The following is a 56,285-nucleotide window of genomic DNA, read 5'->3' as shown; positions in this document are numbered from 1 at the left end:
GGATCACCGACCGCGACGACTCGGCGCGCCCGCCAGATCGCTCCTGCGGCGTACTGCGGGCAGGCCTGGCCTGCCTCATCGATGAGGAGCCAGCCGATGCTCTCCTGACCGACGTCGCCGAACATCCGCCCGAGCGAGGCGAACGTCGTCGAGACCAGCGGGACGACGAGGAAGAAGAGCTGCCAGGCCGCCCGCCGCTTGGCCGGCTCGAGCCCGCGCGGCCCTCCGCCCACGACGATGTCGAGCGCCGCCCGCAGCCCAGGAATCATCTCGGCCGCCGTGTTCGCGAGGAGATCCCTGTGGAGGTCCAGTGCAGCGAGGAAGAGATCGGATCGGGCTTTGTCCAGCGCCGGGTCGAGCCAAGGGGCGCGCATCTCGCGGGCGTTCCCGGTCCACGCCTCGCCCGGGTATCCGGCACCGACCTGCTCCTCGTCGGCGGCGAGCTGCTGCCTCAGCCGGGCGAGGGACTCCGTCGCCTGCGCTCGCTCACGCCGAGCACTCGCGAGGTCGCGGTCGAGCCGCTCTCCGCGGTTGTCGATCCCGGCGAGCCGGGATCGTTCCTCGTCGCGGGCGGCGCTCGCCGCACGGGCCGAGGCCTCGACCGGCGTCAGTTCTCGACGCCAGTCGCGTCGTGACCGACCGAGGGACATGATCGTCGCGAGCACGCCGGGCCTCCGGGATCGGATGCGCTCCCGGGCGACCTCGATGCTCGCGAGGAGAGCGCTCGCACCGTCGACAGCGGCTTCGCAGGCGATCCGCTCCTCTTTCGCAGCGTCGAGGCGGGACCGGAGCGACGTGACGACCTCCGCGATCCGGTTCTGCTCCTCCACCGCTCGGGGAAGCGTCGAGTGGCGTGCCTGCTGCTCCCGCCGTTGTCCGAGCAGCGCCTCGACGCGCCGCTCCGCCTCCGCGAAAGCGTCCCGCGCAGCCTTCCACGAGCGAGGCGGGCCGGCACCGTCGCGCCACTCCTTGAGCAACGCCAGCATGCCGCCGGCCGGGTCCGGTTCGGAGGCACCGCTCGCCGAGCCCCGTCCGCCGAACCAGAAGGCCGACTGGAACGCGCTGCGATTGCGCTTGTTGCCGAGTCGCGCCGCCACCAGGCCCCACGCATCGACAGCCTCATCACCGGCGCTCCGGGACGCGGAAGCAGCGAGCACCTCTCGAGCGATGTCGGCGAAGTAGTCCGCCTCTTCGCTCCACAATGGGTCGATCGCCGTTCGCGCCGGGATCTCCGCCGTCACGTTCTCCACGGCCGCGTTGTTCGCGGAGGCGACGACCATCTCGTAGCCGGTCAACTCCGGCCGCACCTCCCGCACGGTGTGCGTGCGGCCGTCACCCGCCTTCCAGCCGTGGGTCTTCGGGCCGAACGCGTCCTCCGCTCGCTCCAGGGCGGCGAGGCGGCGGGCCCGCTCGACGACGTTGCCCGCGAGTATGTCGCGGAGCATCGTCGTCTTGCCCGTGCCGGGCGGTCCGTTCACGCCCATCAGTCCGCGCCCGGGCCCGAGGTCGACCAGTGCCCGGTTCACCGCGAACTGCTGACGCAGGGAGAGACCGTGCTCGGGCGTGGACGGCCAGCGCCCGAGCGGAAGCCGTTCGACGACGACGCCGTCCTCGGTCGCCGCGTCGTCGAGCATGACATCGACGCGGGAGCTCTCGTCGAGCCGGCCCCCGCTGGTCAGATATCCGGTCAGCGCCTCGCCGCCGTGCCCCTTCGCGACCGCGGCGCGGACGGCCGCGAGGTCGTCGAGGAAGAGGCTGTTGAGGAAGTCGATGTCAGCCGGCTCGTCCTGGCGCCGGACGGAGACGGCGACGGACTGGATGACCGCGACGGGCGTGGCGAGCTCCGGCCTTCCGCTCACCCCCTGCACCTCATGAGCGAGCCGTGTCAGCGCGGTCAGCGATTCGGAGTCCTGTGCGGGGGCGGCGTCGCCCCGACCGCCCGGGCGCCTCCCCTCGTGCTCGTCCACCGCCTCTCGGAACGCCTTCACCGCCTCCGGGAAGCCCGCCGACCACTCCGGATCATCGATGCCGTGCGTCCCGATCCGCCCGACCGCCCACAGCGCGGACGAGAGGACCGCGGAGTCGACCGCCAGAACGCCGTCGGCACCCACGAGAAGGCCGGCCGCAGCGCTACGGCCCGCCGACCGTTCGTCGTACGCGTCCGTGTCCTCCCCGAACGCGCGCTGAAGGCTGTCGTAGGTCGATTCGAGGTCGTAGACACCCAGGTACACCGTGTGTCGCCACGCTCGCTCGGACCCGCCCACTCGCCGCGGAGTCGGCAGTACCTTCCACGGCAGCGGATCTCCCGGCCGCCACTCGATCACCTGCCTGTCGCCGGCCCCCGCTGCACGAGGTGTCGGCCGCGGCACGCTCTGCGGACTGAACAGCTCGAGGAGCCACCAGAAACGCAGGATCCGCTGTCGTTCTTCACGGCTGCTCATCGCACGCGTCCCCCTGAATCGCAGCTTCGGATGCCCGTCGCGTCAGAACCACCCCGCACCGACGACGACAGACCGTTTCCACCCCGGCAGGTGCGCGCGGGCGGTTGCGCGTCTCGGACGACGAGTGGTCGCCGTGTTCAGGAGAACTCGGCGGAGGCCTCAAACCACCGCGGGCGCTTCGACGCTGTCACGGCGCATCTCCTCGACACGCACTGTCGGCCAGCCCGGCGTCCCCAGCGACGCGGCGTGCGATGCGGCGCGGACGAGAGCCAGGGCCCAGGTGAGCGGATCATTCGTGTCGTCCTCGTCATCGACAGGGATCTCGAAGACGAGGGAGCGTGTCGACGCCGAGCCCGAGATCGCGACTCCGAGGCCGCCTTCAAGGCGGGACATCTCGGTGGCCACGCCGCAGATCGCGTCATCGAACTGAGACTCCTCAGCTGCTCCGATGACGATGCAGCTCACTTCCACGTAGCCCTGCATCATCGGTCTTCCTCCTCGGTCGTACACGAGTACTTTTCCACCGACCGTCGTCGGATCTCAATCATCGGTCGGATCTCGGCCACGTTCTGCACGAGTTCACGGTGCCCGCAGGTCCCACCGCACCGACCGAGGAAGTGAGCGTCGCCGAGTACGACCGACCACCCGATGCTCTCCAACCACTGAAGGAACTGCTCGGCACGGGCATCCGGATGCGGTGGTCTCCCCGGCACGTCTTCCCCTCGTGTCGCACGGCGTTGACCAAGTCTGTCGGAGCCGGCTCGCGGAGAAATGTCGGGCACGGACGCTGGCGCGGCATCCGACCTCGTCACCTGCGACGAGCAGCGAGCCGCGCCGAGCAGACCCGTACTTCCAGGCACCTGCGCTGCGCGGTCTCCCCCGCCGCCCGGCTCGCAGAGCCGAACCGAGCTACACGTTGAAGCGGAACTCCACCACGTCGCCGTCCTGCATCACGTAGTCCTTGCCCTCGATGCGGGCCTTGCCCTTGGCGCGGGCCTCGGCGATCGAGCCGGTCTCGACGAGGTCCTCGAACGAGATGATCTCGGCCTTGATGAAGCCCTTCTGGAAGTCGGTGTGGATCACGCCGGCCGCCTGCGGGGCGGTCCAGCCCTTGCCGATCGTCCAGGCGCGCGTCTCCTTCGGGCCCGCCGTGAGGTAGGTCTGCAGGCCGAGGGTGTCGAAGCCGATGGACGCGAGCTGGTTGAGGCCCGACTCGGTCTGGCCGGTGGACTCGAGCATCTCGGCCGCGTCGGCCTCGTCGAGGTCGATCAGCTCGGACTCGATCTTGGCGTCGAGGAAGATCGCGTGCGCCGGGGCGACCAGCGCGGCCAGCTCGGCCTTGCGCGCGTCGTCGGTCAGCACGGCCTCGTCCACGTTGAAGACGTAGATGAAGGGCTTCGCGGTGAGCAGGCCCAGCTCGCGGATCGGCTCGAGCTCGATCGACGACGCCGAGAGCGGCTTGCCGGAGTCGAGGAACTCGCGCGCCTTCTTCGCGGTCTCGAGCACGATCGGCTCGATCTTCTTCCCCTTGAGCTCCTTCTCGTAGCGCGCCTCGGCCTTCTCGAGGGTCTGCAGATCGGCGAGGACGAGCTCGGTGTTGATCGTCTCCATGTCGCTCGCGGCGTCGACCTTGCCGTCGACGTGCACGACATCGGCGTCCTCGAAGCCGCGGATGACCTGCGCGATCGCGTCGGCCTCGCGGATGTTGGCGAGGAACTTGTTGCCCAGGCCCTCGCCCTCCGAGGCGCCGCGGACGATGCCGGCGATGTCGACGAAGGACACGGGCGCGGGCAGGATGCGCTCGGAGCCGAAGATGCCGGCGAGCACCTCGAGGCGGGAGTCGGGCAGGTTCACGACTCCGACGTTGGGCTCGATCGTCGCGAACGGGTAGTTCGCGGCGAGCACCGTGTTCTTGGTCAGCGCGTTGAAGAGCGTCGACTTGCCGACGTTGGGGAGTCCGACGATTGCGATAGTGAGAGCCACGGGCATCCATCCTACGGCGTGGTCGCGGGGGTGCCGCGTGCCGGTCCCGGCGGCGTCGGAGGTGCGTGAGAGGGTGAAGTCGTGCCCATCGACTTCACCGCCATCGACTTCGAGACCGCCAACTCGCACGGAGCGTCCGCCTGCTCCGTCGGGCTCGTCAAGGTCCGCGACGGCCGCGTCGTCGACCGTGCCGGCTGGCTCATCCGCCCGCCCTACGGCTACGACGACTTCCTCGAGTGGAACACCCGCATCCACGGCATCCGCAAGCACGACGTGCACGCGGCCGCCTCCTGGGTCGAGCAGTTCGCCGACCTCGTCGCCTTCGCCGGCGAGGACGTCTTCGTCGCCCACAACGCCGGCTTCGACATGAGCGTCATCCGCGCCGCCTGCGCCGCGACGGCGCTCGAGCTCCCCGCCTACGACTACCTCTGCTCGCTCCAGCTCGCCCGCAGGACCTACCAGCTCGAGTCCTACCGCCTGCCGTCCGTCGCGTTCGCCGCCGGCTACGACGACTTCCGCCACCACGACGCGTCGGCCGACGCCGAGGCCTGCGCCGCGATCGTGGTGCACGCGGCCCGCCGGCACGGGGCCGGGAGCCTGGCCGAGCTCGGCGAGCTGGCCGGAGTGTCGGTCAAGCGGCTGCGTCCGAAGGCGCCGGTCGCCGCCTGACGCCCGGGGCGGCGATCCGAGAGCCGGCGCTCTCACTCCCCCGCGCGCGGGTCGCCGAACCAGTTGCTGAAGATGCGCCAGAAGTTGCGGTTGCCGTAGGCCGAGCACGCGTCGCCCGAGCCGTAGAGGTCGTCCATCGCGGCCGCGTTCGGCTGGTACGGCGTGTAGTAGTAGAGCCCCGCGGTCGCCGCGTTCTCGATCCGCACCGGGGCCGTCCCGCAGGCGGCGTCGGGCGAGTACTGGATCTCGCTGGTCTCGCCGACCGGGTACCAGTCGAAGCTGCTCTCCGGGTTGCGGTAGCGCTGGAACTGCCAGGCCGCGCCGTAGACCTGGCCGAAGAAGCCGAAGTAGTCGCTGTCGCAGTCCGCCGTGTCCGGGCAGCCGTAGCCGGTGGCGCTGCGGAACTGGCGCTCGCTCGGCGCGCTGTCGGTCACCAGTGACTGCTCCTTCTGCAGCAGCGTCAGCAGCACGGCGGGGCTGACGTCGCAGGCGCCGGCGACGAAGGCGATGATCTCGGCGGCCGAGACGTCCTGCCCACCCGCGACGGCGGCGCACTGCTCGTCGGCGGCGACGTCGCCGGTGTCCTCGGCGTAGTCCCGCAGGCACGGGACATCGGTCCCCGCGCAGGAGGGCACCCGCGCGTTGAGGAAGGCCTGGATCGTCAGCGGGCCGAGGGCGTCGCCGTCGAAGAAGACCTCGTCCGACACGATGTCGCCCGGGTCGAAGCCCGAGCCGTCGACGCCGCCGGCCAGGTCGGTCCACATCCGGATGCTCGGCACCTCGGTCGCGGGAGCGGCCGCCGCGCCGAGGTCCGTCGCTCCGGGGAGCAGCAGCACCACCGCGAGGGCGGCGAGAGCCGCCGCCCCTCCCCGTCGACGTCGGATGACGGACGGGGAGGGGACGGCCGGGGAGGGATCGGCCGAGCTCATCCCTCCACGCTAGCGGCCGTGCGCTGGAGCATCAGCCGCAGGGCGTGAGCCGCGCGACCGCGTCCGACAGCGTGTTCGGGCCGCCGAGCAGGACGACCTTCTTGGCACCGAACGCGGTGATGTCGTTCAGCACCGCCTGCGGCACGCAGTCCCGCGGGACCGCGAAGAGCGGGCTCGAGGTGTAGCCCGCGGCGGTCGCTCCGGCGAGCGCGTCCGGGAAGTTCTCCCCGGTCGCGAGGTAGACCGTGTTCGCCCGCTGGAAGGCGGCCCTGTTCAGCTTCTCCGAGGTGTCGTAGCGGTCCGAGCCCGCGATCCGCGTCTTCGAGGCGACGGCGAGCGAGCGCTCGATGCCGTCGCTCACCGAGAGGGCGTTGCCCGCGATGGTGAGCGAGCGGACTCCGAGCTGCGAGACGAGGCTCTTCGTCGTGGCGTCCGCGGTCGCCAGCGTCCCGTTGACCAGGAGCACCGGAGCGTCCACCGAGCCGGCCGCCGCGCTGGCGCCCAGGGCGTCGGGGAACTTCTCGCCCGTCGCGAGCCACGCCCGGCTCGACCCGTCGGAGAAGGCGTACTGGACGACCTTCTTCGCGGTGTCGTAGCGGTCGACGCCGCCGAGGCGGGTGGGGGTCGCTCCGCCGCGGACGTACTGCTTGAGGTCCTGCAGCACGGCGTCGCTGACGCTCAGCGTGGAGCCGACCACGACGATCTTCGCGGGCTTGAGGCGGGTCAGCTCGGTGCGGACCGGCTGCGACATCGAGTCGCGGTCGACGAGCAGGAGCGGGCCGCCCTGCTTGGCCGCGGCGGGAGCGGCGCTCAGCGCGTCGGGGAAGGCGGAGCCGGTCGCGACGTAGACGACGGGAACGTTCGCCGTGAAGGTCGCCTTCGAGACGCGGACGGCCGTGTCCTGGCGGTCGGTGCCGGCGATCCGCTCGACGGGAACGGTCGTTCCGTTGGACACGCTCGTGCAGCCGAGGTCCTTGGTGCCGGGCGCCTTCGCGTCGCCCGAGCCGGTCCAGAGGTTCCAGTCCACCGAGGCGGCGCTGGCGCAGACCGTGTAGGTGCCGGCGGCCGAGGCGGGGGCGGTCGCGGCGAAGCCGTGGTTGCCGCCGGCGGCCGGGTACTCCCCCGGGATGTCGCCGCGCGAGGCGTTCGCGGTCTGGGTGCGGACGGTCTTGGAGCCGTCGGGCGCGGTGATGGTGACGGTGGTGGCGAGCTGCGCGCGCTGCGTCGTCGGGTCGACGGCCCAGCCGGAGGCGGTCAGCGTGCCGCCCGAGATCCTCGGGGCGTCGATGCGGCCGGCCGGGGCGACGCCGGCGTTGGCGAGCGAGCCGTTCCAGTCGCTGAAGATGTACCAGAAGTTGATGTTGCCGTAGGTGGCGCAGGCCTGGTTGCCGGTGTTCGTCAGCGCGTAGCTGTTGGGCTGGTACGGCGTGTAGTAGTACAGGTTCGCCGTGGCCTGGTTGCGGATCGCGACCGGCGACGAGCCGCAGGACGTGTCCGGGTTGAAGAGGATGCTCGGCGTCGTGCCCGCGGCGTAGGCGGTGAAGTTCGAGCCGGAGCCGGGCGGGTTCGCGTACTTCTTAAACTGCCGGGCCGCGCCGTAGACCTGGGTGAAGAAGCCGGCGGAGCCGTTGTCGCAGCCGGTGCTGTCGGGGCAGTTGAAGCCGGTCGCGCGGTTGTAGAGGCGCTCGGTGGGGCTCGTCGTCGAGACGAGGCTCGTCTCCTTCTGCACGAGGACGGCGAGCACGAGCGGGCTGATGCCGCAGGCCTCGCCGACGCCGGCGAAGATCGACGCCGCGGACTCGAGGACGCCGCCGCGGTACGCCTTGCACATCGCATCGGCCGCCTTCGACGGCGTGACCTGGCTGAAGGCCTTGAGGCAGGGCACGCCGTTGGGCGTGCCGGAGCAGTTGCGGCCCTTGTCGTCCAGGAGCGCCTGCATCTGCTGCGCCGAGCGGGCGTCGCTGTCGAAGAAGTTCGCGTCGCTGAAGATGTAGCCGGCGCGGAAGCTCTTGGTGCTCTCCGCCTCGTACTGGACCTTCACGTCGGGCAGGACGGAGCCGTCGGCGGCGGTGACCTGCGCCTCCCCCGCTCCCGGATCGACCAGGACGGACGCGGGCGGCAGCGTCTCGTCGGCGGCGGAGGCGGCGGCGACCGGGACGAGAGCGGTCCCGAGTCCGACGGCGAGGGCGAGTGCGGCGGTGAGCAGGCGCGAAGGACGGCGGTGATTCCCCATGGTCCCGAAGCCTAGGGGCAACCTCCGACTCCGCCTCCTCCCGCTCCGGACACCCGTCCGAGGGTCAGACGGACATCGTCGGAGCGCCGCAGCGCGGATGTCGGAGGTCCGTGGTCTCCTCGGCGCATGGAACTCAGCTTCGTCCTCGGCCTCGCGGTCGGCGCGCTCCTCGCCGCCGTCGTCGCCGTGCTGCTCGCCCGTGCCCGCACTCCCGACACCGCGCTCGCGCTCGAGCTGGCCACGGCGCAGGCGCGGGCCGAGGGGCTCGAGGAGCGGCACGAGTCGGTCGTGGAGCAGCACCGCGAGCACCTCGGCTCCGCCCGCGACCAGATCCGCGAGCTGCAGGAGCAGCTGCGGGTCGTCGCCGAGCGCGAGCGGCACGACGCGCGGATCCTGCAGACGCTCTCCCCCGTCGCCGAGAGCCTGCGCGGGATGCAGGAGTCGGTGCGCCGTCTCGAGAGCGAGCGCGCCGCGCAGTTCGGCGCCATCACCGAGCAGCTGGAGGGGCAGCGGCTCGCCGGGGAGAGGCTCCGCTCGACCACCGAGACGCTCGCCTCCGCGCTGCGCTCGAGCGCCAGCCGGGGTGCGTGGGGCGAGACGCAGCTGCGCAACGTCGTCGAGGCGGCCGGGCTGACGCAGCGGGTCGACTTCGACGTGCAGTTCGGCCTGGAGGGCGAGGGCGGGAAGGGCCGCGCCGACATGGTCGTCCGCCTCCCCGGCGGCAAGGCGATCGCCGTCGACGCGAAGGTGCCGTTCGACGCCTACCTCGAGGCGAGCGCGATCCCCGCCGGCGCGGGGGCCGAGGAGGAGGCCCGGCGCGCCGGTCTGCTGCGAGCGCACGTGCGGGCCCTCCGCGGGCACATCGACGCCCTCGCCGGCCGCGCCTACTGGACCGGGCTGCCGGCGAGCCCGGAGTTCGTCATCGCCTTCATCCCCAGCGAGCCGCTGCTGGCGAGCGCGCTCGACGCCGACCCGACGCTGCTGGAGTACGCGTTCCGCAAGCGGGTCGCCCTCGCCTCGCCGGTGACGCTCTGGTCCGTGCTGAAGACCGTCGCCTACACCTGGCAGCAGGACGTGCTGACCGACGACGCGAAGCGGCTGCTCGATCTCGGCAAGACGCTTTACGCGCGGCTGGCGACCCTCGCCGACCACGCGGAGGGGCTGCGCCGCTCGATCGAGAAGACGGTCGACTCCTACAACGCCTTCGCCGGCTCGCTCGAGACCCGCGTCCTCGTCACCGCGCGCCAGTTCGACACCCTCGACGAGTCCCGCGTGATCGCGCCCGCCGGCGGCGTCACGGTGTCACCGCGCCGCCTGACGGCCGTCGAGCTCCTCGCCCCGGACGAGCGCACGGCCTGAGCCGCGGGGTCTCGATACGCCGCTCCGCGGCTACTCGACCAGCACGGATGTGCGCCTGGTCAGATTCATGCTGATCGAGTAGCGCCCGCAGGGCGCGTATCGAGATCCACCGTCCGACGGAGGCGGGGTCTCGATACGCCGCTCCGCGGCTGCTCGACCAGCATGCAGCGGCGGCCTAGACCCACTTCTCCGCGAGGTGCTGGGCCGTCACGCGACGGATCGTGCCCGAGCGCGAGCGCAGGACGATCGACTCGGTGGTGATGATGTGGCCCTCCTTGCGGACGCCCTTCACCAGCCCGCCGTTGGTCACGCCGGTGGCGACGAAGTAGGTGTTGTCGCTGCGGACCAGGTCGTTCGCGTGCAGGACGCGGTCGAGGTCGTGGCCGGCGTCGATCGCGCGCTGGCGCTCGTCGTCGTCCTTGGGGCGGAGGATGCCCTGGATCACGCCGCCGAGCGCGCGGATGGCGCACGCGGTGATGATGCCCTCGGGCGTCCCTCCGGTACCCACGCACATGTCGACGCGCGAGTCGTGCCGAGCGGCGTTGATGCCGCCCGCGACGTCGCCGTCGAGCAGCAGCCGCGTTCCGGCGCCCGCCGCGCGGATGTCGTCGATCAGCTGCGCGTGCCGCGGGCGGTCGAGCACCGCGATGCGCATCTCGTCGACGGGCTTGCGCTTGGCCCGCGCCAGCGCGCGGATGTTCTCGCCGATCGGGCGCTCGATGTCGATGATCCCCACGCCCTCGGGCCCGGTGACGATCTTCTCCATGTAGAAGACCGCGGAGGGGTCGAACATCGCCCCGCGGTCGGCGACGGCGATCATCGACAGCGCGTTCTGCCGGCCCGCCGCGGTCAGCGAGGTGCCGTCGATCGGGTCGACGGCGATGTCGGCGGCCGGCCCGGAGCCGTTGCCGACGTGCTCGCCGTTGTAGAGCATCGGGGCGTTGTCCTTCTCGCCCTCGCCGATGACGACGACCCCGTCGAAGTTGACGGTGCCGAGGAAGGTGCGCATCGCGTCGACGGCGGCGCCGTCGGCGGCGTTCTTGTCGCCCTTGCCGATGAAGGGGACGGCGCGGATCGCCGCCGCCTCGGTGGCTCGGACGAGCTCCATGCCGAGGTTGCGGTCCGGGTGGAGGTAGAGCGAGTCGTGGTCGATATCGGTCACAGCGCGGAGTCCTTCGCGTTCGAGTTCGTGCAGACGGCGTCGTCGCAGGACCCGCGGAGCGGATCCCCATCCCGGAGCGGAGTCTATCCGAGGCCCGCCCCGCGCCCGGGGGACGCCCCGCAGCCGCCTCGCTAGACTCGACGCCGACGCGGGCCTCGCCCGACCCCCTCCCGTTCATCCGTCAAAGGAGATGCCATGCCCGTCGCTACCCCGGACCAGTACGCAGAGATGCTCGACAAGGCGAAGAAGGGCGGCTTCGCGTACCCCGCGTTCAACGTCTCCTCCTCGCAGACCATCAACTCGGTGCTGCAGGGCCTGTCCGAGGCCGGCTCGGACGGCATCATCCAGGTCACGACCGGAGGCGCCGACTACTTCGCCGGCCACACGGTCAAGAACCGCGCCGCCGGAGCGATCGCCTTCGCGAAGTTCGCCACCGAGGTCGCCAAGAACTACCCGGTCACGGTCGCGCTGCACACCGACCACTGCCCGCAGAACGCGCTCGAGGGCTTCGTCTACCCGCTGATCGCCGCCTCCGAGGAGGAGGTCAAGGCCGGTCGCGAGCCGCTCTTCCAGTCGCACATGTGGGACGGCTCGGCCGTGCCCCTCGACGAGAACCTGAAGATCGCCCAGGAGATCCTGCCGCGCGTGAAGGCGATCAACGCGATCCTCGAGGTCGAGATCGGCGTCGTCGGCGGCGAGGAGGACGGCGTCTCCCACGACATCAACGAGCACCTCTACACCACGCTCGACGACGCGATCGCGACCGTCGAGGCCCTCGGCTTCGGCGAGCAGGGCCGCTACATGGCCGCGCTGACCTTCGGCAACGTCCACGGCGTCTACAAGCCCGGCAACGTGCGCCTGCGTCCCGAGCTGCTCCGCGAGATCCAGGACGGCCTGCAGAAGAAGTACGGCACCGAGGCGCTCCCGCTCGACCTCGTCTTCCACGGCGGCTCCGGCTCCACCGACGACGAGATCGCCGAGGCGGTCCGCAACGGCGTCGTGAAGATGAACATCGACACCGACACCCAGTACGCCTTCAGCCGCTCGGTCGCCGACACCGTGCTGAAGAACTACGACGGCTTCCTCAAGGTCGACGGCGAGGTCGGCAACAAGAAGGTCTACGACCCGCGCTCGTGGGGCAAGATCGCCGAGTCCGCCATGGCCGTCCGCGTCGCCGAGGCGACCCGCCAGCTCGGCTCCGCCGGCCACTCCGGCAAGTAGGGCACCGCTCCGTGACGAACGCACACGACCAGCCGGGCCGCACAGAGCGCCCGGAACCGCAGTACGGCGAGTACGCGCCGCCCGGCTGGTCGTGGACACCTCCGGAGGACGCCGTCGTCGTCCCCGACCCGCGAGGGTCCGAAACCGATCCGCGGCCCGCGACCGCGCCCTCCGCGAAGACCGTCGCGCACCCCGTCGACCGGCTGATCACGATCATCCTGCTCGCGCTCGGCGTCTTCTTCGCGGTGCCGACGCTGCTCGACCCGTCGAGCTTCGCCACCACGCTCTCCGAGCTCTACACGAGCCAGGGCATCGGCACCTACGCCTCCCCCGATCTCGCCCGCACCCTCGGGCTGGTCGTCGCGCTCGCGCAGGCGCTGATCGTCGCGTTCGCGGTCTGGATCTCGATCCGCCGGCTGCGGGCCGGCAATCGCGCCGTGCTGGTGCCGATCCTGGGGATCGTCGCGACGGTCGTGCTCTCGCTGACGGTCGCCGCCATCGCGATCCTCGGCGATCCGACCTTCGCCGACTACGTCTCGCGGATGTCCGCCGGGACCGGCACGGACGTCTAGCGCCCGACCGGCTGACGCGAAGAAGGCCGCCCTCCCTCGGGAGCGGCGGCCTTCTCCTCGTTCTGCGTGCGGAGCGTCAGGCGCTGACGGAGGCGCTCACGCGTCCGCCGGCCCCGCGGGCGTCGCGCTTGCCGGCGACGTCCTTGCGCAGCTCCTTGGGGAGCGAGAACATCAGGTCCTCCTCGGCCGTCTTGACCTCCTCGACGTCGCCGTAGCCGGCGGCGGCGAGGTCGTCGAGCACCTCGCGGACGAGGACCTCGGGCACCGAGGCGCCGCTGGTGACGCCGACGGTGCGGATGCCGTCGAGCCACTCCTGCTTGATCTCGCTGGCGTAGTCGATCCGGTAGGCGGCCTTCGCGCCGTACTCGAGCGCGACCTCGACGAGGCGGACCGAGTTCGAGGAGTTGGCGGAGCCGACCACGATGACCAGCTCGGCGTGCTCGGCGACCTTCTTGATCGCGACCTGGCGGTTCTGGGTGGCGTAGCAGATGTCGTCGCTCGGCGGGTTCTGCAGGTTCGGGAAGCGCTCGCGGAGGCGGCGCACCGTCTCCATCGTCTCGTCGACCGAGAGCGTGGTCTGCGAGAGCCAGACGACCTTGTCCGGGTCCTTCACCACGATGTTCGGGACGTCGTCGGGGCTGCCGACCAGGGTCACGTGATCGGGAGCCTCGCCCGCGGTGCCCTCGACCTCCTCGTGCCCCTCGTGGCCGATCAGGAGGATCTCGAAGTCGTCGCGCGCGAAGCGGACGGCCTCGCGGTGCACCTTCGTGACGAGCGGGCAGGTCGCGTCGATCGCCTGGAGGTTGCGGTCGGCCGCACCCTGCACGACCGCCGGCGAGACGCCGTGCGCGCTGAAGACAATGTGCGAGCCCTCGGGGACCTCGTCGACCTCCTCGACGAAGATCGCGCCCTGGCTCTCGAGCGTGGAGACGACGTGCACGTTGTGCACGATCTGCTTGCGCACGTAGACGGGGGCGCCGTAGTGCTCGATGGCCTTCTCGACGGCGACGACCGCGCGGTCGACGCCGGCGCAGTAGCCGCGCGGGGCGGCGAGGAGCACTCGCTTGGCACCGTCGACGGGCTCGTCGCGCAGGCGCCCGGTTGCGCGGGGCATGCGCGGCATGGGCAGGCTGATCGGGGCTTCACTCACCCCGCGATTCTACGCGGTGCATCCTGTGCTCCCCGCGGAAGGGCCGGATCCGCTGACCGGCGGCCGGACGAGCGGCCTCGCGCCCGGCCCGGCGCCGCGGCCGCCGAGGTGTCGGAGGCATCCCGTACCGTGGTCGTCGCGGGTCCGCCGCCCGCTCCCCCGCCCGCCCGCTCCAGCGAAGGCACCGATGACAGACGCCCCTCCCACCGCCGATGCTCCCTGGCCGGTCGGTCTGCTCGCGAGCAAGATCAAGGGCTGGATCGAGCGCCTCGGCACCGCGTGGGTCGAGGGTGAGATCACGCAGTGGGGCGTCTCCGGCGGCAACGTCTACGGCAAGCTGAAGGACCTCTCCGGCGACGCCACCGTCGGCTTCACGGTCTGGTCCTCCGTCCGGGCCCGCCTCCCGGCGGACCTCAAGCAGGGCGACCGCGTGATCGCGCTGGTCAAGCCGAACTACTGGGTCAAGGGCGGCACGCTCTCGATGCAGGTGTTCGAGATGCGGCACGTCGGGCTCGGCGATCTGCTCGAGAAGCTCGAGCGGCTGCGCCGGCAGCTCGCCTCGGAGGGGCTGTTCGAGCCGGCGCGCAAGCAGCGGCTGCCCTTCCTCCCGCACGGGATCGGCCTGATCACCGGCAAGGACTCCGACGCCGAGAAGGACGTCCTCCGCAACGCCCAGCTGCGCTGGCCGGCCGTCCGCTTCCGCGTCGTGCACGCCGCCGTGCAGGGCGAGCGCACGGTGTCCGAGGTGACCTCCGCCCTGCGCACCCTCGACGCCGACCCGAGCATCGACGTGATCGTGATCGCCCGCGGCGGCGGCGACTTCCAGAACCTGCTCGGCTTCAGCGACGAGTCCCTCGTGCGGGCGGTCGCGGCCTGCACCACCCCCGTGGTCAGCGCGATCGGGCACGAGGCGGACCGCCCGCTGCTCGACGACGTCGCGGACCTCCGCGCGTCCACCCCGACCGACGCGGCGAAGCGGGTCGTCCCGGACGTCTCCGACGAGCTGCTCCGGGTGCAGCAGGCGCGGCTGCGGATGACCACCCGCGTCAGCGGGCTCGTCTCGCACGAGATCGACCGCCTGTCGCAGCTGCGCTCCCGGCCGGTCCTCGCACAGCCCCGGGTCCTCGTCGACCAGCGCTCGGAGGAGCTGACCCGCTGGGTCGCCCGCGGCGCGGAGCTGGTCGAGCGGCGGATCGAGCGCGCCCACCTCGAGGTCGAGCGCCTGCACGGCCATCTCCGCGCGCTGTCGCCGCAGCACACCCTCGACCGCGGCTACGCGATCGTGCAGAACGGCAGCGGTCACGTGGTCCGCACGCCGCAGGACGCGGCCGAGGGCGAGGCGCTCGTGCTCACCCTCGCCGAGGGCGCCGTCGCCGCCCGCTCGACCGGGCCCGCGGCCGATCCCGCCGGCCGCGGCTGACCCGTCCCGCTCCCACCCGCCCGCGCCCTCCTCGCAGCCCCGATCGATAGGATCACCCCCATGGCCGACGCCCGCACCGACTCCCCCGCCGTGCCGTCGAGCGACCCCGTCCCGACCCGCGAGTCCGACGTCTCCGGCTTCAGCTACGAGCAGGCGCGCGACGAGCTCGTCCGCGTCGTCTCCGAGCTCGAGCAGGGCAGCTCCACCCTCGAGCGCTCGCTCGCTCTGTGGGAGCGCGGCGAGGCGCTCGCGGCCCGCTGCGAGGAGTGGCTGATCGGCGCCCGCGCGCGGCTCGACGCCGCCCGCTCGGGCGGATCGGCCGCCGGCGGATCGAGCGCCGGATGAGTCGCGAGAAGCCGCCGCGCGTCGTCGCCGAGCTCGGCCGGCCCGAGACGGCCGCCGAGACCGCGGCCCGCAAGGCCGAGAACTCCCGGCTCTACCGCCAGCGCAAGACCGTCAACAACCTCGTCTTCTCGCTGCTCGCGACCGTCGGCGCCGTGGCGCTGATCGTGCTGATCGTCCCGCGCGGCGAGGGCACCGTCCGCGACCCGGTGGACGTGCCGGCGGTCGCCGCCCAGTTCCAGCTCGGCGAGAGCGAGACCCTCGCCGCGCCCGACATGCCCGACTCCTGGTCCTCGAACGCGGCCGAGCTGCGCGAGGACGGCGGGATCGAGTACTGGTACGTCGGCCTGATCACGCCCAAGAGCGGCTACATCGGCGTCAGCCAGGGCTTCGACGCCGACGAGCGCTGGGTCTCCGGCCAGCTCGACAGCGCCGCCGCGACCGGCGTCGAGCAGATCGACGGCCGCGAGTGGACGGTCTACGACCACCGCGACGGTGCCGGCGAGACCGGCAACAGCCCCTACGCTCTCGAGACGACGGCCGGTGGCAGCACCTACCTCGTCTACGGCACGGCGCCGACGGACGAGATCCGCCAGGTCGTCGACGCCATCACCCCGCAGATCGGCCAGGAGGAGTCCCGTTGAGCTTCGATCCGTCGAGTCCCCAGCACGAGGTCCCGCAGAGCATCGCCGTCGCGCGCGAATCGCGCCCGCCGTCGTGGGTCTGGAAGGAGATGCTGCGCGGCAACCAGCGCTTCGTCGCCGGTGAGCCCCGCCACCCCCGCCAGGACGTCGAGCGCCGCAACGAGCTCGCCGCCGAGCAGAAGCCGCTCGCCGCGCTGTTCGGCTGCAGCGACTCGCGCCTCGCGGCGGAGATCATCTTCGACCTCGGCCTGGGCGACCTCTTCGTCGTCCGCAACGCCGGCCAGGTCATCGCCGATTCGATCATCGGCTCCCTCGAGTACGGCGTGGCCGTGCTCGGCGTGAAGCTGATCCTCGTCCTCGGCCACGACGAGTGCGGAGCGGTCAAGGCCGCGATCCAGTCGCAGGCGCCCGACGCCGAGCGCCTCCCGCCGCACATCGAGCACCTGATCGAGCCGATCATCCCGGCCGTCCGCCGCATCGTCGGTCCGCAGCCCGACGGCCGCGTCCTCGTCGACCCGTCGACGACCGACGCCCTCGCGGTCGGCCGCGAGCACCTCCGCGACACCGTCGCCGAGCTGCTGCAGCGCTCCCCGCTCATCGCCGACGCGGTCGCCGCGGGAGAGCTCGCGGTCGTCGGCGCCAACTACCGCCTCGCCGACGGCACCGTCGACTCCGACGTGGTCCTCGGCATCGACCCGCCGCAGATGAGCCCGTACCGCTCGGAGCAGGAGCGCACCTCCAGCCCCCTGCAGAGCGTGTCGGGCCCCGACGCGACCGCTCCGGCCGCCGAGCAGCCGACCACCGACCTCCTCTCACCGAACCGATGAACCGAACAGAACAGGACGAACACAGCGTGGTGGACACCTCCCCGACCGACTCCGGCGCCGACGACGCCTTCCGCATCGAGCACGACACGATGGGCGAGGTCCGCGTCCCGCGCGACGCGCTCTACGCCGCGCAGACGCAGCGCGCGGTCGAGAACTTCCCGATCTCCGGCGCCGGCCTCGAGCCCGCCCAGATCGCGGCCCTCGCCCGGATCAAGAAGGCCGCGGCCCTCGTCAACGCCGATCTCGGCGTGCTCGACGGCGAGATCGCCCGCTCCATCGCCGACGCGGCGGACCTCGTGGTCGGCGGCGGCTACGGCGAGCACTTCCCGATCGACGTCTACCAGACCGGCTCCGGCACGTCGTCGAACATGAACATGAACGAGGTGCTCGCCACCCTCGCGACGACCGCGCTCGGCCGCCCGGTGCACCCGAACGACCACGTCAACGCCTCGCAGTCCTCGAACGACGTCTTCCCGACCTCGGTGCACGTCGCCGTGACCGGCGCGCTGATCCAGGACCTGGTGCCCTCCCTCGAGCACCTGGCCGAGGCCCTCGAGACCAAGGCCGAGCTGTGGGCCGAGGTCGTCAAGGCCGGCCGCACCCACCTGATGGACGCGACGCCCGTCACCCTCGGTCAGGAGTTCGGCGGCTACGCGGCGCAGATCCGCCTCGGCATCGAGCGCGTGCAGTCCGCCCTCCCCCGGGTCGCGGAGGTCCCGCTCGGCGGCACCGCCGTCGGCACCGGCATCAACACGCCCGCCGGCTTCCCGGCGAAGGTCATCGCCCGCCTCGCGGAGGAGACCGGCCTGCCCGTCACCGAGGCGCGCAACCACTTCGAGGCGCAGGGCGCCCGCGACTCGCTCGTCGAGGCGTCCGGCGCGCTCCGCGTGCTCGCCGTCAGCCTCACCAAGATCAACAACGACCTGCGCTGGATGGGGTCCGGCCCGAACACCGGTCTCGGCGAGCTCAGCATCCCGGACCTCCAGCCCGGCTCGTCGATCATGCCCGGCAAGGTGAACCCGGTGATCCCGGAGGCGGTCCTGATGGTCTGCGCCCGCGTGATCGGCAACGACGCGACGATCGCCTGGGCCGGAGCCTCCGGAGCCTTCGAGCTGAACGTCGCCATCCCGGTGATGGGCACGGCGCTGCTGGAGTCGATCCGCCTGCTCACCGCCTCGGCCACGCTGCTCGCCGACAAGACCGTCGACGGCCTCGAGGCGAACGTCGAGCACGCGCGCGCCCTCGCCGAGTCCTCGCCCTCGATCGTCACGCCGCTGAACAAGGTGATCGGCTACGAGGCCGCCGCCAAGGTCGCGAAGAACTCGGTCGCGAAGGGCATCACCGTCCGCGAGTCCGTCGTCGACCTCGGCTTCGTCGAGCGCGGCGAGGTGACGGAGGCGCAGCTCGACAGCGCCCTCGACGTCATGTCGATGACCCACCCGGGCTGAGGCCCGCCTCCACATGCTGGTCGAGTAGCGCCGCAGGCGCGTATCGAGACCCACCGTGCTCAGCAGGGCGGGTCTGCAGACTCATGTCCTGACGCTGGTGGATCTCGAGACGCCCGCTCCGCGGGCTACTCGATCAGCATGGAAGACGCCCGCTCCGCAGACTGCTCGATCGGCATGCACAGCATGCCCACCCTGCAGCAGGGGGCGGTCGGCCGCCGCGCGATCGGCGCCCCTGCATGCTGGTCGAGTAGCGCCGCAGGCGCGTATCGAGACCTACCGCGGCCAGGACGTCGGCCGTCAGCGCGCGGCCGGCCGCCGCGACCACGACGGCGCGCGCTCGGGTCGGGGACCATGCCGACCAGCGCCGCCGGCACGACCGCGAGCCCGGGCAGCAGCCGGAGCAGCGCCGCCAGCGCGCGCGGCGGCCCCGAGAGCCGCCCGGCCAGCGCCGGCAGGATCAGGCGCGCGTGCAGGACCCGCTGCAGCGACTGGATCAGCACGGCGGGCAGCGCGCGCCGGCGCTGCACCCGGGCGAGCACGCGGTCGCCCGCCGCCGTCCGCAGCACACCGCGGCGCAGCGGCCCCGCCAGCAGCCGCGCCGCCGCCACCGCGTCCTGCACGGCCAGGTTGATGCCGACGCCACCTACCGGCGACATCGCGTGTGCCGCGTCGCCGAGGCAGAGCACCCCCGGAGCGTGCCAGCGCGGCAGCCGCTCGAGCCGGACGTCGAGGTGCTTCACGTCGTCCATCGACGCGATCCCCGCCACGTCCTCGGCGACCTCGGGGAGCAGCTCGGCCGCCTCCGCCCGGAACGCCTCGATCCCCCGCTCCCGCACCGCCGCGTCGGTGCCCTTGAGCCCCAGCCGCGCGATCTGCAGGTAGCCGTCGCGCGGGATCGCGATCGACACCCGCCCGCGCCCGATCCGCGGCAGGAGCGACTCGCCCACGGCCCGCGCAGTCGGCAGGCGGTACCACCAGACGTCGAAGCCGACCGGCAGCGACCGCACGGGCAGCCCGGCCGAGCGGCGCACGGCCGACCAGCGCCCGTCGCAGGCGACCGTCAGATCGGCGAGCAGGCGCCCCTCCCCGGCCGGCGACCGGTACTCGACACCGACGACCCGCCCGCCCTCGCGGACGACGCCGGTCACCTCGTGCTCGGTGAGCAGGGTGAAGCAGCGCTCGGCCTGCGCCGCCTCGGCGACCAGGGCCAGCAGGTCCCACTGCGGCACCATCGCGACGTACGGGTGGCGCACCGGCAGCCGCGCGAAGTCCGCGATCACCACGTCGCGCCCGTCGCGGCCGGGGATCGTCACCCGCTCCACCCGCGAGTGCCGGATCGCCTCGAACCGGTCGAGGAGCCCGAGGTCCTCGAGCAGCCCCAGCGTCGTCGGATGCACCGTGTCGCCGCGGAAGTCGCGAAGGAAGTCGGCGTGCTTCTCCAGCACCGTCACCGCGACGCCGGCCCGCGCCAGCAGCAGACCGAGCACCAGGCCCGCCGGCCCGCCGCCCACGATCGCGCAGGTCGTCCCCTGCTGCAGGGCCGCGCTCCCGCCGTCCATCCCGTCGTCTCCGTCGCCGTCCGCCACGTCGGCCTCCTCGCTCGGCACCCGGTCTACACCTCCGCGGCCGTGCGGACCAGCGTCGGACGCTCGCACGTCACGTCCAGGCGATGACGAGCCAGAACGCGGCGAGCTCGAAGGGTCCGAACGGGATCCGCTCGCCCCCGCCGCGGAGCGCCGACGGCAGACTCCACGCGCCGGCCAGGACGAACGCGAGCACCGGCGCCAGGAGGGCGAGTGCCGGATCGACCGCCGCGAGCGGGAGCGCCAGCCCCGTCCCGAGCTTCACGTCGCCCCGGCCGAGCCCGCCCGCGAGGTGCAGCAGTCCGAGCACGAGAGCCGTCGCGAGCACGGCGGGCAGCTCCCCCGGCACCCGCCCCGAGAGCGACCCGCCGGCCATCGACGCGAGCCCCGCCAGGAGGATCGGCACCGTCAGCGCGTTCGGCAGCCACCGCTCGCGCACGTCCGCGAGCACGAGCGGCACGGTCGCCGCGGCGACGACGAGGACGACGATCGCCGCCCGCCCCTCGACCCTCGCGAGCCCGATCGCGCCGAGCAGGACCGCGCCGACGAGCGCTGCCGAGAGGTCCAGAAGCCGGTTCATCCGGAGACTGTAGAGCCGATCGCCCCGCGCCCGCCGGAGTTGTCCACAGGCGATGCCGGACGTCCACCCTTCACTCCCGCGGCGGCACCGGCCCGAGCAGCGCGTTCGCGAAGAGCCCGTGCGCGGACTCGTCGTCGGAGGGGTGGAAGAGCCCGGCCAGCACGTCGCGGTAGAGCCGGGAGAGCTCGGAGTCGCGGCGGTAGGACGAGCCGCCCGAGACGCGGACCGCGCTCTCGACGATGCGCAGCGCCGCCTCGGTGGTGCGGATTTTCACACCGACGAGCGACGGGAACCAGCCCGCCCCGCGGTCCACGAGCGCGTCCACGTCGGCCGCCGCGCTCGCGAGTGGTGCCCGGAGCCCGTCGAGCAGGATCGCGGCGTCGGCGAGGCGCCAGCGGATGTCCGGGTCCTCGGACAGCGGCCGTCCGCCGGCCCGGAGCGACGTCCGCTTCCGCGCCGACGCCACGCCGAGCTCCAGGGCGCGCTGGGCGACCCCGAGGTAGACCGAGGCGATCAGCAGCTCGAAGTCGGCGAAGATCGCGAAGACCAGCGGATCCGCCGTCGGGCCGACGGGCAGCGAGCGGAACATCCGCGCGGCCGGCACCTCGACGCCGTCGAGGACCGTGGTCCGGCTCTGGGTGGCGCGCATGCCGAGGGTGTCCCAGTCGTCGTGCACGGTGAGCCCCGGCACCGACGCGTCCGGCGAAGACCGGTCGACGAAGCCGTGCACGAGCCGCGGCTCCGGCCCGCTGTCGTCGCGGCCGAAGACGCCGAGCCGGGTCCAGGCCGGCGAGAGCGAGGTGAAGATCTTGGTTCCGGTGAAGCGGTAGCCGCCGTCGCCGAGCGGCTCCGCGCGGGTGAGCGAGTCGGAGAGCACGAGGTCGTTGCCGGGCTCGCTGTTGCCGAAGGCGAAGACGTGCCCGGCCGCCGCGTCGACCAGCACGTGCTCGAGCGAGGCGTCGCCGCGGGCGCGCAGGGCCTTCGCGATCCCGGTCCAGACCAGGTGCATCGTGGTCGCGAGCGCGGTCGCGGGAGCGGCCGTCGCCAGCCGGGCGTGCTCGGCCGTCGCCTGCTCGAGACCGAGGCCGCCGCCGCCGAGCTCCGCCGGGACGAGCATTGTCAGATACCCGGCGGCCTTCAGCTCCTCGAGGTCCTCGGTGAAGAAGGCGTTGCGCGCGTCGTAGTCGGCCGCGCGGAGGCGGAAGCGCTCGAGGAGCGCGTCGTCGAGGATGCTCACCCGCCCCACGCTACGCGCCGCGGCCCCGGATCACTCCAGTCGCGGAGCACCTCCGGCACGCGGAACGACCTCCGGCTCGCGAGAACCAGTGATTCCGGCGAGCCGGACGTGATTCTGCGAGCCGGAGATGACCGAAGGTCGCTCAGGACCTAGGCCGACTCGTTCGACTCCAGCATCTCGGTCACGAGCGCCGCGATCGCCGAGCGCTCGGAGCGGGTCAGCGTCACGTGCGCGAACAGCGGGTGCCCCTTCAGCGTCTCGATCACCGAGGCGACGCCGTCGTAGCGGCCGACCCGAAGGTTGTCCCGCTGGGCGACGTCGTGGGTGAGCACCACCCGCGAGTTCTGGCCGACCCTGGACAGCACCGTCAGCAGCACGTTGCGCTCGAGCGACTGCGCCTCGTCGACGATCACGAAGGCGTCGTGCAGTGAGCGCCCGCGGATGTGCGTCAGCGGCAGCACCTCGAGCATCCCGCGCTCGATCACCTCGTCGAGCACGTTCTGCGAGACCAGCGCGCCGAGGGTGTCGAAGACCGCCTGCGCCCAGGGGTTCATCTTCTCGGCGGCGTCGCCGGGCAGGAAGCCGAGGTCCTGGCCGCCGACCGCGTAGAGCGGCCGGAACACCATGATCTTCTTGTGCTGGCGCTTCTCCAGCACCGCCTCGAGCCCCGCGCAGAGCGCGAGCGCCGACTTGCCGGTGCCGGCCCGGCCGCCGAGCGAGACGATGCCCACCTCCTGGTCGAGCAGCAGGTCGATCGCCAGCCGCTGCTCGGCCGAGCGGCCGTGCAGCCCGAAGACGTCCTTGTCGCCGCGCACCAGCGCGATCTGGCGCTTGCCGGTCACCCGGGCGAGTGCGGAGCCACGGTCCGAGTGCACGACGAGCCCGGTGTTGATCGGGATGTCGGCGACCTCGTCCGTGAAGAGCCGCTCGCGGTCGTAGAGCTCGCTCATCTGGTCGCCGCTCAGGGTGACGTCGTCCATGCCCGTCCAGCCCGACTCCGGGGCGAGCTCGGCGAGGTACTCCTCGGCGGCGAGGCCGATCGAGGCGGCCTTCACGCGCATCGGCATGTCCTTCGACACGACGGTGACGAGGGCGCCCTCGCTCTGCAGGTTCATCGCCACGGCGAGGATCCGCGAGTCGTTGTCGCCGAGCTGCAGCCCGCTGGGCAGCACCGACATGTTCGAGTGGTTCAGCTCGACGCGGAGGGTCCCGCCCCGGCCGACCCGGATCGGGAAGTCCAGCCGCTCGTGCTTGACCCGCAGCTCGTCGAGGTGCCGCAGCGCCTGGCGGGCGAAGTAGCCGATCTCGGGGTCGTTGCGCTTGCCCTCGAGCTCGCTGATCACGACGATCGGCAGGACGACGGCGTGCTCCGCGAAGCGGAACATCGAGGAGGGATCCGACAGCAGCACCGAGGTGTCGAGGACGTAGGTGCGCTGGAGCTGCTCGGTGCGATCCGAGGAGCCGTGCTGCGCGCGGCGGTGGACCGCGCCCTGCGTGCCGTTCTGCGGATCCGTACCCTGGGGAACTGTCACGTCGACTCTCCACATTCCGGGGGCCGGAGCCCCCGACTCACTTCAGAGGATTCGAGTCGGCCGGTGGTGCGTCTCGGCACCGCGCAGTTCCTTCACTGGCAGTCATCGAGTCGTACTTGTGTGGCCGACTCGACCAGGTGCGTCACCTGATGATCCGAACCTAATCCCGGAAATGACAGCCGTGTGGTTCTTGCCGAGACGAACGTGTAACGGCTATGTGAACAGCGCGCGCGGGAGGGCAGCTCAGCTGCCGAAGCGGCGGTGCCGGCCGGCGTAGTCGCGCAGCGCCCGGAGGAAGTCGACCTCGCGGATGTCGGGGCCGAGCGCCTCCATGAAGTAGAACTCGCTGTGCGCGCTCTGCCAGAGCATGAAGTCGGAGAGGCGCTGCTCGCCCGAGGTGCGGATGACGAGGTCCGGGTCGGGCTGACCGCTCGTGTAGAGGTGCTCGCCGATCAGCTCGGGCGTGAGCAGGCCCGCGACGTCCTCGATCGAGGAGCCGCGCTTGCCGTGCTCGTCGAGGATGCTGCGGACCGCCTGCGCGATCTCGTGGCGGCCGCCGTAGCCGACCGCGAGGTTGATGTGCAGGCCGGTGTGCGCGGCGGTGCGCTCCTCCGCGCGGTCGAGCGCCGAGACGAGCGACTCCGGCAGCCCGTCGTCCGAGCCCACGTGCTGCACGCGCCACTCGGGCTGCTGCGAGACCTCCTCGGCGAGGTCGGCGATGATCGCGATCAGCTCGGTGAGCTCGGAGCTCTCCCGGCCGACCAGGTTGTCCTGCGAGAGCAGGTAGAGGGTGACGTGCCGGATGCCGAGCTCGTCGCACCACTGCAGGAACTCGTGCACCTTCGCCGCGCCCGCGCGGTGGCCGTGCGCGGCCGTCTCCAGCGCGCGCTGGCGGGCCCAGCGGCGGTTGCCGTCGATGATCATCGCGACGTGGTTCGGCAGCGCGGCGCCCTCGAGACTCGAGCGCAGCCGCTTCTTGTAGACGCCGTAGAGCAGGTCGCTCCCCACGGGCAGTCTCGGCTTCGGCACGGTGCCACGGTAGTCGAAACCGCGGCCCGGTACCGGACCACGGCTGTTCCCCCGTTCGAGCAGGCTCTCCCGGTCGCCCTGCCGCGGCGGGTCGTATCCTCGTCGGTATGAGCCACCGGCCGACCTCCCCCACGCCCGATCCGGATGCGCGCGCCGTGCCGGAGGACGACGCGACCGGCCCCTCGCTCCCCGCCCTGCCGCTCGTCGAGGACGAGATCGAGCACGGTGCGGCGACGGAGGCGCGGCCGACCTGGCGCGGCTGGATCCACGCCGGACTGTTCCCGGTCGCGATCGTCGCGGGCATCGTCCTGGTCAGCGTCGCCGACGGCGCACCGGCGAAGTGGGCGGCGACCGTGTTCGCCGTCTCGTCGCTGCTGCTCTTCGGCAACTCGGCGCTCTACCACCGCTTCGACTGGTCGCCGCGGACCAAGATGATCCTCAAGCGGATCGACCACGCGAACATCTTCCTGCTGATCGCCGGCACCTACACGCCGCTCGCCGCGCTCGCCCTGCCGCCCGCGCAGGGCTCGCTGCTGCTCGTGCTGGTCTGGGCGGGGGCGCTGCTCGGGATCGGCTTCCGGGTGTTCTGGATCTCCGCGCCGCGCTGGCTCTACGTGCCGCTCTACCTGCTGCTGGGCTGGGCGGCGGTGATGTACCTCGGCCCGCTGTTCGAGGCGAGCGCGGCGATGATGGTGCTCGTGCTGGTCGGCGGCCTCTGCTACTCCGTCGGCGCGGTCGTCTACGGGATCAAGCGGCCGAACCCGGTGCCCGGGGTCTTCGGCTTCCACGAGATCTTCCACGCGCTGACCGCGGTGGCGTTCCTCTGCCACTGGACGGCGGCGCTGATCGTCTGCCTGCACCCGACCTACAACGTCGGCTGAGCGCCGGGCGCGTCGGCGCACCGCGCTCGGCGTCCGGGCGTCAGCGTCCGGACGGGGCGTCCTCCGCGCGCTCGCGCTCCTCGGAGTCGAGCTGCTCGTTGACCTGGGCGCGGTAGGTCGTCCGGCGGACCCGGCGGACCATGTCGAGCGCGAGGAACACGGCGGCGAGCGCGATCACGAACATCGTGATGAAGCCGAACAGGCCGGGCGTCACCGTGTCCTCGTTGAACTCCGGCGCGGTCGTCGGCACCGGCGTGGCCTCGGCGGCGCGGATCAGGGCGACGTGGGCGGCCTCGAGCACGGTCGCGGCGATCATGCGGACTGCTCCTCGGAGGCGGGGGCGGCGAGGGCGGCGTCACCCGGCAGCGCGACGTCGATCCCGGCGAAGAGGTCGGTCTCCGGCGTCGGCGCGTCGACCCGGCTCTGCACGAGCTGGAAGTCGTCGGTCGGCCACGCGGCGTCGATCGCCGAGTGCGGGAGGAAGAAGAACTTGTTGTCGGGAGCGACCTGGCTCGCGTGCGCGAGCAGGGCCGCGTCGCGGCGGTCGTGGAAGCCGGAGACGACGATCTTCGTGGTGGCGAGGTAGGGCGTCTCCTCGTTCCAGCGCTTCATCTCCTCGAAGGAGGCGAGCAGCGGGTCCTCCGGGTCGATCGAGCGGATGTGCTCGGCGATGGCCCGCAGCTTCTGCGAGGAGAACACGCGGTCGTAGTAGAGCTTCGAGACGGACCAGGCGGCGCCGGTGCCGGGGTACTCGTCGGCCTCGCCCGCGGCGCGGAACGCCTCGACCGCGACCTGGTGCGCGCGGATGTGGTCGGGGTGCGGGTAGCCGCCGTTCTCGTCGTAGCTGATGATCACGTGCGGGCGGAACCGGCGGACGAGGCGCACCAGCGGTGCCGAAGCGGTCGGCAGCGGCAGGCCGGCGAAGGAGTCCGCGGCGACGGCGCCGTCCTCGGGCATCCCGGAGTCGACGAAGCCCAGCCAGGCGTGCTCGATGCCGAGCGCCCGCTGCGCGGCGGCCATCTCGTAGCGGCGCAGGCCGCCCATGTCGCGCTCGGCGTGCGCGCGGGCGCCGAGCGCCTCGTTCAGAACGGAGCCGGCCTCGCCGCCGGTGCAGGAGACGACCATGACCTCGGCGCCGCGATCGGCGTAGGAGGCGAGAGTCGCGGCGCCCTTGCTGGACTCGTCGTCCGGGTGGGCGTGCACGGCGAGCAGGCGCGGGACCTCGCGCGGCGCGGCGTCCGCACGCGCCTCTGAATCTGCGGAGACCTGGACGGCCTGGGACACGATCGCTCGATTCCTCGGGGTTTAATGGGGGGCGTCGCTCGGTTCTCACCCGCGCACGTCATCCGTCAGAATAGTCGCTTCACCCAGGGAGTTCCGTGGCCGCCCGAACGTCCGAGAGCGACGAGCGCGCGAGCGACCCCGCCCTCGACCCGGACGCCGTCCGCGCCGCCGGACCCCTCGCCTCCCGTTACGGGAGAACGCCGCGCAGCCGCCGCGGCGACCGCCGGCTCTTCGCCCTCGTCGCCGTCGCCTTCGTCGCGGTGTTCGCCGCCTGGGTGATCTGGGCCGGCCTCGACGGCGCCCGCGACGGCGTCGACGTGCAGGACACCGCGCACGTGGTCGTGGACGACCGCACCGTCGAGGTGTCCTTCGACCTCACCGTCCCGACCGGGCGCGACGCGGCCTGCGCTGTCCAGGCGCTCAACGAGCAGTCCGCCGTGGTCGGCTGGCTCGTCGTCGAGTACCCCGCGTCCACCGATCGCTTCCGCTCCTACACCGAGACGGTGCGCACCACGGAGCTCGCCACGACAGGTTTGATCTCCTCCTGCTGGCTCCCGTAGGGTGTCGGGGTGCCCTGACGGACTCGTCGGGGCCTTGTCTTTTCCCCCGCCGCACGCCCTCGGTCGATCCGCTCGACGGGCCAGGCGCCCGACAGCACCGTCGGTCGCGCGCGGCCGTCATGTGAGGAGCCCACCATGGCCGACCAGCCTCAGGTCACCTGGATGACCCAGGAGTCGTACGACCGCCTCCAGGCGGAGCACACCGAGCTGTCCACCAACGGACGCCTCGAGATCGCCAAGCGCATCGAGGTCGCGCGCGAGGAGGGCGACCTCAAGGAGAACGGCGGCTACCACGCCGCCAAGGACGAGCAGGGCAAGATCGAGGCGCGCATCCGCCAGCTGACCGCGCTGCTGCGCGAGGCCGAGATCGGCACACCGCCCGAGAGCCACGGGGTCGTCGAGGCCGGCACGATCATCACCGCCGAGATCGCCGGCGACGAGTCGCGCTTCCTCCTCGGCAACCGCGAGATGGCGGGCGAGAGCGACCTCGACGTCTACAGCCCGCAGAGCCCGCTCGGCGGCGCGATCATGGGCCTGAAGGTCGGCGACTCCACCACCTTCGAGGCCCCCAACGGCCGCAACATCACCGTCAAGATCGTGAACGTCGAGACCTGGCACGGCCACTGACCCTCAGCGCTGACGCACTCCGCGAGATGCCACTTGTGCGCTCGACACGCCGTGTCGGGCCGTCACAAGTGGCATCTCGCGTATCTGCAGGGCTAGCCGCGTGACAGGCGCGGGCTGTAGCCGGCGTCGCGGAGGACCTGGAGGACGCGGTCGGCGTGCTCGGGGCCGCGGGTCTCGACGCTGATCTCGAGCTCGACCTCGCTGATCTGCAGGCCGCGGCCGTGCCGGGTGTGCAGCACCTCGACGACGTTGGCGTTGGCCTCCGAGATCAGGTCGGCGATCCGCGCGAGCTGACCCGGCCGGTCCGGCAGGCCGATGCTCATCTTCAGGTAGCGCTCGGAGGCGGCGAGGCCCCGGCTGATCACCCGCTCCATCATCAGCGGATCGATGTTGCCGCCGGAGAGGATGACGGCGGTGCGGCCCGCGTTCCGGATCTTGCCGGTGAGGATCGCGGCGATGCCGACGGCTCCGGCCGGCTCGACGACGAGCTTCGCGCGCTCGAGCAGCACCAGCAGCGCCCGGGCGGTGTCGTCGTCCTCGACGGTGACGACCTCGTCGACGACCTCGCGGATGATCTCGAAGTTCAGCTGGCCGGGCTTCGCGACCGCGATGCCGTCGGCGATGGTGGGCGAGATCGTGATGGCGATCGGCTCGCCGGCCGCGAGCGAGAGCGGGTAGGGCGCGGCGTTCGCGGCCTGGACGCCGATGACGCGCAGCGTGCGGCCCTCCTGGGCGGCCTTCTGCTTCGCGGCCGACGCGACGCCGGCGATGAGCCCGCCGCCGCCGATGGGCACGACGAGCGTCTCGACGCCCGGAGCCTGCTCGAGGATCTCCAGGCCGATGGTGCCCTGGCCCGTGATCACGTCGGGGTGGTCGTAGGGCGGGATGAAGACCGCGCCGGTGCTCTCGGCGAACTCGGCCGCCGCGGCGAGCGCCTCGTTGAAGATGTGCCCGCTGAGCACCACCTCCGCGCCGTAGTCGCGGGTCGCCGCGAGCTTGGGCAGCGCGACGCCGATCGGCATGAAGATGGTCGCCTTGATGCCGAGCTCGCGCGCGGCGAAGGCGACGCCCTGGGCGTGGTTGCCGGCCGAGGCGGCGACGACGCCGCGCTCCCGCTCCTCGGGCGTGAGGTGCGAGAGCCGGAACACGGCGCCGCGGATCTTGTACGAGCCGGTGCGCTGCAGGTTCTCGCACTTGAGGAAGACGGGCGAGCCGAGCACCTCGGCGAGGAACGTGCTCGTCTCCATCGGGGTGTTCGCGATGACGGGGGCGAGGACGGTTCGGGCCGCCTCGAACTCGCTCAGGGTCGGTCCGACGACGCGGCTAGTCTGCATGCTCTTCGGCAACTCTCTCGGGGGTTCGGGTCGGCGAGCGCCAGGCTCCGCTCGCGACGTAGTTGACCATGACGTTGAGGGTCGCGACGACCGGGACCGCGAAGAACGCGCCCGCGATGCCCGCGACGATCGAGCCGCCGGCGACCGCGAGGACGACGGCGAGCGGGTGCACCTTGACGGCGGAGCCCATGATCAGGGGCTGGAGGATGTGCCCCTCGAGCTGCTGCACGCCGAGGACGACGATCAGCAGGATCAGCGCGATGACCGGTCCGTTGTAGACCAGGGCGATGAAGACGGCCAGCGCGCCGGTGACGACCGCGCCGATCACGGGCACGAAGGAGCCGAGGAAGACCAGCACGCCGATCGGGATCGCGAGCGGGACGCCGAGCAGGAACGAGCCGAGCCCGATGCCCACTGCGTCGACGAAGGCGACCAGGATCTGCACCTTCACGAAGTTGGTCAGCGTGATCCAGCCCGCGCGGCCGGCCCCGTCGACGGCCCTCCGGGCGCGGTGCGGGAAGAGGCGCACGACCCAGCGCCAGATGTTCGGACCGTCGATCAGGATGAAGAGGGTCGAGAACAACGTCAGCAGCACGCCGGTGAGCACGTGCCCGACCGTCGAGCCGACGCTCAGCGCGCCGCTGACGAGCATCCCCGAGTCCTGCTGCACGGCGGCGAGCGCCTGCTGCGCGTACTGGTTGATGTCGGTCTCGGTCAGGTGCAGCGGCCCCTCGAGCAGCCACGACTTCAGGGCGTCGTAGGACTGCACGGTCTGGCGGCTGAGGTCGTCGAAGCCGGAGGTGACCTGGGTGACGACGAGGAAGAGCAGGCCGCCGATCACGAGGACGATGCCGAGCTCGGCCACCACGATCGCGAGCCACTTGGGCCAGTGGTGCCGCTGCAGGAACATCGAGAACGGCACGAGGAGCGCCGCGATGACGATCGCGAGCAGCAGCGGGATGACGATCAGCCGCAGCTCGATCACCAGCAGGCCGATCACGGCGAGGGCGCCGGCGACCACGAGGATCCGCCAGGCCCAGGCCCCGGCGATGCGCATCCCGGTGCTGACGAAGGCGGCGTCCGGGTCGAGCGGGCGGGGCTGCGGAGCCCGCTCGGGAGCCGCGGCGGCGCGGACGGCGTCGCGGGCGCCGGACGTGCGGCGGGACCGGCCGAGTCTCATCCGCCCAGACTAATCCCCGCCGCATTCCGCGGGCGGAATCCGCGACAGCTCACGAGGCCGCGCGGACGGCCACCGGCCGCCGCGCGAGCGCGAGGCCGACCCGCTCCCCCGGCTCGAGCCGGATCCCGGCCGCGTGCTGGACGACGAGCTCGTCCCCCTGCTCGGTGCGGACCGTGGAGCGGCGCACCGGTCCGAGGAAGCTGGTCGCGAGGACCACGGCAGGCAGATCGCCCGGAGCACCGCCCGGCACGATCTCGATGTCCTCGGGCCGGAGGAACGCCGAGACGGCGCCGTCGACGGCCGCGCCGTCCACCAGGGGCAGGCGCGCGCCGAGCACGGAGACGGCCCCGCCCGAGACGACCCCCGGCACGACGTTGGAGAGCCCGACGAAGTGGGCGACGAACGGCGACGACGGCCGGGCGTAGAGGTCCTCCGGCGCGCCGAGCTGCTCGATCCGCCCCGCGTTCATCACCGCGACCCGGTCGGCGACGGCGAGCGCCTCCTCCTGGTCGTGGGTGACGAAGAAGGTGGTGATGCCGATCTCGGACTGCAGCCGCTTGATCTCGTCGCGCAGCTGCACGCGGACCTTCGCGTCCAGCGCGGAGAGCGGCTCGTCCAGGAGCAGCACCCGGGGGCGGGTGACGAGCGCCCGCGCCAGCGCCACCCGCTGCTGCTGCCCGCCGGAGAGCTGGTGCGCGTAGCGGTCGCCCAGGGCACCGAGGCCGACGAGGTCGAGCGCGTCCTGGGCTGCCGTCCGCCGCTCCTTCGCCGCGACACCGCGGGTGCGCAGACCGAACTCCACGTTCTCGCGGGCGCGCAGGTGCGGGAAGAGCGAGTAGGACTGGAAGACCATGCCCATGTCGCGGCGGGCGACCGGCAGGCCGGCGACGTCGCGCTCGTCGACCAGGATGCGGCCGGAGTCGATCCGCTCGAGCCCGCTGAGGGCGCGGAGGGCGGTGGTCTTGCCGCAGCCCGAGGGGCCGAGCAGGGCGATGAACTCCCCGGGCGCCACGTCGAACGAGACGCCGTCGAGGGCTCTGGCCGCGCCGAAGTGCCGGGCGACGTCGAGGAAGCGGACGCGGGCGCCCGGGGAGAGGGGCGCGGTCACGAGGTGCCTTTCGAGGCGCGGCGCCCGGTGGCGACGAGGCCGATCCGCGCGAGGCGGCCGATCCCGAGCAGCAGGGCGAAGGCGAACAGGAGGGAGAGGAGGGAGAAGATCACGGCCACGTAGGCGTCCTGCTTCGACACCTGCACGAGAACGGTCTGCAGCGTCGTGCGGCTGAGCAGCGAGGCGATGGTGTACTCGCCGAGGACCACGGCGACGGTGATCAGCGCGGCGGCGACGAGGCCGCGGCGCAGGTTCGGCAGCAGCACCCGGACGAGCACGCCGAACGGGCCGGCGCCCAGCGAGCGGGCGGCCTCCGAGAGCGTGATCACGTCGAGCCCTGCGAGGTCCGCGGCGATCGCGCGGTAGGCGTAGGGCAGCACGAGCACGCCGTAGGCGAGCGCGAGCGTCCAGGGCGCCGAGCCGACGAGGCGGGTGATCACCGAGTAGACCGGCGCGAGCCCGACGACCAGCACGATCGCGGGGACGGTCAGCGGCAGCAGGCAGACCAGCTCGAGCGCCCGGCGCAGGCGCGGCAGGCGGATCTCGACGAGGAGCATCGTCGGCACCAGCAGCACGAGCACGATCAGGGCGGTGACGACCGCGAGGATCAGCGAGTTGCCGATGCCCTGGAAGAGCGCGCGGTAGCCGCGCTCGTTCTCCGAGTCGAGGATCGCGGTCCAGTGCGAGAGGTCGTAGCCGCCGGCGCCGCGGAGGGTGAACTCCGCCATCGCGATCAGCGGCACCGCGAAGGCGAGGCCGGTGACGACCAGGACGATGCGGGAGAGAGCGCGGGTCACCGCTGCCACCGACGGGCCCGGCGCTGCAGCAGCGCGTAGCCGGACATCAGGACGATCATCACGAGGAGCATCCCCAGCGCGAGCGCGCCGGCCAGGTTCTCCCGGCCGAGGACCGTCTCGCTGACGAGCGCCGCGCGGATCTGCAGCGGCACGATCTGGGCGCCCTGGCTGATCAGCGCGGCAGCCGTGGCGAACGAGGAGAACGCGTTGGCGAACAGCAGCAGCACCGAGCCGAGGAAGGAGGGCGCGAGGACGGGGACCGCGACGCGCCACCAGTAGCTCACCGCTCCCCCGCCGAGCACGGCGTTCGCCTCGGCCCACTCGGGGCGCAGTCCCTCGAGCGCGGGCAGGAAGGTCAGCACCATCAGCGGAACCTGGAAGTAGAGGTAGGGCAGGATCAGCCCGGGCAGCTGGTAGAGCCAGACGCCGTCGGCGTAGAGGTCGACACCGGCGCCGGCCAGGAGGGTCGTGACCAGGCCCTGGACGCCGATCGTGGCGATGAAGGCGAACGCGAGCATCACGCCGCCGAACTGGGCGAGGACGCTCGCCGCGGCGTCGACGATCGTGCGCAGCGGTCCGCGCGGATCGGCACCGAGCAGGGCGAGGCAGACGATGCCGCCGAGGACCGCGCCGACGACGGCGGTGAGCGCCGACAGTCCGAGCGAGGCGCCGAAGGCGGACAGGACGACCGGGTCGCCCAGCGCCGCGACGTTCGCGAGCGTCGGCCGCCCGTCGCCGTCCACGAAGCCCGTCCCGACCGAGAGGACGGTCGGCACGGCGAGGAAGAGCAGGACGTACACCGCGAACGGAGCGACGCCCAGCGCTGCGGGGAGACCGCGCCGTCCCCGGGGCACGCGGGCCCCGGGGACGGCGCGGACGGCGGCGGTCGTCACTGGATCGCCGCGCCCCACTTCTCGGCCAGCAGGGCCGAGGCGGCCTCGGTCTGCTCGGAGGTGAACTGGACGAGGTCCTCGGGAGCGGCGCCGACGGCGTCGAGGGCCTCCGTGTCCACCGTGCCGGCGTCGACCATGGCCGCCAGGCGCACGGGGTAGGCGCCGGCCGCGAGGTAGAGGTTCTGCGCGGCGTCGGAGTAGAGGTACTCCTGCCAGAGGCGCGCGGCGGCCGGGTGCGGCGCGTCGGCGTTGATCGCCTGGTTGTAGTAGCTGCCGACCGCGGTGCCGGGCAGCACCGTCGTCGTCCACTCGCGGGTGCCCTCGTTCGCCTTCGCGGCGGCGAGGTTGTTGTAGCTCCAGTCGAAGACGACCGGGGTCTCGCCGGAGGCGATGGTCGCGTCGGTCGGGTCCAGCGGCAGGAAGTTGCCCGCGTCGTTGAGCTTCTCGAAGAAGTCGATGCCGGACTGGACGTCGTCGGCCGAGCCGCCCGACTGCAGGGCGGCGAGCTGCACGGCGGCCGCCGCGGCGCCGGCCTGGGTCGGGTCGCCGTTGATCGCGACGGAGCCGCGGTAGTCGGCGCCGAGCAGGTCGTCGAGCGACTCGGGCGCGGGCACGGCGTCGGCGTCGTAGCCGATCGACATCAGGCCGGTGTAGTCGTTCACCCAGAGGCCGGTCTCCTCGCGGTTGCCCTCCGGGATGTCGTCCCAGGTCTCGACCTTGTACGGCGCGAACAGGTCGGTGTTCGCGAGCGCCACGGCGGCACCGAGGTCGAAGACGTCCGGAGCGGTGTCCTGGCCGGCCAGGTTCTGCGCGGTGCTGATCTCCTCGGCGGAGGAGACGTCGGGGTCGGCCGAGTTGACGGTGATGCCGTACTCGTCCTCGAAGCCCGAGATGAGCTCGCCGTAGTTGGCCCAGTTGTCGGGCAGCGCGATCACGTTGAGCTCGCCCTCGGCCTTCGCGGCCTCGACCAGGGCGTCGAGCCCGCCGAGGTCGGCGGCGGAGGTCGCGGTCGAGGCGTCGACCGACGCGTCGCCGGACGAGGCGCCGGCGTCGCCGGAGCAGGCGGTCAGGGTGAGAGCGAGAGCGGCGGCCGCGGCGGCGAGCACGCCGGCGCGGGGGAAGCGCTGGGTCGTCAAGAGTCCTCCAGGAGTCGGGTGGGTGGGCCCCTGCGGGCGCCTCGGGAAACGTAGGGGCGGCTCCCGACATCCCGGGGCCGCCCGGATGAACCGGACGGGAACACTCGGCGCCGAAGCCGGATCGCCTCCGATCGGCCGATGTCGGCGGCCTTCGCTAGCGTGGGGACACCATGACCGAGCAGCTCAGCCCCGCGCTCGCGCGCCGCATCGCCCTGGCCGCCCAGGGCTTCGGTGCCGCGCCGCCGCCGCGGGTCGGCACGCGGCAGATCCTCGGCGTGATCGACCGGATCCGGCCGCTGCAGCTCGACTCGGTCAACGTCTTCGAGCGGAGCCACTACCTCCCCGTCCTCGCCCGGCTCGGCCCCTACGACCGCGCCCTCCTCGACGCGGTCGCGTTCTCGCCGAAGGGCCACTACCTCGAGTACTGGGCACACGAGGCGGCGCTGATCCGTCGCGCCGACCTCCCGCTCTACCGCTGGCGGATGGAGCACTACCGCCGCGTCCGCCTGCCGGAGCACGAGGGCTGGGCGGCCGAGAACCGGTCGACGCTCGACTGGCTGCGGGTGGCCCTCGCCGACGGCCCGCTGCGCGCGTCGGAGATCGAGCACGAGGCCAACATCCGGACCGGACCGTGGTGGGGCTGGTCCGACATGAAGCGCGGGCTCGAGGTGCTCTTCCGCTGGGGCGAGGTGGTGACCGCCGGGCGCACGCGCTTCGAGCGCTCCTACGCGCTCGCCGAGCAGGTGCTGCCCCGCGGGGTGCTCGAGGCGGAGGTCTCCACCGAGGACGCGGTCCGCGAGCTGGTGCGCCGCTCCGCCCTCGCGCTCGGCGTCGGGACGCTCGGCGATCTGGCCGACTACCACCGGCTGCTGAAGGCGCCGACGCTCGCGGCCGTGCACGACCTGGTCGACGCGGGCGAGCTGGTGCCGGTCGAGGTCCGCGGCTGGGAGCGCTCGGGACGCCCGCTGCCGCTCTGGCGGCACACGGCGGCGCGGCGGCCGCGCGAGCTGCGGGCCGACGCACTGCTCTCCCCCTTCGACCCCGTGGTCTGGCACCGCCCGCGCGCCGAGCTGTTCTTCGACTTCCACTACCGGATCGAGATCTACACCCCGGCGGCCCAGCGCGTGCACGGCTACTACGTGCTGCCCGTGCTGCTCGACGACGTGATCGCGGCGCGCGTCGACCTCAAGAGCGACCGGCAGAACGGCGTGCTGCGGGTGCAGGCGGCCTGGCGCGAGCCCGGAGCGCCGCCGGACACGGCCGAGCGCCTCGCCGCGCTGCTCGTCACCGCCGCGCACTGGCAGGGGCTCGACACGGTCGACGTCGTCGGGCGGGGCACCCTCGCGCCCGAGCTCCTCGTCGCCCTCACCACCGGCCACCGGGAGGTCCTCGCATGAGCGGTCCGCAGGAGCGGCAGGGCACCATCGCGCTCGCCCTGTCCGAGAAGTGCGTCGCCCTGCTGCTCGAGCGCGGGACCACCAAGGGCGTCAGCTCGATCGATCTGGCGCACGCCGCCGGCATCTCGCTGCGCACCTTCCACCGCTACCTCGGCGGCAAGGAGGACTGCGTGCGGCCCGTGCTCTACGCTGCCATCGCGGCGATGGCGCGGGAGCTCGTCGCGCGGCCGGAGTCGGAGTCGCTGAACACCGCGCTGGGCGCCGCGTTCGCCGCGGCCGCGTCCGGCCCGCAGCTCGAGCGGACGCTGCGGCTGATGCCGCTGCTCACCGAGACGCCCGGCATGCGCGCGGTCTGGGTGCAGTCGCTGCACGACGGCGAGGGTGCGCTCACCCCGAGCATCGCTCAGCGGATGGGCCTGCCCGCGGCGGACGAGCCGCGCGCGGCCGTGCTCGCCACGGTCGTGCTGGCGCTGGTGCGGCGGGCCCTCGTGGACGCCGTCGCGACGGGCACCGACCCGGCCCCCGTCTTCGACGAGTACCTCACGACGCTCGACGGCGGCCCGCTCGCGGCGGCAGCCCCGGCAGCGCGCTGACGGCGGGTCGAAAGGCACATGCTGATCGAGTAGCCCGCGCAGCGGGCGTATCGAGATCCACCACCGTCGGAAGTCGAGTCTGCAGACCCGGCGTGTCGATGACGGTGGGTCTCGATACGCCCCTGCGGGGCTACTCGACCGGCATGAGGGGCGCCGCTGCGGGGCTACTCGACCGGCATGAGGGGGGCGCCGCCGGGGCCGCTTCCTCCGTGGCGTCAGAACTGGACGCGGGGCGGCTCCGAGATGGCGGCGAGGTCGCCGACCTCGAAGAACTCGCGCTCGGAGAAGCCGAGGCGGCGGGAGAAGAGCGTGTTGGGGAAGACGGTGACCTTGGTGTTCATCTCGCGGACGCCGCCGTTGTAGAAGCGGCGGGCCGACTGGATCTTGTCCTCCGAGTCGACCAGCTCGCCCTGCAGCTGCAGGAAGTTCTGGCTCGCCTGCAGCTGCGGGTACGCCTCCGCGACGGCGAAGATCGACTTCAGCGCCTTCTGCATGTGGTCCTCGGCGGCCGACGCCTCGGCCGGCCCCTGCGCGGAGAGCGTCTCGGCGCGGGCACGGGTCACCGAGTCGAACACCTGCCGCTCGTGCGAGGCGTAGCCCTTCACGGAGTCGATGACGTTCGGGATCAGATCCGCCCGCCGCTTCAGCTGGACGGTGATGTCGCTCCAGGCCTCGTCCACGCGGACGTTCAGCGTGACGAGGGAGTTGTAGGTGGCCCAGAGGTAGATCCCGAGGATCACGACGAGCACGACGACGACGATGAGCGGGACGAGCCATTCCATGCCGACAAGTGTAGGGAAGGACCCCGCGCCGTTCCCCGCAGTCCGGCGCATTCGCAGAGACGCGGGTGGCGCTACTTCAGCGTCTTCTGCATCAGCACGGTGCTCAGCCAGCGCTCGAACTTGAAGCCGACGCGGCCCATCCGGCCGACCTCGACGAAGCCGTACTTCGCGTGCATCGTCAGCGACGCCTCGGCCCCCTTGTCCGCGATGACGGCCATGACCTGGCGGATGCCGACGGCCTTCGCGCGCTCGAGCAGCTCGGTCATCAGCGCCTTGCCGAGGCCCTTGCCGGTCGAGGCGGCGCGCAGGTAGATCGAGTTCTCGACGGTGAAGCGGTAGGCGCGCTTGGACGACCACGGCGACACCATCGCGTAGCCCAGGATCTGCCCTGACGGCGACACGGCCACGATGAACGGCAGCCCCAGCTTCTGGTTGCGCGCGAACTTCGAGCGCCACTCCTTCAGCGTCGAGTCGTCCTCGTCGAAGGTCACCACGGTGTTCCGGACGTAGTGGTTGTAGATCTCCTGGATGTCCGGCAGGTCCGCGCTGCGCGCCTCGCGGATCTCGAAGGAGAACTCCGGCTCGGGGGCGGGCGCCCGGCGCAGGTGCGGCGGGAGGACCCGGCGCTGCTCGTACTCTTCCTCGAGCATCTCGCTCCTTCTCGGCGGTGGTGGTCGGCGTCGCTGATCCCGGGCGGCGGCCGCGATCCGGGCCAGCGTAGCCGGGGTGGCGGAGCACCGCACGCGCGGCGGGCCGCGCTGTCGGGCCCCGAGGCTCAGGGCAGGAGCGCCCAGTCGACGGGCTCGGCCCCGCGCTCGGCGAGCAGCTCGTTCGCGCGGCTGAACGGGCGCGAGCCGAAGAAGCCGCGGGAGGCGGACAGCGGGCTGGGGTGGACGCTCTCGACGATCCCGGAGTCGCCCAGCAGCGGCCGGAGGTTCGCCGCGTCGCGCCCCCAGAGGATCGCGACGAGCGGCTGCTCGCGGGCGACGAGCGTGCGGATCGCGTGCTCGGTGACCCGCTCCCAGCCCTTGCCGCGGTGCGAGGCGGGCGCGCCGGGTGCGACGGTGAGGACGCGGTTGAGCAGCAGCACGCCGCTGCGCGTCCAGCCGCTGAGATCGCCGTGCTCGGGCGGCGCGACGCCGAGGTCGTCCCGCAGCTCCCGGTAGATGTTCTGCAGACTGCGCGGCAGCGGCCGGACGTGCCGGTCCACGGCGAAGGACAGCCCGATCGGATGCCCGGGCGTCGGATACGGGTCCTGCCCGACGATCAGGACGCGGACGTCCTCCAGCGGCGCGGCGAACGCGCGGAGCACCTGCGCGCCTGCCGGGAGGTAGGGGCGCCCGGCCGCGGTCTCCGCGCGGAGGAAGTCGCCCATCGCCGCGATGTCGCCGGCGACCGGGGCGAGCGCCTCGGCCCAGCCGCGGTCGATCAGGCCGGCACCGGCCAGCTCCTGCAGATCCACGCTCAGCTCGCGGCGAGGGTGGCGACCGACACTCCGGCCTCGCCCGCGCTCGCGCGCCAGACCGAGCCGGCGCCGCGGACGCGCAGCGCGCCCGTGCCGACGGTGAGGACGGTCGACTCGTCGATCGCGACGCCGCCGTCGACCAGTCCGGCCTCGACGGCCGCGACCAGGCGGCCGAGCGTGCCCCACTGCGCGGCGTGCACGTCGATCGAGACGTCGACCAGGCCGATGCCCTCGAGCACCGTCACCTCGTCCAGCTCCTCGGCCGCGTGCTCGGGCGCGACGGCGACGCCGCCGATGCGGTCGCCGCCGACGATCGCGCGGTCGGCGGCGACCGCGGCGCCCGCGGAGTAGCCGGCGTACGGCACTCCGGAGGAGACGAGGTCGCGCAGGCGCGGGAAGGACGCCTCGAGCGCGTCGCGGTAGGCGGGTGTGAGGCCGCCGCCGACGAAGATCCCGTCGACGTCGTCGAAGACCGCGGGGTCGATCCGGCCGCCCTCGGGCTTCATGACCGCGAACGGGAGGAGCTTGCCGACCGTCGCGAGCGTCGCGGCCCAGCCCGCGTAGACCTCGGGGCCGAGGCCGTCGTGCACGACGACGATCGCGATCCGCGGACCCTCGATGCGGCCGGCGTCGACGGCGCGGTCGTGCGCCTCCGCCAGGAAGGCTCCGTAGAGCTGCGGGTCGTGCTCGGCGCCGCCGCCGCCGCCGATCAGGTGGACGCTCACTCGTCGTCCTCCGCGAGGGCGCCCGCCACCGGGGGCAGCGCCGACCAGGGGAAGACGATCCAGCGCGGCGTGCGCCGCCAGAAGAAGTCGGGCTCGAGCACCGTGCGGGGCTTCGTGTAGAGCGTGACGGTCTGCACCTCGGCGCCCATCGCGCGGATCAGGTCGACCGAGAGGGCGAGGGTGTGGCCGGAGTCGGAGACGTCGTCGACCAGGAGGATGCGCTTCCCGCGCACGGACGCCTCGTCCAGCAGGGGCGGCAGGACGACGGGAGCGGCCAGTCGCGCCTCGACGCCGGTGTAGAACTCGACGTTCAGCGCACCGCAGCTCTTGATGCCCAGCGCGTAGGCGACCGCGCCCGCGAGCAGCAGACCGCCGCGCGCGATGGCCACGACCAGCTCCGGGCGGTAGCCGGAGGCGACGACGTCGTCGGCGAGGTGGCGAGCGGCGTCACCGAACTCGAGCCAGCCGAGGACCTCCTTCTCCGTGGCGGCGAGGAGGGCGGCGGAGTCGTCGGCGTCGGAAACCATGAGGGACAGGCTAGAGCGTCGCCAGGCCCCGCGTCACATCACGGGGCCCCGCGACGGGCGCCTGTCACGCCTTCGGGGTGAGCGCGCCCTTGATCACCTTGTGCGGGGCGGCCTGCGCCACCGGCTTGATCGTCACCAGATCGAGGTTGACGTGCGGCGGCAGCTCGACGGAGGAGACGATCGCCGCGGCGACGTCCTCGGCCACCAGCGGGGCGGGGACCTCGGCGTAGACCTTGTCGGCGCGCTCCTTGTCGCCGCCGAAGCGGACCAGGGAGAACTCCTCGGTGTGCACCATCCCGGGCGCGATCTCGATCACGCGGATCGGCTCACCGGCGAGCTCGAGGCGGAGGACCGCGACGAGCGCGTGCGCGGCGAACTTCGCGGCGTTGTAGCCGCCACCGCCCTCGTAGGCGACGTGGCCGGCGATCGAGGTGACGGTGACGATGTCGGCCGAGCCCTCGGAGCCCTCGTCGGCGATGCCCGAACGCAGCAGCGGGAGCAGCGCGCTCGTGACGAGCTTGACCGAGAGCACGTTGATCTCGAACATCCGGGTCCAGTCGGCGGGGTCGGACGCCTCGACCGAGTCGAGGCCGAGCGCGCCGCCGGCGTTGTTGACGAGGGCGTGCACGGGGCCGGTCTCCGCGAGGTGGTCGCGCAGCGCGTCGACCTGCGCCGCGTCGGTGAGATCGGCGACGAACAGGCTCGCCCCGGTCTCCGCGGCGAGCGCCTCCAGCCGCTCCCGGCGGCGGGCGACCGCCACCACGTCCCAGCCGTGCTCGCGGAACAGGCGGACCGTCGCCGCACCGATCCCCGAACTCGCTCCTGTCACCACGACGCGTCGAACCACGCTCGTCCTCTTTCCGTCAAGCCTCGGACACCATCGACTCCGTCGTCGGAGCCAACGCTAGCCTGGCCGCATGCAGCCCGCCGACCCGGCTCCCGCCACCGCCGGGTCGCCCACTCCCCCCAAGCGCCGCGTGCCCCTCTGGGACAACGCCCGCTTCGTCTGCGTCGCGCTCGTGGTGATCGGCCACGGCATCCAGCGGCTGACCGCGAACTCGGACACGTCGCTCGTCGTCTACCTGACGATCTACGCCTTCCACATGCCGGCCTTCGCGATCATCTCCGGCTACTTCTCCAAGGGCGGAGCGCCGAACGCCCGCGCGATGCGCCGGGTGCTCACCGACATCCTGCTGCCCTACCTCATCATGGAGACGATCTGGACGCTGGTGCAGTTCGCGGTCGAGGGCAAGCAGGAGTTCAACCCGACCAAGCCGAGCTGGACGCTGTGGTTCCTGCTCGCGCTCGGGATCTTCCGGCTGGTCCTCCCCTACCTCGCGCTGCTGCGCTGGCCGCTGCTGATCAGCGTGGTCCTCGCCGTCGGCGTCAGCTACTACGACAACATCGACTCGACCTTCTCGCTGGCGCGGGCGATCGGGATCCTGCCGTTCTTCGTCTTCGGCTGGCGGCTGCGCGGCTGGAAGGCCGGCTCGCGGCTGCTGGTGGACCGCTGGCTCGACCTGACGCCGCGGCAGATCCTGCTCTCCCGGGTGATCGCCGTCGCCCTCTTCGCGGCGACGGTCGTCGTGATGACCGTCAACATCGACGCCTTCCGCGCGGCGGATCTGCGCTACTGGTTCTTCTACGACCGGCCGTACGACGCGCTCGGCGAGACCGCCTGGTGGGCGGGGCTCGTCCGCCTGGCGCTGATGGCGACCGCGGTCGTGCTCTCGCTCGCGCTGTTCAGCCTGATCCCGCGCCGACGCACCGCGATGACGGCCTGGGGGCAGTCGACGATGTACGTCTACCTGCTGCACAGCTTCGTCCTCTACCCGCTGCGCGAGTCCGGGCTGCTGTCCGCGACCGAGAGCACGGTCGCGCTGATCCTGATGATCGTCTTCTGCATCGCGGTCGCGATCGCGCTCTCGCTGGGCTGGACGCGCACCGTCTTCCACAAGATCGTCGAGCCGCGGGCGGCCTGGCTCTTCGCGCCGGTCGTCGACGAGCGGCCCGAGCGCCCGAACCGGGCCGACCCGACCGGGTCCAAGCGCGACCCGCATCCGACGTCCGGGATCCGCACCGGCCGCTGATCCGTCGCGGTTACCCCGTGTGTCGGGCGCCCTGGCCGCACCGGGGACCCGCACCTAGGCTCGTCGCGACGGGGAACGGCCTTCCGTTCCGAACCGACGATGCGATGGGATGCACCATGACCGACTCCGAGAAGTGGCAGTTCGAGACCAAGCAGATCCACTCCGGAGCCGCGCCCGATCCCGTCACCAAGGCGCGCGCGACCCCGATCTACCAGACCACCTCCTACGTCTTCGACAACGCCGAGCATGCGAAGAACCTCTTCTCGCTCGCCGAGTTCGGCAACATCTACACCCGCATCCAGAACCCGACCCAGGCGGTCGTCGAGGAGCGCCTCACCGCGCTCGAGGGCGGCTCCGGCGCGCTCCTGCTCGCGTCCGGCCAGGCGGCCGAGACCGCGGCGGTGCTCAACATCGCGCAGGCGGGCGACCACCTCGTCTCGTCGTCGTCGATCTACGGCGGCACCTACAACCTCTTCAAGTACACGCTGGCCAAGCTGGGCATCGAGACGACTTTCGTCGAGAACCAGGACGACCAGGAGGAGTGGCGCCGCGCGGTCCGCCCGAACACCAAGCTCTTCTTCGCCGAGACCATCGGCAACCCCAAGATCAACATCCTCGACATCCGCGCCGTGGCCGATGTCGCGCACGCGGCGGGCGTCCCGCTGATCGTCGACAACACGATCGCGACGCCGTACCTGATCCGCCCGTTCGAGCACGGCGCGGACATCATCGTGCACTCGGCGACCAAGTTCCTCGGTGGTCACGGCACCGTGATCGGCGGCGCGATCGTCGACGGCGGCACCTTCTCCTGGACCGCGAACGCGGCGAAGTTCCCCGGGCTGACCACGCCCGATCACTCGTACCACGGCGCGGTCTACACCGACGCGGTCGGCGACGCCCTCGCCTACATCATCAAGGCCCGCGTGCAGCTGCTGCGCGACCTCGGTGCCTCGATCGCGCCGGCGAGCGCCTGGCAGCTGATCCAGGGCATCGAGACGCTGTCGCTGCGGATCGAGCGGCACGTGCAGAACGCGCAGGAGATCGCGGAGTACCTGGAGAACCACTCCGACATCGCGACGGTCAACTACTCAGGACTGCCCACCTCGCCCTGGTACGCGGCGGCGAACCACTACGCGCCGAAGGGCGTGGGCGCCGTGCTCTCTTTCGAGCTCAAGGGCGGGGTGGACGCGGGACGCGCCTTCGTCGACTCGCTCGTGCTGTTCTCGCACCTGGCGAACATCGGCGACGTCCGCTCGCTCGTCATCCACCCGGCGTCGACCACGCACTCGCAGCTCACCCCGGAGCAGCAGCTCACCGCCGGCGTCACCCCCGGGCTCGTCCGCCTCTCCGTCGGCCTCGAGAACATCGACGACCTCCGCGCCGACCTCGCCCAGGCCCTGCAGGCCGCCCGCAGCGTCGTCGAGGCCTCCCGCGCCAACGCCTGACGGCCCCGTCATGCTGGTCGAGTAGCCGCGCAGAGGAGTATCGAGACCCACCGTGCTGACAACGGCGGATCTCGATACGGCCGCTGCGCGGCCTACTCGATCAGCATGGGCGGGCGGCCGCTGCGCGGCCTACTCGATCAGCATGGGCGGGCGGCCGTTGCGCGGCCTCCTCGATCAGCAGGGGTCCGCTCCGCGGCCTACTCGATCAGCAAGGCGAGCGTCACCCCCGCGTAACAAAGGCCGGGTGCCCGCCGCGCTCTGCCACGATGGACACCGCTATGGACTGGCAGCAGACACTCGAGGACACCGTCCCTTCGGCGTTCGTCACCGAGCGCCAGCTCCGCTCGGTGATCGGCAAGCCGCCCGCCACCGGGGCCTGGCGCGAGGGCGACCACCCCGGCGGGCGGCGCTTCGTCGAGATCGGCCCGTTCGCCTTCGAGGCGGGCGGCCGCCTCCCCCACGTCCGGGTGGCCTACGAGAGCTGGGGCGAGCTCTCCCCCGCGCGCGACAACGCGATCCTCGTCCTGCACGCGCTGACCGGCGACTCGCACCTGATCGGCCGCGGCGACCCGGGTCACGCGACCGACGGCTGGTGGTCCGGACTCGTCGGGCCCGGTCTCGTGATCGACACCGACCGCTACTTCGTGGTCGCCCCGAACATGCTCGGGGGCTGCCAGGGCTCGACCGGCCCCGCCTCCCTCGCACCGGACGGGCACGAGTGGGGCGCGCGCTTCCCGTACACGACGATCCGCGACCAGGTCGCCGTGCAGGCGCTCTTCACCGACCGGCTCGGCATCGACCGCTGGCACACCGTCATCGGCGGCTCGATGGGCGGGATGCAGGCGCTGGAATGGGGCATCGACCACCCCGAGCGGGTCGCCCGGCTCGCGGTCCTCGCCGCTCCCCCGCGCGCCACCTCCGACCAGATCGCGCTCAACTTCGTCCAGCTCGAGGCGATCCGGAACGATGCCGCCTTCGCGGGCGGCGCCTACTACGACGCCGGTGACGGCAAGGGCCCGTACCACGGCCTCGCGCTGGCCCGCCGGATGGCGCTGCTCAACTACCGCAGCCCGTCCGAGCTCAACGACCGCTTCGAGCGGAGCTGGCAGTCCGGCCTCAGCCCACTGGGCGGCGGCGGCCGGTTCGCGGTCGAGTCGTACCTCGACTTCCACGGCAACAAGTTCACCCGGCGCTTCGACGCCAACAGCTACATCACCCTCGTCGAGGCGATGAACTCGCACGACGTGGGGCGCGGGCGCGGCGGCGAGGCCGAGGCGCTCGAGCGGATCACCAGCCCGACGCTCGTGCTCGGGATCGACAGCGACCGGCTGTTCCCGGTGGACGGGCAGCGGATCATCGCCGCCCACGCCCGCGGCACCATCGACGGCGACGAGGTCGCGGTTATCAGCTCGACCTTCGGGCACGACGCCTTCCTCATCGAGGACGACGCGGTCGGCGGCCACCTCGCGAGGCTCCTGGCGGTCTGACCCGATCCCGGCCGTCCCGCGGGCCGACCGCCGGTCTGTGACTATCGTGAGACGGGGGGTCCGCCCCGCGCCGCCCACCGGAAGGAGCGTGCCCGTGCCGTTGGTCCGCAGCGCTCGCGAGCGCGACCGCCTCCTCCGCCAGTCCGCGTGCGGCATCGGCCTTCTGATCGACGCCACGGCGATCGCCCTGGTCCTCGGCCCCGGGGCGGTGGCGCCCGACGCCGTGCCGTTCGCGGTCGCGCTGCTCCTCGCACTCGCCGTCCTCCACCTGCAGCTCGGCCGCAGCGGACGAACGCTCTGGGTGCTCCTGCTCGCCGCCGGCGGCCTGGTGCTGAGCATCGGCCTCGCGAGCGCCCTCGGCGGCGACAGCGGCTTCGAGGGCTACGTGCTCGTCGGCACCGCCAACGCCGTCACCAGCACCGTCGCCGTCGTGGTGACCACCTCCGCCCGTCGGCTGCTGCTGCTCCTGCCCGTCCTGGTGCCGAGCGTCGTCGTCTCCGTGCTGGTCGCCGAGGAGGCGATGCTGTCCAACGCGCTCGTGCAGAGCCTGCTGCCCTGGGGCACGCTCGCCGGCTTCGCGCTCTGGATCAGCACGGCGGTCCCCCGGGTCGTCCGGCGCATCGACAGCATCGGCAACGCGCACCGCGTCGAGCGGCAGGCCAGCGAGACGGAGGCGCAGCGCCGTCAGGGAGCGCGGCTCCTGCACGACACGGTGCTCGCGACGCTCACCCTGCTCGCCCACTCCGGCCGCGGCGTCTCCGAGGACGCGCTCCGCCGCCAGGCCGCGCAGGACGCGCAGCTCCTGCGCCAGCTGCGCCTCGGCGGGACGCCGACGCCGAGCGCGTCCGGCTCGTACCAGCTGACCAGCGTCACCGCGTCGCCCGCCGCGACCTCGCTCGAGGACGTCCGGGACCGGTTCGGCCGCCTGGGCCTCGAGGTCGTCCTGCACGGCTCCGGGGAGGTCGTCCTCGAGGGCGCCGCGCTCGACTCCTTCCTGCTCGCCCTCGCCGAGTGCCTCGAGAACGTGCGGCGGCACTCCGGTGTCGAGTCCGCCGACGTCACCATCACCGAGGACGAGCAGACCGTCCGCGCGATGGTGACGGACGCCGGTGCCGGCTTCGACATCGCCACGGTGCCCGCGACGAAGCTCGGCTTCAAGGAGTCGGTCGTCGCGAGGCTCGCGGACGTCGGCGGGCGCACCCGGCTCTTCAGCTCGCCCGGCTCCGGCACGACCGTCGTGCTGGAGGTGCCCAAGTGAGCGCCGGCACCGAGCGGGCCTCCCCCCTCCTCGGCGGACCCGGCGCCGCTCCTCGCCGGCCCGACGGCTCGCCCCGCTCCGCCCGCGCGCGGAAGGGACAGCAGGAGACCCTGGGCACCAGCTACCTCGGCAGCGGCCTCACCGGCATCGCGGCGGCGCTGATGGCCTACGAGCTCCTGGTCTTCCTCGCCACCGTCGACGACTACGCGCGGCCGGGGCTGGTCGTCGTCGCCTGGCTCCTCCTCGTCGCCTCCTTCACGGCGACCGTGGTCGCCATCCACGTCTGCGGACAGCGGCTGCCCACCGCCGCCTACGTCGGCCTGCTCGTCGGGATCACCGGGGCCGTGGCGCTGGACCTGATCGCCGTCGCCGGTCACGGCCCGTCCGCCGCCGTCCCGACCGCCGCGGTGGCCGCCGCGGTCGCCCACGCCGCGATGATCGTGCACCGCCGCAGCATCGAGGTCCTCGCCGTCGCCTTCGCCATCGCGGTCGCCGAGCTCGTCGCCTACAGCGCCATGGGCTCGGGCGACGAGACCTCGTTCTCGGTGCGGATCAGCGCGATGGCCGTGACCCTCGCGCCCGCCGTCGTCGCGGTCGTGATGATGCGCGGCTTCCGCCGGATGGTCCAGCTCGAGATCGACCGCGCCCTCGTCCAGAGCACCACCCTCGGGCCGCGCTACGCGGTCGGCATGCTCGCCTCGGAGGAGCTCGCCCGCCTCGACCTCGCGGCCGAGCGCCTGCTCGCCGAGGTCGGCGACGGCACGACCGTTCTGCCGCTCGATCCGCACCGCGCCGCGCACGCCGCCGCGCTCGCGACCAGCCTCCGCCTGCACCTCATCGAGGGGCGTCGCGAGACCTGGCTGCACCACGCGATCCAGGAGTCCGAGCTGCTGGCCCCGCTCGTCGATCTGCACGACCCCGACGGCACTGCCGGCCTCCTCGGCCACCAGCAGCGGGACGGCCTGCTCTCCGCCATCTGGCTCATCCTCGACGGCGCCTCCGGGCTCACCGTCGTGCTGCACGTCGAAGCCGGAGCACCGCGCGAACCCGAGGCCGACGCCCCGCCGCGCTCCCTGCTCGTGCCGCTCACTCTGCAGTCCGAGGGCGTGCCCGTGCGCGGAGTCGATCCCGCGACGTGGGAGGCTATCGCACAGGTCGGTGCGTTCCGCGACACGTCGCACGATGACGCGCTCCGGATCGAGATCGACTGCTACGTCGAGAATCCGGCCGATCGCTGAGCAGAGACGACCGCCCCGCCCTCCCGCCCGAGCCGAAGGACACCGATGACCTCCACCGCAGAACCGAAGATCACGCTCGCCGTGGTCGACGATCACAAGATGCTCCTCGGTGCCCTCACGGAGTGGATCCGCGGCGCCGCGTCGGACATCCAGCTGGTCGCCGCGGTCGCCTCCTGGCCGGAGCTGCTCACCCACCCCGAGTTCCCTGTCGACGTCGTGCTGCTCGACCTGGACCTCAAGGACAACATCCCGATCTCGGTCAAGCTCTCCACCCTGAAGACCACCGGCGTGAAGACGGTGCTGATGAGCACCTACTCCGAGCCGGCCGTGGTCCGCGAGGCGCTCGCCTCGGGCGCGCTCGGCTACCTCGTCAAAACGGAGGACGCCGACATGATCGTCGAGGCGATCCGCGCGGCCAAGGACGGCCACTCCTACATCTCGCACGAGCTCGACATGGCGCTCTCCACCGGCGACTCCGACGGCGCCCCCAAGCTCAGCGCGCAGGAGCGCCGCGTGATGGCGCTCTACGGCGGCGGCGAGCCCGTCAAGTCCGTGGCCTTCGAGCTCGGCATCTCCGAGGAGACCGCGAAGTCCTACCTCAAGCGCATCCGCGAGAAGTACCGCGTGGTCGGCATCGACGTCGGCACCAAGGTCGCACTGCGCAAGCGCGCCATCCACGACGGGATCTTGATCGAAACGGATTGAATTCGTCGCGCCGCGCGGCGCGACGAATTCAATCCGTTCGCGGGGGCGGTCCCCGCCCGCCCCCGCCGCAGTCGGCTTCACGAAGTGGGCGCGTTCCGTAGAGCGTCCTGCGGCGGCTGCGGAAATCCGCTGACACGCGGATTTCCGTCTGCACCGCTCCGTGGCTGGCTGGTCTGCAGGCAAGACCCACCGAATAGTGCCCCACCCCATGTTGGTCGAGTAGCCCCGCAGGGGCGTATCGAGACCCACCGGCGTCAACAGGGCGGCCTGCAGGCCACCGTCCGGTGCTGGCGGATCTCGATACGCCCGCTCCGCGGGCTACTCGATCAGCATGCGCGGTCCTCAGTCACAGAAGATGCGTGCCCGCTTCCATGTTGGTCGAGTAGCCCCGCAGGGGCGTATCGAGACCCACCGGCGTCAACAGGGCGGCCTGCAGGCCACCGTCCGGTGCTGGTGGATCTCGATACGCCCGCTCCGCGGGCTACTCGATCAGCATGTGCCGCCGCCGCGGCGCCCCTACAGGGCGTTGACCGGGACGCTGCCCGTGGCGGGGCGAGCGGGGTCGCGCGGCGGGTCGACGGTGCCGCGGGCGCGGTCGATGGCGATGCTGGCGAAGGCGAGCAGGATGCCGGCCGCGGTGAGGACCACGCCGACCCAGATCGGCGACAGGTAGCCGAGGCCGGCGGCGATGGTCACCCCGCCGAGCGCGGCGCCGACGGAGTTGCCGATGTTGAGCGCGGAGTGGTTGAGCGCCGCGGCGATGGTCTGGCTGTCACGGGCGACGTCCATCAGCCGGGTCTGGATGGCCGGCGAGGCCCCCGCGGAGAAGCCCGCCGCGAGGAACGTGAACACGACCAGACCCACGACCGACGTCGCGGTCAGTGCCAGGCCGGTCAGCGACACGAGCACCCCGAGGAACAGCACCACGAGTGCGAGCCGCACGTTCCGGTCGGCCGCCCAGCCGCCCGCCAGGTTGCCGACCGTCATGCCCAGGCCGATCACCACCAGGATCCACGGCACCGCGCCGAGCGGCAGCCCGGTCACCTCGGTCGACAGCGGCGTGATGTAGCTGTACATCGCGAAGAGTCCGCCGAAGCCGATCGCACCGATCAGCAGGGTCATCCAGACCTGCAGCCGGCCGAAGGCCTTCAGCTCGTTGCGCATGGTCGCGCCCGGGTTCCCCCGCTGGAACGGCACGAGCAGCCACACGGCCACCACGGTCGCCGCGAAGATCGCCGCGACGACGAGGTACGCGCTGCGCCAGCCCGCGTTCTGCCCCACCCAGGTGATGGCGGGCACCCCGACGACGTTCGCGATGGTGAGCCCGGACAGCACGAAGGCGACGCCCTTGCCGCGCTTGCCCGGCCCCATCAGGTCCGCGGCGACGAGCGAGGCGATGCCGAAGTACGCGCCGTGCGGCAGCGCCGCGACGAAGCGAGCGGCCAGCACGAGCGGGAAGGTCGGCAGCAGGGCCGAGGCGACGGTCCCGATCGTGAACGCTGCCAGCAGGATCAGCAGCAGGCGCTTGCGCGGCCAGCGCGCGGCGGCCGCGGCGATCGTCGGAGCACCGACGACGACGCCGAGCGCGTAGGCGGAGATCAGCAGTCCGGCCTGCGAGTTCGCCTGCTCGGAGCTCGCGGCGTAGACGTCCGGGAGCAGGTCGGCGGCGAGCTGCGGCAGCAGCCCCATCGCGACGAACTCGGTCGAGCCGATGGCGAAGCCCCCCATCGCGAGGGCGAGCAGGGCGAGGCGGGTCCGGGCCGGGGAGAGGGTCACCGGACCACGATAGCGAGGATCGGAAGCGGATCGAAACGATTCGAGTCGGAGAGCGCTCCCGCGCGCCTCACTCCTCGAGCGCGCGGCCGAGCCGCTCGATCTTGGCGTCGATCTCGCCCGAGTAGCCGGGCCGGATGTCGGCCTTCAGCACCAGCGAGACCCGCGACCCGTAGGCGCCGACCGCCTCGGTCGCGCGCTTGATCACGTCGAAGACCTCGTCCCACTCGCCCTCGATCTCTGTGAACATCGAGGTCGTGCGATTCGGCAGGCCGGAGTCGCGGACGATGCGGACGGCGGCGGCGACGGCGTCGTGGACGGAGGCGTCGGGACCCTCACCGCCGGACGGAGCGACGGAGAATGCGACCAGCACGAGGGACCTCCCAGCGGATCCGACCACCGGACCCGCCGTCCAGCCTAGGCGCGCACGCCCTCGGCAGCGCGAGCGCGGCTCCCCGTCCGCCACAGCTCGCGGAGCACCCAGCCGAGCAGCACGAGCAGCAGAACGTTGCGCACGGTCAGCGCCAGCACCATGCCCGCGTTCGAGTACAGCAGGAAGAGGTAGAGGTACGGGTAGACGATCTGCGTGAACACCGCGATCGCGAGGGTCAGCTTCGCCGGCGTCGCGAAGTCGCGACCGGCCACGACGAGCCCGACGATCACCGGCGGCGCCAGCCAGACGATGTACTGCGGCGAGAGCACCTTGTTGATGTCGATCAGCACCAGGACGAGTCCGAGGCTCAGTAGCGGCAGCAGCCGCACCGGCGACGCCTTCGCGCGCAGCGCCCGGAGACCGAGCAGCACCGTGCCGACCACCGCGAGCGCGAGCGCCGGGTTCATCAGCTCCGCGGCGACATCGGTGAACGGGCCGTGCATCTCGAAGGTGTTGATGTCGGCGGCGTACCAGACGTAGCTGCCGGCCCAACCGCCGATGGAGAGCCACATCCAGAGCGTGCTGACGGGCGCCTCGATCTGCAGACCGCGCGAGGTCTGGTCGGTGACGAAGCTGAAGACGTACTCGCCGCCGCCGAGCGCATACACGCCGGCGATGATCGCGACCGAGAGCCCGGCGCCGACGGCGACGAGCCGCCAGCGGCCGCGCAGCACCAGGACGGCGGCACCGAGCAGGGCGGCGGGCCAGACCTTGATCCACGTCGCGACGGTCAGCGCGAGCGCGGCGACGACCGGTCGGCTGGAGGCCCAGAGCAGTCCGGCGATGGCGAGCGGAACGGTGAAGGCGTCGATCCGGCCGACGGCGATCGGCCCGAGGAGCACCAGGAAGAGCAGCCACCAGCGCGCCGCAGCGAGCCGGGCGGGGATCCCGCGGTGCAGGAGCAGGGCGAAGGCCGCCGCATCGACGGCGATCACGCCGACGAGCCAGGTCAGGTCGTAGCCCGCCTCTCCGAAGAGCCAGGCGGCGCTGATCGGCACCAGGGCGAGGATCGGGTAGACCCAGCCGGTGTCGAAGCCGACGAGCCCGCCGCCCTCGACGGCGGTCCGCATCCAGCCCTTGTAGACGATGCTGACGTCCCCCATCGGCAGTCCCGGGGCGTAGAGCGCCAGCAGGGAGAGCAGGACGTGCACGAGGGCGAAGCCGCCCCACAGCACGGCGGCGGAGTCGCGGTTCTCGCGCAGCCACGCGATCGGGCGGGCGGAGGGGCGGAGGGAGGCGCGGGTGGCGGCGGTCTCTGAGGCGGCAGGGGTCGGCACCGCGTCAGTGTAGACGGCGCCCTCATCGGACCCCTGAACAGCCCTGGGAACTCCTCCCTGAGCGGCCACCGGCCGCATCAGTACCCGGCGAAGGCGTCGGTGCGGACCTTCTTCGCACCGGCCGAGCGGAGGGCGCCGCGGACGGAGTCGACGAACGCGGGCGAGCCGGAGACGAAGCCGACGCGGCGGGGCGCGTCGGGCACGGCGTCCGCGAGGCGCTCCGCCGTGATCCGTCCGGCGACGTGCGACCAGCCCTCGGGCAGCCGATCCGGCACCTCGGGCGAGACCAGCACGACGCGGGCCCCGGAGGCGCGGAGGAGCTCGCGGTACGCCACGTCCTCCAGCCGGGCGGCCGCGTAGACGACGACCACGTCGCGCTCCGGTCCGGCCGCGATCGCCGTCAGCTGGCTCGCGAACGGCGTGATGCCGATGCCGCCCGCGACCAGGAGCAGCGGTGTCGCCGGGTCGGCGGGCAGCACGAAGTCGCCGCCGACGCTCGTGGCGCGGACCACGGCGCCGGGCTCGAGACCGGCGAGCGCCCGCTTGAAGCTGCTCGCCTTCTCGGGCAGCCGCATGGCCACGGCGATCTCGCCGTCGGCGGGAGCGGAGGCGATGGAGAAGGTGCGGCGGCTCCCCCGGCCGTCGGAGCGGTGCGGCACGTCGAGCTCGAGCCACTGGCCCGCCTCGAAGCGCACCGGCGTCCGCGGAGCGAAGCGGTACTCCGTGATGCCCGGAGCGATGACGCTCGAGGAGCGCAGCTCCAGCGACAGCCGCCGGCGCTGGCCGAAGAAGAACGCGATCGCGTTGCCCGCGACGAGGCCGAGCTCCGGGCTGGCGTGCAGCGGTCCGAGCGAGAACGGGACCGTCGTGAGCAGAGCCGCGACGACGGCCACGATCAGCTGCTGGGAGCGGCGCGGGGCGAGGGTCAGCGGCTCGGTCAGCATGAAGGCGCCGGCGAAGACGAACGGGTACGCGGTCAGGACCAGCGACAGCGCGGCTCCGGGCTCCTGTCCGTTCATCACCGAGTTGAGCACGGAGACGGTTCCGGCGACCGCGATGAAGACGACGACGATCGCCCAGCGGCGCACCCGTGCGACGACGACGAGCGCGCCGAGCAGCACCCACGGCCAGAGCGCGCCGGTGGGCAGCGCCCAGGCCGCGGCGGTCAGCGAGCCCGCGAACGGGGTGTCCTGCAGCAGGCCCTGCGCGATGCCGACGATCAGCACCGCGACGGCGGCCGGGTTGAAGAGGTGGCGTCCGCGCCAGACCAGCACGTACTTGGACGCCGCCGCGATCACGCCGATCAGCGCGACGACCAGCAGGGCGCGCGGCTCCGAGGTCGGGAAGAGCAGGAACGCGATCAGCAGTCCGGTCACCAGCGAGGACTCGAGGTGGGCGGGCGAGCCGACCAGCCGGGCGATCAGCCAGGTCGCCCCGGTCGTCGAGACGATCGCCACGACGGCGGTCGCCGCGATCTCGATCGGCGTGAAGAAGATCAGCCCGGCGGCGGAGTAGCCGAGCGCGACCACGAGCAGCGCGGCGAGCGTCAGCCAGACCAGCCGGTACATGGTGATGCGACCGAGGGCGCGATCGAGGGTGCCGATCATCAGAAGACCTCTCCGGGGAAGCGGGGCGAGTAGTGCAGGCCGCCGGCGCTGAGCACGCGGACGAACTCGAAGTCGAAGCGCTCGGCGAGCACCTCGGGCGGGCAGACGAAGAGGGCGGTCGCGAGACCGTCGGCGACGAGGGTGCTGTCGGCGACGACCCAGGTAGCGATGACGGTGTCGACCGGGCGGCCGGTGCGGCCGTCGAGGACGTGGTGCAGCCCGTCGCCCCAGGCCCGGCGGTTGCCGGCCGAGGCGCAGAGCGCGCGCTCGCCCGGCTCGGCGACGCCGATCGCGCGACTCGCGTCGAAGGGGTGCTCGAGGCCGACGCGGTAGGCGCCGACCCCGCGGGCGCGCAGGTCGCCGCTCGCGTCGACGACGGCGCGCTCGACGCCCGCGCTCGCGAGCTCGTGCAGGACGAGGTCGACGAGCTGACCCTTGCCGGCCGCGCCGACGTCGAGCACGACTCCGGCTGCGGTGCGGAGCGTCGCTCCCCCGCCGCCGCGGACCGCGGCCCAGGACGGAGCCGGCGCGACGGGGCCGCGCGGCACCAGAGAGTAGGCCGGGTCGTAGCCGAGCTGCTCGAGGGCGTCGCCGACGAACGGCGTGACGCCGCCCCCGGTCAGCGCGAAGAGCTCGTCGTAGAGGGCGAACAGCTCGACCGCCTCCGCCGGGAAGACGTGCTCGCCGGGCTCGGTCCGAAGGCGCGAGGCGGCGGAGTCGTCGCGGAACCGCGACCAGGTGCGGTCGTAGGCCTCGACGCGCCGCTGGACCCGCTCGCGCACGAGCGCGTCCAGCGGCGCGTCCGTGTCGATCTGCCAGGTGGTGCCGATCGCCTCGAACCGCCAGGCGCTCTCGAGGACGCGCCGGGTCGCGGCCGGCGCGGCGTCAGGGTGCAGAGGTTCAGGCCGCGGCATCGGCCTTGATCGTCTCGACGGCGTCGTTGAAGCCGCCGGAGGTGAGCGAGGAGCCGGAGACCTTGGTCACGTCGAGCTCGTCGAGGCTCTTGCCGACGACCTCGCCCGAGATGCCGCTGGCGAAGCGGGTCTGGTACTCCTGGCCGGTCGGGTTCTCGGACTCGGGGGTCACCGTGACGGCGGTGACGACGCCCGACTCGAGGGTCAGCTCGACGCCGACCGACTCGTTGCCGCCGGGCGAGGTGTAGGACCCGTCGGCCTCGTAGGTGCCGTCGGCGTAGGCGCCGGTCGCGGTGGAGCCGGTCGACGCGGAACCGGTCGACTCGGGGGCGGCGCTGGACGTGGCGGCGGGCGCGCTGGTCGCGGCGGCGCTCGAGCCGGCGTCCTCGGTCCCGGCGGTGGCGGTGCTCGAGCAGGCGGCGAGGGCCGCGAGGGTGCCGGCGCCGGCGAGGAGGGTGAGGGCGTAGCGGACGGGAGTCGTGGTCTTCGCGGTCATGTCTGTTCTCCTGTGTGGGGGTCGGACGCGGCTGTCGTCTCCGACGCTAGGGCCGGGAGCTCGGGGGTTCCGATGAGACGGCTGTGCGGCTCCGATGTCCGGGTCGCGGGGGAAGGCCGTCTCTCCTGTGTCAACGGGCCGGGGACGCGATCGGTTCAGTCCGGCAGTCGATGCCGGCGTTTCAGTTCAGCAGCCGCGCGACGACGCCGGGGAGCTGCTCGGCGATGTCGAGGGCGGCGATCGGCCCGCCTCCGGACGCCGCCGCGCCGGCCTGCGCGTGCAGGACGGCCGCGGCGGCGGCGACCGCCGCGAGATCCTCGTCCCCGAGCGCCGTCCCCCGGCTCTCCGCGTCCGCGGCCCGGCCGGCCAGCAGCGCGCCGAGCACTCCGCCGAGGACGTCCCCGCTGCCCGCCGTGGCGAGCCAGGGCGTCGAGCCGCTGACCTCGTGGGCGGTGCTCCCGGAGACCACGTGCGTGGTGCTGCCCTTGAGCAGCACGCAGACCCGGAAGCGCTCGGCGGTGCGCCGCGCCCAGCCGCTCGCGTCGGCGGCGACCGCGGCCGCGTCGACGTCCACCCCGGCGCGCGAGAGGAGGCCGGCGAGCTCGCGGTAGTGCGGAGTGATGACCACCGGCCCGCGGGCCTCGCCGATCAGGTCGAGCGCGCCCGCGTCGAGCACCACGGGGATCCCCGAGTGCAGCTGCTCGAGCAGCGCGGCGCGCTCGTCCTCCGAGCGGTCGTCCGCGCTCGTCCCGGAGCCGAGGAGCCAGGCCTGCACCCGCCCGGCCGAGGTCACGACCTCGGGACGACGCGCCAGCACGAGGGCGGACGGCCGCTCCGGCCCGAGGTAGCGCACCATGCCCAGCCCGGTGCGCACCGCCGCCTCGACGCCGAGCACCGCCGCCCCCGGGTAGCGCTCGGACCCGGTCGCGATCCCGAGCACCCCGCGGCTGTACTTGTCGTCCTCGGCGCGCGGCACCCGCACAACCAGCGCCGCCTCCGCGAGCCCGAACTCCCTCTGCCCATCCGTCATCCCGCCAGCCTAGGTCGCTCCCCCGACGCCACCCTCTGCGCGATCCACCCGCAGCAGAACGTCGGCAGCCGCGCGCCTGATGACGCCTGGTCTCGATACGCCCTGCGGGCTACTCGACCAGCATGAAAGGCCGCCGCTGCTGCACCCGCAGCCTGCGACGCTGCCGCCGTGAAGCCCAGTCGGCGAAGCCGCTGCCCATCTCAGTCGGCGAAGCCGCTGCCCACTGCAGTCGGCGAAGCCGCTGCCCCCGCAGTCGGCGAAGCCGCTGCCCCCGCCTCATCAGAAGTCGAGGCGCGGGCCGGGGAGGTGGTGATCGCAAGGCGGAGGAGGGAGCGATACCGGCGGTATCGCGACCGACGACAACGCCGCGAGCGCCGCCTCCCCGGCCCGCGCCTCAGCGGCGGGTGGCGTCGTCGACTTCGCCGACCAACTCCTCGATGATGTCCTCGAGGAAGAGGACGCCGGTGGCGCGGCCCTGCTCGTCGAAGGCGCGGGCGAGGTGGGCGCCGGTGCGGCGCATGATCGCGAGGGCGTCCTCGAGGTCGGTGGCCTCGAAGATCGAGGCGAGCTGGCGGATCCGCTTGGCCGGGATGGGCAGGCGGAACTTGGGCCCCTCGGTGTCGCCGTCGAGGTCGAGGACGTCCTTGAGGTGGATGTACCCCTCGGGCTGCCCGTCCTCGCCGAGCACGACGTAGCGCGAGAAGCCGTGCTTCGCGACGGCGCGCTCCACGTCGGCGGGCGAGGCTCCGGCGGGGAGGCTGACGATGCCGTCGAGCGGCAGCGCCACGTCGTGCACCTTCTTCTCGGTGAACTCGAACGCGGCGAGGAGGGTGCCGTTGCTGCGCAGGGTGCCCTCGCGGGTCGACTGGTCGACGATCGTCT

Annotated in this window: 53 protein-coding genes and 1 pseudogene (2 of these 54 only partly in view); 20 read left to right on the top strand and 34 right to left on the bottom strand. The window is 72.5% G+C overall.

Annotated features, from left to right (window positions below; genetic code table 11):
- From MT351_RS14000 to ychF, 3 genes are all read right to left on the bottom strand, one after another.
- Positions 1–2,441: the 5' portion of a DEAD/DEAH box helicase gene (locus tag MT351_RS14000; RefSeq protein WP_243582437.1), read on the bottom strand. 769 nt of this gene lie to the left of the window's left edge; only the first 2,441 of its 3,210 coding nucleotides appear in the window; its start codon is at positions 2,439–2,441; the stop codon falls past the left edge of the window.
- A 159-nt stretch (positions 2,442–2,600) separates the two neighbouring features.
- Positions 2,601–2,927: a hypothetical protein gene (locus MT351_RS13995; RefSeq protein ID WP_123735296.1), complete on the bottom strand. Its 327-nt coding sequence runs from the start codon at positions 2,925–2,927 to the stop codon at positions 2,601–2,603.
- Between the two features lie 423 nt (positions 2,928–3,350).
- Positions 3,351–4,424, bottom strand: a complete 1,074-nt coding sequence (ychF, locus tag MT351_RS13990; protein WP_123735295.1) for a redox-regulated ATPase YchF — start codon at positions 4,422–4,424, stop codon at positions 3,351–3,353.
- 81 nt (positions 4,425–4,505) lie between these two features.
- On the opposite strand from ychF, the gene MT351_RS13985 reads away from it, so the two are divergent.
- Entirely contained in the window at positions 4,506–5,093 is a 588-nt protein-coding gene (locus MT351_RS13985) for an exonuclease domain-containing protein (RefSeq protein ID WP_132435799.1), read from the top strand.
- Positions 5,094–5,125: 32 nt separating this feature from the next.
- Here the strand turns inward: MT351_RS13985 and MT351_RS13980 are convergent, their stop codons facing one another.
- Together MT351_RS13980 and MT351_RS13975 are read right to left on the bottom strand one after the other, a co-directional pair.
- The gene (locus MT351_RS13980; protein ID WP_132435800.1) at positions 5,126–6,022 is read right to left on the bottom strand and encodes a hemagglutinin; all 897 of its coding nucleotides are present in this window, start codon (positions 6,020–6,022) and stop codon (positions 5,126–5,128) included.
- 31 nt (positions 6,023–6,053) lie between these two features.
- Positions 6,054–8,255: a cell wall-binding repeat-containing protein gene (locus tag MT351_RS13975; protein ID WP_243582435.1), complete on the bottom strand. Its 2,202-nt coding sequence runs from the start codon at positions 8,253–8,255 to the stop codon at positions 6,054–6,056.
- Between the two features lie 126 nt (positions 8,256–8,381).
- On the opposite strand from MT351_RS13975, the gene MT351_RS13970 reads away from it, so the two are divergent.
- Entirely contained in the window at positions 8,382–9,614 is a 1,233-nt protein-coding gene (locus MT351_RS13970) for a DNA recombination protein RmuC (RefSeq protein WP_132435802.1), read from the top strand.
- A gap of 175 nt (positions 9,615–9,789) precedes the next feature.
- On the opposite strand, the gene glpX is transcribed toward MT351_RS13970, so the two are convergent.
- Positions 9,790–10,722, bottom strand: coding sequence for a class II fructose-bisphosphatase (gene glpX / locus MT351_RS13965; RefSeq protein ID WP_123445977.1), 933 nt, complete (start codon positions 10,720–10,722; stop codon positions 9,790–9,792).
- A gap of 249 nt (positions 10,723–10,971) precedes the next feature.
- Between glpX and fbaA the strand changes: the two genes are divergently transcribed.
- A complete protein-coding gene (fbaA, locus tag MT351_RS13960) occupies positions 10,972–11,997 on the top strand; it encodes a class II fructose-bisphosphate aldolase (protein WP_132435803.1) in 1,026 nt (341 codons plus the stop codon).
- 11 nt (positions 11,998–12,008) lie between these two features.
- On the top strand, positions 12,009–12,569 hold the full coding sequence (locus tag MT351_RS13955) for a DUF6264 family protein (protein WP_132435804.1): 561 nt from the start codon (positions 12,009–12,011) through the stop codon (positions 12,567–12,569).
- Positions 12,570–12,645: 76 nt separating this feature from the next.
- Here MT351_RS13955 and MT351_RS13950 read toward each other — a convergent pair whose 3' ends face one another.
- Positions 12,646–13,692 (bottom strand): 4-hydroxy-3-methylbut-2-enyl diphosphate reductase, encoded by a 1,047-nt coding sequence (locus MT351_RS13950; RefSeq protein ID WP_123735289.1) that lies wholly within the window; start codon positions 13,690–13,692, stop codon positions 12,646–12,648.
- A 214-nt stretch (positions 13,693–13,906) separates the two neighbouring features.
- Here MT351_RS13950 and xseA point away from each other — a divergent pair, with 214 nt between their 5' ends.
- The 5 genes and pseudogenes from xseA (at position 13,907) to MT351_RS13925 (ending at position 18,400) form a co-directional block, all read left to right on the top strand.
- Entirely contained in the window at positions 13,907–15,139 is a 1,233-nt protein-coding gene (xseA, locus tag MT351_RS13945; RefSeq protein WP_132435805.1) for an exodeoxyribonuclease VII large subunit, read from the top strand.
- 60 nt (positions 15,140–15,199) lie between these two features.
- The gene (locus tag MT351_RS13940; protein WP_243582433.1) at positions 15,200–15,484 is read left to right on the top strand and encodes an exodeoxyribonuclease VII small subunit; all 285 of its coding nucleotides are present in this window, start codon (positions 15,200–15,202) and stop codon (positions 15,482–15,484) included.
- Positions 15,481–16,125, top strand: a complete 645-nt coding sequence (locus MT351_RS13935) for a DUF4245 domain-containing protein (RefSeq protein ID WP_132435806.1) — start codon at positions 15,481–15,483, stop codon at positions 16,123–16,125. Before MT351_RS13940 ends, MT351_RS13935 begins: the two co-directional genes overlap by 4 nt.
- A gap of 89 nt (positions 16,126–16,214) precedes the next feature.
- A pseudogene (locus MT351_RS13930) lies at positions 16,215–16,820 on the top strand (carbonic anhydrase); the annotation flags it as partial.
- Between the two features lie 158 nt (positions 16,821–16,978).
- Positions 16,979–18,400: an aspartate ammonia-lyase gene (locus MT351_RS13925; RefSeq protein ID WP_243582431.1), complete on the top strand. Its 1,422-nt coding sequence runs from the start codon at positions 16,979–16,981 to the stop codon at positions 18,398–18,400.
- A gap of 125 nt (positions 18,401–18,525) precedes the next feature.
- Here the strand turns inward: MT351_RS13925 and MT351_RS13920 are convergent, their stop codons facing one another.
- The 5 genes from MT351_RS13920 to MT351_RS13900 form a co-directional block, all read right to left on the bottom strand.
- Complete coding sequence (locus MT351_RS13920; RefSeq protein ID WP_243582430.1) at positions 18,526–19,986, bottom strand: FAD-dependent oxidoreductase; 1,461 nt, start codon at positions 19,984–19,986, stop codon at positions 18,526–18,528.
- Positions 19,987–20,056: 70 nt separating this feature from the next.
- Positions 20,057–20,563: a prepilin peptidase gene (locus MT351_RS13915; protein WP_243582428.1), complete on the bottom strand. Its 507-nt coding sequence runs from the start codon at positions 20,561–20,563 to the stop codon at positions 20,057–20,059.
- A gap of 70 nt (positions 20,564–20,633) precedes the next feature.
- Positions 20,634–21,809 carry an acyl-CoA dehydrogenase family protein gene (locus tag MT351_RS13910; RefSeq protein ID WP_132435809.1) on the bottom strand — a complete coding sequence of 392 codons (1,176 nt, stop codon included), beginning with the start codon at positions 21,807–21,809 and terminating at the stop codon, positions 20,634–20,636.
- 140 nt (positions 21,810–21,949) lie between these two features.
- A complete protein-coding gene (locus tag MT351_RS13905; RefSeq protein ID WP_132435810.1) occupies positions 21,950–23,347 on the bottom strand; it encodes a PhoH family protein in 1,398 nt (465 codons plus the stop codon).
- A gap of 228 nt (positions 23,348–23,575) precedes the next feature.
- A complete protein-coding gene (locus MT351_RS13900; protein ID WP_123445415.1) occupies positions 23,576–24,361 on the bottom strand; it encodes an isoprenyl transferase in 786 nt (261 codons plus the stop codon).
- A gap of 107 nt (positions 24,362–24,468) precedes the next feature.
- Here MT351_RS13900 and MT351_RS13895 point away from each other — a divergent pair, with 107 nt between their 5' ends.
- Entirely contained in the window at positions 24,469–25,242 is a 774-nt protein-coding gene (locus MT351_RS13895) for a hemolysin III family protein (RefSeq protein WP_132435811.1), read from the top strand.
- Positions 25,243–25,282: 40 nt separating this feature from the next.
- Here the strand turns inward: MT351_RS13895 and MT351_RS13890 are convergent, their stop codons facing one another.
- Positions 25,283–25,558: a hypothetical protein gene (locus MT351_RS13890; RefSeq protein ID WP_123735280.1), complete on the bottom strand. Its 276-nt coding sequence runs from the start codon at positions 25,556–25,558 to the stop codon at positions 25,283–25,285.
- Positions 25,555–26,526, bottom strand: coding sequence for a mycothiol conjugate amidase Mca (gene mca, locus MT351_RS13885; RefSeq protein ID WP_207901629.1), 972 nt, complete (start codon positions 26,524–26,526; stop codon positions 25,555–25,557). The genes MT351_RS13890 and mca overlap by 4 nt, the downstream gene beginning before the upstream one ends.
- A gap of 95 nt (positions 26,527–26,621) precedes the next feature.
- Here mca and MT351_RS13880 point away from each other — a divergent pair, with 95 nt between their 5' ends.
- Entirely contained in the window at positions 26,622–27,086 is a 465-nt protein-coding gene (locus MT351_RS13880) for a DUF4307 domain-containing protein (RefSeq protein WP_132435812.1), read from the top strand.
- A gap of 135 nt (positions 27,087–27,221) precedes the next feature.
- Positions 27,222–27,713: a transcription elongation factor GreA gene (gene greA, locus MT351_RS13875; protein ID WP_243582425.1), complete on the top strand. Its 492-nt coding sequence runs from the start codon at positions 27,222–27,224 to the stop codon at positions 27,711–27,713.
- Between the two features lie 92 nt (positions 27,714–27,805).
- Here the strand turns inward: greA and ilvA are convergent, their stop codons facing one another.
- Genes ilvA through MT351_RS13845 form a run of 6 tightly spaced genes read right to left on the bottom strand, consistent with a single transcriptional unit; the run spans position 27,806 to position 34,161 of the window.
- Positions 27,806–29,047 carry a threonine ammonia-lyase gene (gene ilvA / locus MT351_RS13870; protein ID WP_123445410.1) on the bottom strand — a complete coding sequence of 414 codons (1,242 nt, stop codon included), beginning with the start codon at positions 29,045–29,047 and terminating at the stop codon, positions 27,806–27,808.
- Entirely contained in the window at positions 29,037–30,227 is a 1,191-nt protein-coding gene (locus MT351_RS13865; RefSeq protein WP_132435813.1) for an AI-2E family transporter, read from the bottom strand. Before MT351_RS13865 ends, ilvA begins: the two co-directional genes overlap by 11 nt.
- Positions 30,228–30,276: 49 nt before the next feature.
- The gene (locus MT351_RS13860; protein ID WP_132435814.1) at positions 30,277–31,335 is read right to left on the bottom strand and encodes an ABC transporter ATP-binding protein; all 1,059 of its coding nucleotides are present in this window, start codon (positions 31,333–31,335) and stop codon (positions 30,277–30,279) included.
- Positions 31,332–32,132, bottom strand: coding sequence for an ABC transporter permease (locus tag MT351_RS13855; RefSeq protein ID WP_243582424.1), 801 nt, complete (start codon positions 32,130–32,132; stop codon positions 31,332–31,334). Before MT351_RS13855 ends, MT351_RS13860 begins: the two co-directional genes overlap by 4 nt.
- A complete protein-coding gene (locus tag MT351_RS13850; protein WP_132435815.1) occupies positions 32,129–33,025 on the bottom strand; it encodes an ABC transporter permease subunit in 897 nt (298 codons plus the stop codon). Before MT351_RS13850 ends, MT351_RS13855 begins: the two co-directional genes overlap by 4 nt.
- Entirely contained in the window at positions 33,022–34,161 is a 1,140-nt protein-coding gene (locus tag MT351_RS13845; RefSeq protein WP_185020089.1) for an ABC transporter substrate-binding protein, read from the bottom strand. The genes MT351_RS13850 and MT351_RS13845 overlap by 4 nt, the downstream gene beginning before the upstream one ends.
- A 170-nt stretch (positions 34,162–34,331) precedes the next feature.
- Between MT351_RS13845 and MT351_RS13840 the strand changes: the two genes are divergently transcribed.
- Both MT351_RS13840 and MT351_RS13835 read left to right on the top strand, forming a co-directional pair.
- Positions 34,332–35,558, top strand: a complete 1,227-nt coding sequence (locus MT351_RS13840; protein WP_132435816.1) for a winged helix-turn-helix domain-containing protein — start codon at positions 34,332–34,334, stop codon at positions 35,556–35,558.
- Entirely contained in the window at positions 35,555–36,151 is a 597-nt protein-coding gene (locus MT351_RS13835; RefSeq protein ID WP_123735274.1) for a TetR/AcrR family transcriptional regulator, read from the top strand. The genes MT351_RS13840 and MT351_RS13835 overlap by 4 nt, the downstream gene beginning before the upstream one ends.
- Positions 36,152–36,366: 215 nt before the next feature.
- On the opposite strand, the gene MT351_RS13830 is transcribed toward MT351_RS13835, so the two are convergent.
- The 6 genes from MT351_RS13830 to MT351_RS13805 all read right to left on the bottom strand — a co-directional run bounded on the left by MT351_RS13830 (position 36,367) and on the right by MT351_RS13805 (position 40,497).
- The gene (locus tag MT351_RS13830; RefSeq protein ID WP_123702724.1) at positions 36,367–36,933 is read right to left on the bottom strand and encodes a LemA family protein; all 567 of its coding nucleotides are present in this window, start codon (positions 36,931–36,933) and stop codon (positions 36,367–36,369) included.
- Positions 36,934–37,004: 71 nt separating this feature from the next.
- Positions 37,005–37,583, bottom strand: coding sequence for a GNAT family N-acetyltransferase (locus tag MT351_RS13825; RefSeq protein WP_123702722.1), 579 nt, complete (start codon positions 37,581–37,583; stop codon positions 37,005–37,007).
- A gap of 125 nt (positions 37,584–37,708) precedes the next feature.
- Positions 37,709–38,395: a uracil-DNA glycosylase gene (locus tag MT351_RS13820; RefSeq protein ID WP_374204773.1), complete on the bottom strand. Its 687-nt coding sequence runs from the start codon at positions 38,393–38,395 to the stop codon at positions 37,709–37,711.
- Between the two features lie 2 nt (positions 38,396–38,397).
- A complete protein-coding gene (locus MT351_RS13815) occupies positions 38,398–39,123 on the bottom strand; it encodes a Type 1 glutamine amidotransferase-like domain-containing protein (RefSeq protein WP_123445401.1) in 726 nt (241 codons plus the stop codon).
- Positions 39,120–39,650 carry a phosphoribosyltransferase gene (locus MT351_RS13810; RefSeq protein ID WP_123445400.1) on the bottom strand — a complete coding sequence of 177 codons (531 nt, stop codon included), beginning with the start codon at positions 39,648–39,650 and terminating at the stop codon, positions 39,120–39,122. Before MT351_RS13810 ends, MT351_RS13815 begins: the two co-directional genes overlap by 4 nt.
- A gap of 64 nt (positions 39,651–39,714) precedes the next feature.
- On the bottom strand, positions 39,715–40,497 hold the full coding sequence (locus tag MT351_RS13805; protein ID WP_243582423.1) for an SDR family oxidoreductase: 783 nt from the start codon (positions 40,495–40,497) through the stop codon (positions 39,715–39,717).
- A gap of 70 nt (positions 40,498–40,567) precedes the next feature.
- Here MT351_RS13805 and MT351_RS13800 point away from each other — a divergent pair, with 70 nt between their 5' ends.
- From MT351_RS13800 to MT351_RS13775, 6 genes are all read left to right on the top strand, one after another.
- Positions 40,568–41,740 (top strand): acyltransferase family protein, encoded by a 1,173-nt coding sequence (locus tag MT351_RS13800; RefSeq protein ID WP_132435817.1) that lies wholly within the window; start codon positions 40,568–40,570, stop codon positions 41,738–41,740.
- A gap of 116 nt (positions 41,741–41,856) precedes the next feature.
- Positions 41,857–43,185, top strand: coding sequence for a bifunctional o-acetylhomoserine/o-acetylserine sulfhydrylase (locus tag MT351_RS13795; protein WP_123702717.1), 1,329 nt, complete (start codon positions 41,857–41,859; stop codon positions 43,183–43,185).
- 278 nt (positions 43,186–43,463) lie between these two features.
- Positions 43,464–44,672 (top strand): homoserine O-acetyltransferase, encoded by a 1,209-nt coding sequence (locus MT351_RS13790; RefSeq protein ID WP_123735270.1) that lies wholly within the window; start codon positions 43,464–43,466, stop codon positions 44,670–44,672.
- Positions 44,673–44,766: 94 nt separating this feature from the next.
- Positions 44,767–45,930: a sensor histidine kinase gene (locus MT351_RS13785; protein WP_243582422.1), complete on the top strand. Its 1,164-nt coding sequence runs from the start codon at positions 44,767–44,769 to the stop codon at positions 45,928–45,930.
- Complete coding sequence (locus tag MT351_RS13780; RefSeq protein WP_132435818.1) at positions 45,927–47,168, top strand: hypothetical protein; 1,242 nt, start codon at positions 45,927–45,929, stop codon at positions 47,166–47,168. Before MT351_RS13785 ends, MT351_RS13780 begins: the two co-directional genes overlap by 4 nt.
- 45 nt (positions 47,169–47,213) lie before the next feature.
- Complete coding sequence (locus MT351_RS13775) at positions 47,214–47,873, top strand: response regulator (RefSeq protein WP_123445394.1); 660 nt, start codon at positions 47,214–47,216, stop codon at positions 47,871–47,873.
- A gap of 516 nt (positions 47,874–48,389) precedes the next feature.
- On the opposite strand, the gene MT351_RS13770 is transcribed toward MT351_RS13775, so the two are convergent.
- The 8 genes from MT351_RS13770 to MT351_RS13735 all read right to left on the bottom strand — a co-directional run.
- Positions 48,390–49,601, bottom strand: a complete 1,212-nt coding sequence (locus MT351_RS13770) for an MFS transporter (protein ID WP_132436077.1) — start codon at positions 49,599–49,601, stop codon at positions 48,390–48,392.
- 115 nt (positions 49,602–49,716) lie between these two features.
- Positions 49,717–50,019, bottom strand: coding sequence for a thiamine-binding protein (locus MT351_RS13765; protein WP_123702710.1), 303 nt, complete (start codon positions 50,017–50,019; stop codon positions 49,717–49,719).
- Positions 50,020–50,063: 44 nt separating this feature from the next.
- Positions 50,064–51,356, bottom strand: coding sequence for a glycosyltransferase family 87 protein (locus MT351_RS13760; protein WP_165909019.1), 1,293 nt, complete (start codon positions 51,354–51,356; stop codon positions 50,064–50,066).
- 77 nt (positions 51,357–51,433) lie between these two features.
- The gene (locus MT351_RS13755) at positions 51,434–52,963 is read right to left on the bottom strand and encodes an RnfABCDGE type electron transport complex subunit D (RefSeq protein WP_132435820.1); all 1,530 of its coding nucleotides are present in this window, start codon (positions 52,961–52,963) and stop codon (positions 51,434–51,436) included.
- Positions 52,963–53,877 carry an FAD:protein FMN transferase gene (locus MT351_RS13750; RefSeq protein ID WP_132435821.1) on the bottom strand — a complete coding sequence of 305 codons (915 nt, stop codon included), beginning with the start codon at positions 53,875–53,877 and terminating at the stop codon, positions 52,963–52,965. The genes MT351_RS13755 and MT351_RS13750 overlap by 1 nt, the downstream gene beginning before the upstream one ends.
- Positions 53,864–54,373, bottom strand: coding sequence for an FMN-binding protein (locus tag MT351_RS13745; protein WP_132435822.1), 510 nt, complete (start codon positions 54,371–54,373; stop codon positions 53,864–53,866). Before MT351_RS13745 ends, MT351_RS13750 begins: the two co-directional genes overlap by 14 nt.
- Before the next feature lie 181 nt (positions 54,374–54,554).
- On the bottom strand, positions 54,555–55,403 hold the full coding sequence (locus tag MT351_RS13740) for an ADP/ATP-dependent (S)-NAD(P)H-hydrate dehydratase (RefSeq protein ID WP_132435823.1): 849 nt from the start codon (positions 55,401–55,403) through the stop codon (positions 54,555–54,557).
- A 394-nt stretch (positions 55,404–55,797) separates the two neighbouring features.
- Positions 55,798–56,285, bottom strand: partial view of a hemolysin family protein gene (locus tag MT351_RS13735; RefSeq protein WP_123444413.1) — the 3' portion only. The gene runs 556 nt beyond the window's last position; 488 of the gene's 1,044 nt are visible here — the last part of the coding sequence; the start codon falls outside the window, past its right edge — the gene reads right to left on this strand; the stop codon is at positions 55,798–55,800.

It is taken from the genome of Rathayibacter sp. VKM Ac-2926, assembly GCF_022815565.1.
Lineage (GTDB): Bacteria > Actinomycetota > Actinomycetes > Actinomycetales > Microbacteriaceae > Rathayibacter > Rathayibacter festucae.
Note: the sequence above shows the minus strand (reverse complement) of the source record. Positions and strands in the feature narration are given on the sequence as shown.

Bases quoted from the DNA above. Each gene is read 5' to 3' on its own strand.
- MT351_RS13905 (WP_132435810.1), bottom strand. From the start codon at position 23,347: ATGTGGAGAGTCGACGTGACAGTTCCCCAGGGTACGGATCCGCAGAAC.
- MT351_RS13895 (WP_132435811.1), top strand. From the start codon at position 24,469: ATGAGCCACCGGCCGACCTCCCCCACGCCCGATCCGGATGCGCGCGCC.
- MT351_RS13865 (WP_132435813.1), bottom strand. From the start codon at position 30,227: ATGAGACTCGGCCGGTCCCGCCGCACGTCCGGCGCCCGCGACGCCGTC.
- MT351_RS13750 (WP_132435821.1), bottom strand. From the start codon at position 53,877: ATGCCGCGGCCTGAACCTCTGCACCCTGACGCCGCGCCGGCCGCGACC.
- xseA (WP_132435805.1), top strand. From the start codon at position 13,907: ATGACAGACGCCCCTCCCACCGCCGATGCTCCCTGGCCGGTCGGTCTG.
- MT351_RS13745 (WP_132435822.1), bottom strand. From the start codon at position 54,373: ATGACCGCGAAGACCACGACTCCCGTCCGCTACGCCCTCACCCTCCTC.
- MT351_RS13810 (WP_123445400.1), bottom strand. From the start codon at position 39,650: ATGGTTTCCGACGCCGACGACTCCGCCGCCCTCCTCGCCGCCACGGAG.
- glpX (WP_123445977.1), bottom strand. From the start codon at position 10,722: ATGGAGCTCGTCCGAGCCACCGAGGCGGCGGCGATCCGCGCCGTCCCC.
- MT351_RS13840 (WP_132435816.1), top strand. From the start codon at position 34,332: ATGACCGAGCAGCTCAGCCCCGCGCTCGCGCGCCGCATCGCCCTGGCC.
- MT351_RS13995 (WP_123735296.1), bottom strand. From the start codon at position 2,927: ATGATGCAGGGCTACGTGGAAGTGAGCTGCATCGTCATCGGAGCAGCT.
- MT351_RS13790 (WP_123735270.1), top strand. From the start codon at position 43,464: ATGGACTGGCAGCAGACACTCGAGGACACCGTCCCTTCGGCGTTCGTC.
- MT351_RS13755 (WP_132435820.1), bottom strand. From the start codon at position 52,963: ATGATCGGCACCCTCGATCGCGCCCTCGGTCGCATCACCATGTACCGG.
- MT351_RS13950 (WP_123735289.1), bottom strand. From the start codon at position 13,692: ATGCCGCGCATGCCCCGCGCAACCGGGCGCCTGCGCGACGAGCCCGTC.
- MT351_RS13935 (WP_132435806.1), top strand. From the start codon at position 15,481: ATGAGTCGCGAGAAGCCGCCGCGCGTCGTCGCCGAGCTCGGCCGGCCC.
- MT351_RS13940 (WP_243582433.1), top strand. From the start codon at position 15,200: ATGGCCGACGCCCGCACCGACTCCCCCGCCGTGCCGTCGAGCGACCCC.
- ilvA (WP_123445410.1), bottom strand. From the start codon at position 29,047: ATGCAGACTAGCCGCGTCGTCGGACCGACCCTGAGCGAGTTCGAGGCG.
- MT351_RS13890 (WP_123735280.1), bottom strand. From the start codon at position 25,558: ATGATCGCCGCGACCGTGCTCGAGGCCGCCCACGTCGCCCTGATCCGC.
- MT351_RS13835 (WP_123735274.1), top strand. From the start codon at position 35,555: ATGAGCGGTCCGCAGGAGCGGCAGGGCACCATCGCGCTCGCCCTGTCC.
- MT351_RS13795 (WP_123702717.1), top strand. From the start codon at position 41,857: ATGACCGACTCCGAGAAGTGGCAGTTCGAGACCAAGCAGATCCACTCC.
- MT351_RS13740 (WP_132435823.1), bottom strand. From the start codon at position 55,403: ATGACGGATGGGCAGAGGGAGTTCGGGCTCGCGGAGGCGGCGCTGGTT.
- MT351_RS13830 (WP_123702724.1), bottom strand. From the start codon at position 36,933: ATGGAATGGCTCGTCCCGCTCATCGTCGTCGTCGTGCTCGTCGTGATC.
- MT351_RS13980 (WP_132435800.1), bottom strand. From the start codon at position 6,022: ATGAGCTCGGCCGATCCCTCCCCGGCCGTCCCCTCCCCGTCCGTCATC.
- MT351_RS13770 (WP_132436077.1), bottom strand. From the start codon at position 49,601: ATGGGGGGCTTCGCCATCGGCTCGACCGAGTTCGTCGCGATGGGGCTG.
- greA (WP_243582425.1), top strand. From the start codon at position 27,222: ATGGCCGACCAGCCTCAGGTCACCTGGATGACCCAGGAGTCGTACGAC.
- MT351_RS13970 (WP_132435802.1), top strand. From the start codon at position 8,382: ATGGAACTCAGCTTCGTCCTCGGCCTCGCGGTCGGCGCGCTCCTCGCC.
- MT351_RS13915 (WP_243582428.1), bottom strand. From the start codon at position 20,563: ATGAACCGGCTTCTGGACCTCTCGGCAGCGCTCGTCGGCGCGGTCCTG.
- MT351_RS13825 (WP_123702722.1), bottom strand. From the start codon at position 37,583: ATGCTCGAGGAAGAGTACGAGCAGCGCCGGGTCCTCCCGCCGCACCTG.
- fbaA (WP_132435803.1), top strand. From the start codon at position 10,972: ATGCCCGTCGCTACCCCGGACCAGTACGCAGAGATGCTCGACAAGGCG.
- MT351_RS13800 (WP_132435817.1), top strand. From the start codon at position 40,568: ATGCAGCCCGCCGACCCGGCTCCCGCCACCGCCGGGTCGCCCACTCCC.
- MT351_RS13775 (WP_123445394.1), top strand. From the start codon at position 47,214: ATGACCTCCACCGCAGAACCGAAGATCACGCTCGCCGTGGTCGACGAT.
- MT351_RS13975 (WP_243582435.1), bottom strand. From the start codon at position 8,255: ATGGGGAATCACCGCCGTCCTTCGCGCCTGCTCACCGCCGCACTCGCC.